General features: G+C 42.1%; 55 protein-coding genes, 4 pseudogenes, 2 riboswitches and 1 other annotated feature. Of the genes and pseudogenes, 45 read left to right on the forward strand and 14 right to left on the reverse strand.

Translation table 11 applies throughout. The features are described 5' to 3' along the window. From VM640_RS13210 to VM640_RS13225, 4 genes and pseudogenes are all read left to right on the forward strand, one after another. Positions 1-496: pseudogene (locus tag VM640_RS13210) on the forward strand (recombinase family protein); the annotation flags it as partial. 69 nt (positions 497-565) lie between these two features. Then, positions 566-937 (forward strand): DUF4314 domain-containing protein, encoded by a 372-nt coding sequence (locus VM640_RS13215; protein WP_325392971.1) that lies wholly within the window; start codon positions 566-568, stop codon positions 935-937. 451 nt (positions 938-1,388) lie between these two features. Further along, on the forward strand, positions 1,389-1,673 hold the full coding sequence (locus tag VM640_RS13220) for a prevent-host-death protein (RefSeq protein ID WP_349255226.1): 285 nt from the start codon (positions 1,389-1,391) through the stop codon (positions 1,671-1,673). Continuing rightward, positions 1,657-1,974 (forward strand): type II toxin-antitoxin system RelE/ParE family toxin, encoded by a 318-nt coding sequence (locus tag VM640_RS13225; RefSeq protein WP_325392975.1) that lies wholly within the window; start codon positions 1,657-1,659, stop codon positions 1,972-1,974. Before VM640_RS13220 ends, VM640_RS13225 begins: the two co-directional genes overlap by 17 nt. 154 nt (positions 1,975-2,128) lie before the next feature. On the opposite strand, the gene VM640_RS13230 is transcribed toward VM640_RS13225, so the two are convergent. Next, complete coding sequence (locus tag VM640_RS13230; RefSeq protein WP_325392977.1) at positions 2,129-2,434, reverse strand: hypothetical protein; 306 nt, start codon at positions 2,432-2,434, stop codon at positions 2,129-2,131. Positions 2,435-2,586: 152 nt separating this feature from the next. Further along, a complete protein-coding gene (locus tag VM640_RS13235; RefSeq protein WP_325392979.1) occupies positions 2,587-2,769 on the reverse strand; it encodes a hypothetical protein in 183 nt (60 codons plus the stop codon). 36 nt (positions 2,770-2,805) lie between these two features. Between VM640_RS13235 and VM640_RS17200 the strand changes: the two genes are divergently transcribed. From VM640_RS17200 to VM640_RS13245, 4 genes and pseudogenes are all read left to right on the forward strand, one after another. Continuing rightward, positions 2,806-3,189 (forward strand): group II intron maturase-specific domain-containing protein, encoded by a 384-nt coding sequence (locus tag VM640_RS17200; protein WP_414647996.1) that lies wholly within the window; start codon positions 2,806-2,808, stop codon positions 3,187-3,189. A gap of 148 nt (positions 3,190-3,337) precedes the next feature. Then, positions 3,338-3,778 (forward strand): annotated as a pseudogene (locus VM640_RS17275) (PrpR N-terminal domain-containing protein); the annotation flags it as partial. A 237-nt stretch (positions 3,779-4,015) separates the two neighbouring features. Beyond that, positions 4,016-4,348, forward strand: a pseudogene (locus VM640_RS17280) (methyl-accepting chemotaxis protein); the annotation flags it as partial. Between the two features lie 97 nt (positions 4,349-4,445). Then, positions 4,446-4,702, forward strand: a binding site (T-box leader). 55 nt (positions 4,703-4,757) lie between these two features. Then, positions 4,758-5,474, forward strand: a complete 717-nt coding sequence (locus VM640_RS13245) for an iron-containing alcohol dehydrogenase (RefSeq protein ID WP_325392983.1) — start codon at positions 4,758-4,760, stop codon at positions 5,472-5,474. Here VM640_RS13245 and VM640_RS13250 read toward each other — a convergent pair. Together VM640_RS13250 and VM640_RS13255 are read right to left on the reverse strand one after the other, a co-directional pair. After that, a complete protein-coding gene (locus tag VM640_RS13250) occupies positions 5,466-5,882 on the reverse strand; it encodes a hypothetical protein (protein ID WP_325392985.1) in 417 nt (138 codons plus the stop codon). The two genes, VM640_RS13245 and VM640_RS13250, sit on opposite strands and share 9 nt — an antisense overlap. 21 nt (positions 5,883-5,903) lie before the next feature. Further along, the gene (locus VM640_RS13255; RefSeq protein ID WP_325392986.1) at positions 5,904-6,182 is read right to left on the reverse strand and encodes a hypothetical protein; all 279 of its coding nucleotides are present in this window, start codon (positions 6,180-6,182) and stop codon (positions 5,904-5,906) included. Positions 6,183-6,426: 244 nt separating this feature from the next. Between VM640_RS13255 and dltD the strand changes: the two genes are divergently transcribed. The 5 genes from dltD (at position 6,427) to VM640_RS13280 (ending at position 11,534) form a co-directional block, all read left to right on the forward strand. Beyond that, positions 6,427-7,662: a D-alanyl-lipoteichoic acid biosynthesis protein DltD gene (gene dltD / locus VM640_RS13260; RefSeq protein ID WP_325392988.1), complete on the forward strand. Its 1,236-nt coding sequence runs from the start codon at positions 6,427-6,429 to the stop codon at positions 7,660-7,662. A 282-nt stretch (positions 7,663-7,944) separates the two neighbouring features. Further along, complete coding sequence (locus VM640_RS13265) at positions 7,945-8,628, forward strand: hypothetical protein (protein WP_325392990.1); 684 nt, start codon at positions 7,945-7,947, stop codon at positions 8,626-8,628. A gap of 587 nt (positions 8,629-9,215) precedes the next feature. Beyond that, positions 9,216-9,734, forward strand: a complete 519-nt coding sequence (locus VM640_RS13270) for a DoxX family protein (protein WP_325392992.1) — start codon at positions 9,216-9,218, stop codon at positions 9,732-9,734. 304 nt (positions 9,735-10,038) lie between these two features. Further along, the gene (locus VM640_RS13275; RefSeq protein ID WP_325392993.1) at positions 10,039-10,695 is read left to right on the forward strand and encodes a futalosine hydrolase; all 657 of its coding nucleotides are present in this window, start codon (positions 10,039-10,041) and stop codon (positions 10,693-10,695) included. Continuing rightward, positions 10,692-11,534: a 1,4-dihydroxy-6-naphtoate synthase gene (locus VM640_RS13280; protein ID WP_325392994.1), complete on the forward strand. Its 843-nt coding sequence runs from the start codon at positions 10,692-10,694 to the stop codon at positions 11,532-11,534. Before VM640_RS13275 ends, VM640_RS13280 begins: the two co-directional genes overlap by 4 nt. Before the next feature lie 151 nt (positions 11,535-11,685). Here VM640_RS13280 and VM640_RS13285 read toward each other — a convergent pair whose 3' ends face one another. Next, positions 11,686-11,901 carry a hypothetical protein gene (locus tag VM640_RS13285; protein WP_325392996.1) on the reverse strand — a complete coding sequence of 72 codons (216 nt, stop codon included), beginning with the start codon at positions 11,899-11,901 and terminating at the stop codon, positions 11,686-11,688. Positions 11,902-12,078: 177 nt separating this feature from the next. Here VM640_RS13285 and VM640_RS13290 point away from each other — a divergent pair, with 177 nt between their 5' ends. The 10 genes from VM640_RS13290 (at position 12,079) to VM640_RS13335 (ending at position 19,221) form a co-directional block, all read left to right on the forward strand. Then, a complete protein-coding gene (locus VM640_RS13290; protein WP_325392998.1) occupies positions 12,079-12,285 on the forward strand; it encodes a DUF1657 domain-containing protein in 207 nt (68 codons plus the stop codon). Between the two features lie 16 nt (positions 12,286-12,301). Then, a complete protein-coding gene (locus VM640_RS13295) occupies positions 12,302-13,159 on the forward strand; it encodes a DUF421 domain-containing protein (RefSeq protein ID WP_325393000.1) in 858 nt (285 codons plus the stop codon). 11 nt (positions 13,160-13,170) lie between these two features. Further along, positions 13,171-13,650: a stage V sporulation protein AC gene (gene spoVAC, locus VM640_RS13300; RefSeq protein ID WP_325393002.1), complete on the forward strand. Its 480-nt coding sequence runs from the start codon at positions 13,171-13,173 to the stop codon at positions 13,648-13,650. Next, positions 13,651-14,655: a stage V sporulation protein AD gene (gene spoVAD / locus VM640_RS13305; RefSeq protein ID WP_325393004.1), complete on the forward strand. Its 1,005-nt coding sequence runs from the start codon at positions 13,651-13,653 to the stop codon at positions 14,653-14,655. 16 nt (positions 14,656-14,671) lie between these two features. After that, on the forward strand, positions 14,672-15,025 hold the full coding sequence (gene spoVAE, locus VM640_RS13310; RefSeq protein ID WP_325393006.1) for a stage V sporulation protein AE: 354 nt from the start codon (positions 14,672-14,674) through the stop codon (positions 15,023-15,025). A 33-nt stretch (positions 15,026-15,058) separates the two neighbouring features. Continuing rightward, positions 15,059-15,265, forward strand: a complete 207-nt coding sequence (locus VM640_RS13315) for a DUF1657 domain-containing protein (RefSeq protein WP_325393008.1) — start codon at positions 15,059-15,061, stop codon at positions 15,263-15,265. Between the two features lie 278 nt (positions 15,266-15,543). After that, positions 15,544-15,647: riboswitch (TPP riboswitch) on the forward strand. Positions 15,648-15,764: 117 nt separating this feature from the next. Continuing rightward, positions 15,765-17,048: a phosphomethylpyrimidine synthase ThiC gene (thiC, locus tag VM640_RS13320; RefSeq protein ID WP_325393010.1), complete on the forward strand. Its 1,284-nt coding sequence runs from the start codon at positions 15,765-15,767 to the stop codon at positions 17,046-17,048. A gap of 167 nt (positions 17,049-17,215) precedes the next feature. Then, positions 17,216-17,611, forward strand: coding sequence for a 6-carboxytetrahydropterin synthase QueD (gene queD / locus VM640_RS13325; protein ID WP_325393012.1), 396 nt, complete (start codon positions 17,216-17,218; stop codon positions 17,609-17,611). Further along, positions 17,604-18,206 carry a 7-carboxy-7-deazaguanine synthase QueE gene (locus VM640_RS13330; RefSeq protein ID WP_325393013.1) on the forward strand — a complete coding sequence of 201 codons (603 nt, stop codon included), beginning with the start codon at positions 17,604-17,606 and terminating at the stop codon, positions 18,204-18,206. Before queD ends, VM640_RS13330 begins: the two co-directional genes overlap by 8 nt. Positions 18,207-18,228: 22 nt before the next feature. Then, complete coding sequence (locus VM640_RS13335) at positions 18,229-19,221, forward strand: FUSC family protein (RefSeq protein WP_325393015.1); 993 nt, start codon at positions 18,229-18,231, stop codon at positions 19,219-19,221. A gap of 53 nt (positions 19,222-19,274) precedes the next feature. On the opposite strand, the gene VM640_RS13340 is transcribed toward VM640_RS13335, so the two are convergent. From VM640_RS13340 to VM640_RS13360, 5 genes are all read right to left on the reverse strand, one after another. After that, on the reverse strand, positions 19,275-19,667 hold the full coding sequence (locus tag VM640_RS13340; protein ID WP_325393017.1) for a hypothetical protein: 393 nt from the start codon (positions 19,665-19,667) through the stop codon (positions 19,275-19,277). After that, positions 19,654-20,508: a glycosyltransferase family 8 protein gene (locus VM640_RS13345; RefSeq protein WP_325393019.1), complete on the reverse strand. Its 855-nt coding sequence runs from the start codon at positions 20,506-20,508 to the stop codon at positions 19,654-19,656. The genes VM640_RS13340 and VM640_RS13345 overlap by 14 nt, the downstream gene beginning before the upstream one ends. Next, positions 20,505-21,653, reverse strand: a complete 1,149-nt coding sequence (locus VM640_RS13350; protein WP_325393021.1) for an MGDG synthase family glycosyltransferase — start codon at positions 21,651-21,653, stop codon at positions 20,505-20,507. Before VM640_RS13350 ends, VM640_RS13345 begins: the two co-directional genes overlap by 4 nt. Positions 21,654-21,945: 292 nt before the next feature. After that, positions 21,946-23,766: an ATP-dependent zinc metalloprotease FtsH gene (gene ftsH, locus VM640_RS13355; RefSeq protein WP_325393023.1), complete on the reverse strand. Its 1,821-nt coding sequence runs from the start codon at positions 23,764-23,766 to the stop codon at positions 21,946-21,948. Positions 23,767-23,788: 22 nt separating this feature from the next. Further along, positions 23,789-24,244 (reverse strand): MarR family winged helix-turn-helix transcriptional regulator, encoded by a 456-nt coding sequence (locus tag VM640_RS13360; RefSeq protein ID WP_325393025.1) that lies wholly within the window; start codon positions 24,242-24,244, stop codon positions 23,789-23,791. 145 nt (positions 24,245-24,389) lie between these two features. Between VM640_RS13360 and cls the strand changes: the two genes are divergently transcribed. From cls to VM640_RS13385, 5 genes are all read left to right on the forward strand, one after another. Next, positions 24,390-25,925 (forward strand): cardiolipin synthase, encoded by a 1,536-nt coding sequence (cls, locus tag VM640_RS13365; RefSeq protein ID WP_325393027.1) that lies wholly within the window; start codon positions 24,390-24,392, stop codon positions 25,923-25,925. Positions 25,926-26,420: 495 nt separating this feature from the next. Further along, entirely contained in the window at positions 26,421-27,503 is a 1,083-nt protein-coding gene (gene serC, locus VM640_RS13370; protein ID WP_325393029.1) for a 3-phosphoserine/phosphohydroxythreonine transaminase, read from the forward strand. 28 nt (positions 27,504-27,531) lie between these two features. After that, positions 27,532-28,695 carry a phosphoglycerate dehydrogenase gene (locus VM640_RS13375; RefSeq protein WP_325393031.1) on the forward strand — a complete coding sequence of 388 codons (1,164 nt, stop codon included), beginning with the start codon at positions 27,532-27,534 and terminating at the stop codon, positions 28,693-28,695. 18 nt (positions 28,696-28,713) lie between these two features. Next, positions 28,714-29,949 (forward strand): DUF1015 domain-containing protein, encoded by a 1,236-nt coding sequence (locus VM640_RS13380; protein WP_325393032.1) that lies wholly within the window; start codon positions 28,714-28,716, stop codon positions 29,947-29,949. 433 nt (positions 29,950-30,382) lie between these two features. After that, positions 30,383-31,483: a sialidase family protein gene (locus VM640_RS13385; RefSeq protein WP_325393034.1), complete on the forward strand. Its 1,101-nt coding sequence runs from the start codon at positions 30,383-30,385 to the stop codon at positions 31,481-31,483. Here VM640_RS13385 and VM640_RS13390 read toward each other — a convergent pair. From VM640_RS13390 to VM640_RS13405, 4 genes are read right to left on the reverse strand one after another with little or no spacing between them, the layout of a single operon-like run. Next, complete coding sequence (locus VM640_RS13390) at positions 31,451-32,155, reverse strand: DUF1906 domain-containing protein (RefSeq protein WP_325393036.1); 705 nt, start codon at positions 32,153-32,155, stop codon at positions 31,451-31,453. The genes VM640_RS13385 and VM640_RS13390 overlap by 33 nt on opposite strands. A 55-nt stretch (positions 32,156-32,210) precedes the next feature. After that, positions 32,211-32,471, reverse strand: a complete 261-nt coding sequence (locus VM640_RS13395) for a helix-turn-helix domain-containing protein (protein ID WP_325393038.1) — start codon at positions 32,469-32,471, stop codon at positions 32,211-32,213. After that, entirely contained in the window at positions 32,471-32,773 is a 303-nt protein-coding gene (locus VM640_RS13400) for a sigma factor-like helix-turn-helix DNA-binding protein (protein ID WP_325393040.1), read from the reverse strand. The genes VM640_RS13395 and VM640_RS13400 overlap by 1 nt, the downstream gene beginning before the upstream one ends. A 23-nt stretch (positions 32,774-32,796) precedes the next feature. Next, the gene (locus VM640_RS13405) at positions 32,797-33,087 is read right to left on the reverse strand and encodes a hypothetical protein (RefSeq protein ID WP_325393041.1); all 291 of its coding nucleotides are present in this window, start codon (positions 33,085-33,087) and stop codon (positions 32,797-32,799) included. 541 nt (positions 33,088-33,628) lie between these two features. Here VM640_RS13405 and VM640_RS13410 point away from each other — a divergent pair. From VM640_RS13410 to VM640_RS13490, 17 genes and pseudogenes are all read left to right on the forward strand, one after another. Beyond that, positions 33,629-34,255: pseudogene (locus VM640_RS13410) on the forward strand (transposase family protein); the annotation flags it as partial. 174 nt (positions 34,256-34,429) lie between these two features. Next, positions 34,430-34,536: riboswitch (SAM riboswitch) on the forward strand. Between the two features lie 69 nt (positions 34,537-34,605). Then, positions 34,606-35,523, forward strand: a complete 918-nt coding sequence (gene metA, locus VM640_RS13415; RefSeq protein WP_325393043.1) for a homoserine O-acetyltransferase MetA — start codon at positions 34,606-34,608, stop codon at positions 35,521-35,523. Positions 35,524-35,554: 31 nt separating this feature from the next. Next, the gene (locus VM640_RS13420) at positions 35,555-36,145 is read left to right on the forward strand and encodes a hydrolase (protein ID WP_325393045.1); all 591 of its coding nucleotides are present in this window, start codon (positions 35,555-35,557) and stop codon (positions 36,143-36,145) included. Positions 36,146-36,521: 376 nt separating this feature from the next. Next, positions 36,522-40,832, forward strand: a complete 4,311-nt coding sequence (locus tag VM640_RS13425; protein ID WP_325393047.1) for a non-ribosomal peptide synthetase family protein — start codon at positions 36,522-36,524, stop codon at positions 40,830-40,832. Positions 40,833-40,899: 67 nt separating this feature from the next. Beyond that, the gene (locus tag VM640_RS13430) at positions 40,900-42,306 is read left to right on the forward strand and encodes an HD-GYP domain-containing protein (protein ID WP_325393049.1); all 1,407 of its coding nucleotides are present in this window, start codon (positions 40,900-40,902) and stop codon (positions 42,304-42,306) included. Between the two features lie 209 nt (positions 42,307-42,515). Beyond that, positions 42,516-43,073 (forward strand): UbiX family flavin prenyltransferase, encoded by a 558-nt coding sequence (locus VM640_RS13435; RefSeq protein ID WP_325393051.1) that lies wholly within the window; start codon positions 42,516-42,518, stop codon positions 43,071-43,073. A gap of 173 nt (positions 43,074-43,246) precedes the next feature. Then, positions 43,247-44,461, forward strand: a complete 1,215-nt coding sequence (locus VM640_RS13440) for a PucR family transcriptional regulator (protein WP_325393053.1) — start codon at positions 43,247-43,249, stop codon at positions 44,459-44,461. A gap of 15 nt (positions 44,462-44,476) precedes the next feature. Next, positions 44,477-46,531 (forward strand): molybdopterin-dependent oxidoreductase, encoded by a 2,055-nt coding sequence (locus VM640_RS13445; RefSeq protein WP_325393055.1) that lies wholly within the window; start codon positions 44,477-44,479, stop codon positions 46,529-46,531. A gap of 23 nt (positions 46,532-46,554) precedes the next feature. Continuing rightward, positions 46,555-47,100 carry a 4Fe-4S dicluster domain-containing protein gene (locus VM640_RS13450; RefSeq protein WP_325393057.1) on the forward strand — a complete coding sequence of 182 codons (546 nt, stop codon included), beginning with the start codon at positions 46,555-46,557 and terminating at the stop codon, positions 47,098-47,100. Between the two features lie 452 nt (positions 47,101-47,552). Then, on the forward strand, positions 47,553-48,260 hold the full coding sequence (locus tag VM640_RS13455; protein WP_325393059.1) for a TorD/DmsD family molecular chaperone: 708 nt from the start codon (positions 47,553-47,555) through the stop codon (positions 48,258-48,260). A gap of 52 nt (positions 48,261-48,312) precedes the next feature. Next, positions 48,313-50,886 carry a molybdopterin-dependent oxidoreductase gene (locus VM640_RS13460; protein ID WP_414647997.1) on the forward strand — a complete coding sequence of 858 codons (2,574 nt, stop codon included), beginning with the start codon at positions 48,313-48,315 and terminating at the stop codon, positions 50,884-50,886. Between the two features lie 13 nt (positions 50,887-50,899). After that, on the forward strand, positions 50,900-51,442 hold the full coding sequence (locus VM640_RS13465) for a DMSO/selenate family reductase complex B subunit (RefSeq protein ID WP_325393063.1): 543 nt from the start codon (positions 50,900-50,902) through the stop codon (positions 51,440-51,442). A 36-nt stretch (positions 51,443-51,478) separates the two neighbouring features. Continuing rightward, positions 51,479-52,351, forward strand: coding sequence for a dimethyl sulfoxide reductase anchor subunit family protein (locus VM640_RS13470; protein WP_325393065.1), 873 nt, complete (start codon positions 51,479-51,481; stop codon positions 52,349-52,351). 259 nt (positions 52,352-52,610) lie between these two features. Next, on the forward strand, positions 52,611-53,309 hold the full coding sequence (locus tag VM640_RS13475; RefSeq protein WP_325393066.1) for a TorD/DmsD family molecular chaperone: 699 nt from the start codon (positions 52,611-52,613) through the stop codon (positions 53,307-53,309). 21 nt (positions 53,310-53,330) lie between these two features. Continuing rightward, positions 53,331-55,904 carry a molybdopterin-dependent oxidoreductase gene (locus VM640_RS13480; protein ID WP_325393068.1) on the forward strand — a complete coding sequence of 858 codons (2,574 nt, stop codon included), beginning with the start codon at positions 53,331-53,333 and terminating at the stop codon, positions 55,902-55,904. A 16-nt stretch (positions 55,905-55,920) separates the two neighbouring features. Next, positions 55,921-56,463 carry a DMSO/selenate family reductase complex B subunit gene (locus VM640_RS13485; RefSeq protein WP_325393070.1) on the forward strand — a complete coding sequence of 181 codons (543 nt, stop codon included), beginning with the start codon at positions 55,921-55,923 and terminating at the stop codon, positions 56,461-56,463. A 34-nt stretch (positions 56,464-56,497) separates the two neighbouring features. Next, complete coding sequence (locus VM640_RS13490) at positions 56,498-57,373, forward strand: dimethyl sulfoxide reductase anchor subunit family protein (protein WP_325393072.1); 876 nt, start codon at positions 56,498-56,500, stop codon at positions 57,371-57,373. Positions 57,374-57,671: the final 298 nt, after the last annotated feature.

The raw sequence follows: 57,671 nt of genomic DNA on the forward strand, positions 1-57,671 counted from the left end.
AGAGGATGTCCTGCATGAAGCGATAATGACCGCCATAAACAGCGTCGTAGAAAACCGCGGCGAGTTTGTCAGTGCTTTCCGCGAGAACGTCATACGGGTCATCGGCAACCACTCCACTAAAAACGTGACCAACGAATATGACGGGCAAATCGAAAAGCTTCAGGGTGAGATGCTGGCCTTGATTGAGGAAAACGCCAAGCAGGGCTCCATCAAGGATGATTTTGATGAGAGATACAAAAAAATTGCGGATCAGATCAACGACCTGAAACAGAAAAAGCTAGAGCTGGTGCGGGAACAGAAAATAGCGGAGAATTTTCAGCAGAGGCTTGACGATATGGATGCATGCCTGAAGAAAACCACCTGCGAGGTCAGGGAGTTTGACAACGACCTGGTCAGGAGGCTCCTGCAAAGCATCAAGGCCGTCAAGGACGACCTGATAGAGCTTCAATTCAAATCCGGAATCGTGATGAGCCAGCGGGTGTCATACTTTGATTAACAAATAGACAGGAATGGCTGAAGAAGCTGCTCTTGCACTTTTTATATTAAAGAACAGGAGGTATCGAGCATGATGTTTGATCACAAAAATATAGAGCGTATCAAGGAAATGTATCCCAAAGGAACCCGTATTCGATTAACAGCCATGGCTGGAGAATCGGACATGCCTTCGGGATTGATGGGGACGGTGGACTTTGTGGATGACGCCGGTCAGCTCCAAATGGTTTGGGACAACGGCAGAAGCCTTGCCCTCGTTCCTGGCGAGGATAGTTTTGCAACTATCTCACAACCGGAGCCAGTGCAAACTCAGAAGCCGGATGCACCGCTCATCGGAGCTGACGGTAACATCTTCAATATAATGGGGATAGCGTCCTGCACTCTTAAAGCAGCTGGCATGCGAGAACCTATTGTATTTCCAACCATAACTCAAGGTTGGTTGTAATAATGACGCTTTCCCAATTAATGCTCTCTTTAACGCTTTACACTCAGGATATGATAGCTGCTTTGTAACCAATTTCGGGATTTTGCTAGTAAGAGATTAGAGTATGAATGTTAGGGTTGCCGACAGTAACGCCTCGCCTCCACCAATCAAACCCTCGAAATAAGCGGAAATAAATGACGAAAGCCTTGAGGTACATAAAGTTGTACACCTCAAGGCTTTTTTGCATTTTAACTCATCCTTGACAGCAAAACGTCTTCAAGTTAAATATTTAGAGTCCTTAACCCGCATGAATAGCGGTCTTTTTCAACCCTAAGTTAATAATTTGCTTAAAAATGTAGGTCAAACTTTTCCGGAAATTAGGATATATGGGGATTTGCAAATCACCTTTGACGTAGTATAATAAGCATATAATAAGGATGTAATAATACTACAAAATGAGGCGATCAGTATGATGAATATTAAGCCGTCTGCGGCGATTCGTAAAAATTATAATGAGATTTCCCAGCTATGCAAGCGGTCGGGAGGACCAGTGTTCCTAACCAAAAATGGCGAGGGTGATCTGGTGGTGATGGACATTGAAGCCTTTGCAAGACGCGAAAGCATGTTACTCCTTCGGGAAAGTCTGGTTGTGGCAGAAGAAGGCCGGTTGAGCGGTAAGAGTGGCTATTCCATTGACGAGGTATCGAATATGATGAAGGCCGCCGTCAAGGAGGTACTGGATGGACAGCGAGGGTGAATTATACAAAGTGATTATCTCCGATGATGCGGCGCAGATGTTGGTATTCCATTCCCGCTTTCTGGCTCAGGTCAGTGAAACGGCGGCGGTCCAACTCATTGCTGAGTTTAACGAGAAAACGAAGTCTCTGGAGGAATTTCCAAAGCGTAACCCATGGCTTTCCGACCCACTGGTACCGGCGAGCAAATATCGCAAGCTCCTGATGGCGAAACGGTATTTGCTGATTTATCAGGTGAAGGGCCATACCGTATATGTAGATGCCGTGGTAGACTGTCGGCAGGACTACGACTGGCTGTTATAGGTGCATTCTGACCAAGCATACTTGTGTTTATAACCAAATACCCTGCATCTATTTTGTACACACATTACAAAAGCGTTGATTTCATCAATGCCATCGTGAAGTTCTATATTTAAAGGAACGCACTGAGTCGTTTGCCCTTCAGCCAAAATGCCACTCATGCAAATTGGTGACCAAAGATATATTCTGCTTTCCCAACATTTTCAGAGTCCTGATGCAGTTTTTTTACGCCTGGCATGTACCGAGCTTCCTTACCTACCTTGATGTGGTCCCCGATCACAATAGATCGTCCATCAATCTTCACAGGTTTTATGTGTTGTTGGATAACGCTCAACCATTGATGTTTGATATCACCTAACTTAAACGCTGACGAACGGAAAAAGTAGATCATGGATTCATAGTGACAAGAATCAAGATGCAGGCACCCCACAATAGAAGATACCCCTCTTAAATTCGTTCTCACAAGCATCCCCACAATAATGACGACAAACCAAGAAAATGTTTCTTTCCGCTTGAAGCAACATTGAAATCGATCAGTCCGTCACCGAAAATTGAAAGAAGTCTAAGCCAGTTGTTTTTAACGAACTGGCTCTCATTAATTCACTTTTTACCCCATCAAGATCTTGGTTTTGCTTTGTAGGCCAGAATATCTCCTCTGGCCTCTTTTAATTTCTCTTCAAAAACCATTCTGAACCAAGCCGTTCTGTTTTTAGTGGGTGGATACTGGTGGAATTTATCGTTTACTTTACAAACGGCTTCGATCATTTCATTATGGCCATAGCCAAGATTTTCTGCCATAAGTAAGGACATCGGGAGTAAAATGTCAGTAAGGTCATCCGTCAGTATCGGGCATATACGCAAAAAGCCCTAATACTGAAACTAAATCCTATGCTTTCAGGCTGGGCAAATTATCACCAAGCAGTTTGCTCATCACGTATTTTTAAAAAACTGGATCATATCTTATGGAATATGCTTTGGCACTGGGCGAAAAGACGACACCCAAAGAAAGGCCTCCATTGGATTCGGGAAAGGTATTGGTCTTCCATAGGTCTGCGGAACTGGTTTTTTGCTGATGAAGAGTGTGAACTGATATGTGTCAGTAGTACACCTATCGTGAGGCATCGCAAAATAAAACTAAGTATGAATCCCTACATCAGGCTTGAGGCAGTTTTTATGCCTACATACTGTCGAAGCCGAGATAAAGTTGGTGTCTTATAGAAGGAAAATGATGAAATTTAGAGAATTTCCTGGATATAAAACAATTGCTCTTTTGCCATAGTATTTTAATTATGGGAGGGATTAAGTAATGGAATCCATTTTTTTTGTTGCATTGACGCCCGGTATGGCTCAGGTCGCGGAGCAGGCGATGCGCGAGCTCAATTTATCTTTTCCCATTGAAGTCGTAAGTTTTGATAAAGGCCCAGAGGTGGTTAGAGCCAATCCCCAGGTGGATGTCATGATTAGCAGGGGTCTTATGGTTGATTTATTACGGGAACATACTGAAAAGCCAGTGGTGAGTCTTACCATGACCATCGAGGAAATACTGGAAGCGGTGCAGCGGCTGATAGCAGGTGGCGCATCTAAAGTGGGTGTGGTGGCTCATAGGGGCTTTTTGGAAATGGGGAGTTCGGACTTTAGTGTAGGCGAAATAACGATACATGTGAGACCATGGAACACGCCTGAAGACATACCCAAGATACTGGAGCAGTTAAGTCAGATCGGTGTTAACGCCATTACGGGAGACAAAGGGGGGTACACGGCGGCCAAGGAGCGGGGTTACACAGTGGACCTCCTAGAATCGGGAATGCTGGCAGTGAGGCGGGCTATCAACGAGGCGCTGAAAATAGCTCGGGCTCAGGAACGAGAGCGGGAAGGGGAACGGGAGAAAGCACGCCGTTTCGAGCTGGTGTTATCTGAACTCTATTCGGAGCTAGAACAGTCGGCTTCCTTCGTAGAGGAACTAGCGGCATCCTCAGAAGAACTTGCCGCTTCAAGCCAGGAATCGTCCAATATCGCCCAAACAGCTACCCAGGAGGTGAATGGTATCTCTGAGATACTGGATGTTATCCGGCGGGTGGCTAAGCAGACCAACTTGCTGGGACTTAACGCCGCCATTGAAGCTGCTCGTGCAGGCGAACAAGGGCGGGGATTCTCGGTGGTGGCCGAGGAAGTGCGCAAGCTGGCTGAGGAGAGCAACAACTCAGCCAGGAATATTGATGAGATGCTTAAAAGGTTCCGAGAGTCAGTGATCCTCGTGCAGAAAAATGTCGAGCAGAGTAATGTGATAACCCAGGAGCAGGCAAAGGCCACCCAAGTCTTGTCCCAGAAGTTGGATAGCCTTAGGATGGTAGGGGAAAAGCTAACAACGATGTCTTAGAAACCGACCAAAGACGAGGACACTGAGTGACCATGGAAATTAATAAGCTCTTGAAAATATGAAAAATCAGCCCTATAATTATGGACAAGTTAAAATAATAAATACGATGATTGAGAGGAGTAAATTCTGCAGCATTTTGAAGAGAACTTATCATTTGCTGGGAGATAAGATTTGCGAGAGAATTGAAAATCACTCATGAGTAGTCAGCTGAACAGATAGTCATTGGGTAAGCATCACCGGTTGCAACCGTTATATTGCCAAATATTGAATAGGGTTTCCTAGAGATATTTTGAGAGGTTACTTTTTAAGTAACAAATAGGGTGGTACCGCAGAGTTTTAGACTTTGTCTCGAATTAATTGAGACAAAGTCTTTTATTTTTTAAAAACACAAAAAAACGGGGGGCAAAATATGAGTAATTACAATGTATTTTTACCAAACTACAGCATTGGAGATGATGCTTATAAAGAAATTCCGAAGGTTTGTGAATCCTATGGACAGAAGGCCGTAGTCGTTGGCGGCAAAACAGCCATGGCCAAAGCTAAAGAAGCACTTTTAGAAGGGGTTAAAGGTTCAAATATTGAGATCTTAGATTTTATATGGTTTGTTGGAGACTCTTCCTATGAAAATGTCGAGATGCTTAAGAAAAATCCAATCGTTGCAAAGGCTGATATGATATTTGCAGTGGGTGGTGGAAGAAGTGTTGATACAAGTAAAACAATGTGCGATCAAACAGGCCAGCCCATATTTGTATTCCCAACAATCGCTTCAAATTGTGCGGCAATAACTGCAACAACAGTCATATATGACGCTAATCATATATTTAAAGAATTATATTTTCCTAAAAAGCCTGCAGCACATTGCTTCATCAATACGAAAATAATAGCAGAAGCACCTAGTAATTTTATCTGGGCAGGTATTGGAGACGCATTATCAAAAGAATATGAATGTACATTTTCTTCAAGAGGGGATCAACTTGACCATACCAATCTTTTAGGTGTTGATATCAGCCGCAATTGTGTAGAGCCACTTTTAAAGTATGGCAAAAAAGCATATGAAGATGCTCAAGCCCACAGAGTATCCTACATTTGTATCCTCCTCAAAATTCTTACACAAATTCTAAGTTAATCGGGCAACATACTTATTAAAGTATAACTTATAGACCATGTCATTCAGTGCAGCAAGAAGGGCATCATAGTTTTTCGCTTCGCGATCGGCTTTAATTTTATTATGGACAGATTGTCGTTGCGATTGAATTTGAGATCTTAATTCTTTTTCCTGATCCTGAAGCTGTTTAATTTGCTGCATGTAAGGCTGAACTTCCTTGACTTGTTGCAGATGGATAATTTCATTCTGAATCCGTTCTTTAGCTTGGGTGATTTTATTTTCAGTATTTACTGGTGCAGGGGTCGTTTGGGTTTGTCCGTTTGTTGGCACTGATGGAGGCGTGGTCTGATCGGCCAGAGCCGGTAAGGAATAACTGAAAAAGGAAGTAGCGACTAGGGCTGTAGCAAGAAGTTTAGATATTTTTTCCATAATTTAAAATTGCCCCTTTCATTATTGAATTTTTCCTATACTGTTATCCAACGCTTTTAGAGAGTCATCAAGAGATTTTAAACTTTTGTCGATATTTTGATTAACTTGAGTTTTACCTTGATTGGTTTTAATATCGATACTTTTTACCTCTTGGGCGGTGACGGGTGTATTGTCTTGTGAAGTCGCCTTGGCTGTTTGGGCTGTTGGCTGTGTCGGAACACTTGCGTTTTGAGTTCCACACCCGCTTAAAGGAATGATGAATAGAGCCGCTAGGATCATAGGAAGTAGAATTCGAGTCATTTGATGTTTCAGTATAATCCCTCCTCACGATTAATTCGTTATGTTCCTCCTGACAACTTAAAGTATAATAAGCGTTCCTGAGAAAAAGCTGAGAGAAATGACGAATGTCCCTCTTTACCAGGATGAATAAGGGTCAGCGAAATATATGGATAGGTTAAGTTATTCTCAGCCTTTTTTAAGCAAATTAAGTTATAATATGAACGTTAAAAGTTGTTCTTTTAAATCAATATTAGGAGTGCAAAACATGTTGATTAAACGACTTGCGCCGTTCGGGATTGCCCTATTTCTCTTTTCCGCTTCTATCTTAGCCACAGGTCCGGCAACAGAGTGGTATGTACATCAATGGCTCAAACCCGGAGTCATCGAAACTGCAAGTGAGAATGCTATTCCTTCTCTTTTTCAAGGAACCCTTCTCCAGGGTCTGGCCCTTCAAAATTCTAGCATATTACCGATGTACGGGTCTTCAGAGTTTGGTCACGGTGGACGTTATAACCCAACAAAGCTATTTACTGGGGAACCGACTGGTTGGATGCCTTATCTCGTAGGACATGCAGGATCTGAAGACATCATTCAAGCGCTCTACGCCTCAGCTCAGGATTTAAAAGGGAAAAAGATTGCGCTTTCTCTCTCTGCTCAGTGGTTCGGAGGCAGCGGAATTGCCCAGAATACGTTCGGAGCGAACTTTTCAGCCCTGCAGGCTTATAATATGTTGGCTAATCCGAGTCTAACCGATCAGACCAAAAAGGTGTTTGCCCAGAGACTCATCCAATTTAATGAAGTTAAGCAAGGTTATCCAATTCTTGCCGGAATGCTAAGATATTACGGACAAACCGATCTCAAGTCAAGACTATTAGAAGCTGTTTATTGGCCCATGGGAAAAATCGAATTGGCTGCTCTTGAAATTCAAGATGCGACTAAGACGGTTAACGTTCTTAACGCCCTACCACCTAAAGAAGTGGCCCAAAATGCAAATTCTATCGGGCCGAAGGCGCTGCCATCCTGGTCACTTCAAATCCAGAAGGCTAATGCAGACGTCAAAAAGAACGAAAACAACAATCCATATGGGGTATCAAACCAGTATTATAATCAAAACGAAAAGAAACTACCAACAATCAAGAATTCATCGGTTAAGAGTTACTTCTATCCCTCCCCAGAATATAAGGATCTTGATCTTCTGATGCAGGTTCTTAAGGATGAGGGAGCTGAGCCGATTTTCATGATCCAGCCGGTAAATGGTCGTTGGTATGATTTAATGGGTTTTCCGAAAGAACAACGTCAAAAATACTATGATGAAATACGCCAACGTTGTAATGAGAATGGCTTCGCTCTTGCAGATATGTCCAATCATGAGTATGATCTCTATTTTATGGACGACCCTTCACACCCCAGTGAGAAGGGATGGCTTTATTTTGATGAGGTACTCAATAATTTTAAAACGGGCCAACTTCATGGACCACAAAATGTTGAATTAACTCCATGAAGATAATGAATCCTATTTCAGCTGGATTCGCTGTTATAAGTGGGAGAAATAGACTCTCGCATTCGCCGAATCCGATGGTTAAAGGCAAGGATGAGATAAGCGGTCCAGGACATTTTATTATATTTTGAAGGATTTTGGCATTATGGATAGAATTTTAGTTAAGTTCAATGTAGTTAAACTTGAGACATTGTGTAAGGGCTATAGAAATTGCCGAAGTAGATCGAAAGAACGTGTTTGAACAGAGGTTCTGTTTTAACGATTAAAAATTTAGGAGAGATAGTAATGGGCTTCTTGGAAATCATCGGATTTTCTGTTTTTTCAGTAGCACTTATCCTTATTGTAGCGTCCCTAATACTACGAAAATTAGGTGTTATTTCAATTGTTAGCTTTAGAAAGTTAGCAATAATCTTTGCATCTCTTATGGTTTTATCCTTTATAGCAATTTTGTATCAACCGATCAGTGAACATTTTTTGGCCAGTCAAACTAAGGTAGTACAATCAGAAACGAATTTGTTTGGCCAAGAATTTGTTAAATCTCTCGTTGGTAATTCTTTGACACAACAGGAAATAATAGATCTAAATAAAAGAGTGTCGGATCCTTCTACACTAGATGATCCTGAATCAATGTATGAGTTTTTGAAAAGTAAAGGGATAACTAAATATCTTGGGAGCGACGTTACCCCTGGCATATCTCAAGATGGTACAAAATTTGTAGCATTAAGTCTTTGGCAGATCGGTCTTTTTATGGCTATGTATAATAAGCATGATGTTAACGATTTCCAGATTGACGAAGCTGATGAAAATGTTATCAGTATCACTTTTAAAAAGGATAGAGTTCAGTATGACCTCGATAAACTGCTAGGTAAAAGCACTTTTACTGTAGGTAAGGAAAATGGTGAAGATAAGGTTCAAAGCATAGCTCTATTCGATGATAAGTTTCTAAAAAATCTGAAGTTTGCTCAATAATACGGACAGTCCAGAGTTAGTTAAAAGGCGGTTTTGGACCAGCGCGTAACTGAGGGAGCTATGACTCAAGCTCAAGCAGATTCGCTTTACAGCGCTATCCAAGAGAATCAAACAACCTGTGATGGAACTGGAAGCGCTCAAATTGGCAATTAATACCGCCCGGCCCTGTACAACCTGGGAGTATGATTCAAAAGAATAATATGGAAGAAATTGATAGATTGGCTCAAAATATAAACCAATAAGGTCAATAAATTCCTCAATAGCCAATTTAGGGACCTTATTAGTTTAATTTCTCATCGCCAGTGTTAACTAAACAGTTAACACTGGCGTTAACTAGTGGAAAGTTAACATGAGAAAAGAGTGCTTTTCACTAGCTCCCATATTGGCATGATTTTTGCATTACTTTAAAGATGCTAATATCTGCAAGCTGTTATTTATCATGTAATTATTTTAATAACGTTAAACAGCAAATCAGATATTAAGGAAAGAATGAGGAGGTATAGTTAAGAATCTAGTTTAATCATTTCCCACAGGTCTTATTGTTTATCTTATTTTGGTTTTCCTAAAGTTAAAGGAGGAGTAATATCATGTCAGATTATATTAGTGAAGTAAAAGCACAATTAAAGAATTGGAAAGTAGCCCTTTTAGTGATTGTCTTTACAGTAGCAAGAATAATTTATGGGTATAACTGGATCAAAGCTGGAGTACACAAGTTAGCATGGCTTACTGATGGAAAACTCAATTCAAAAGGATTAATTTCAGGAATGGTTGGTAATCTAGCGGGTGCCGCCAATGATCCACTTGGTATTAACAATTTTTATGGTTGGGTTGCCAATAATCTCTTCGTAAATATGATGCCTGGACTCACCGATATCATGGTTGTTATTTTTGAAATCGGAATTGGCGTAGTTGCGATTCTAGGATTTAAAGTATTCTGGGGCGCTTTAGTTGCAATTTTCATGAATCTGCAATTCATGGCTGCTGGTTCCTTTAATAATTTCGGTTATATTTGGACAGACTTAGCACTATTGAAATTTGCAAAATATGCTGAACTTATTGGTTTAAGCGGATACCTTAATTTCAAAAAAAATAAGAAATTAGTATAAATACATTCGATTTTAAACAAAAGATAAGAGAGAGCAACGCGGGTACATCCCGTCCGTCGCTCTCTCTCTTTTTTTAGATTCTCAGGTACTCCCCTTAAACCTAAATATAATTACTAAGATTAAGATCTAGCTCTATTATATCACCTGGTTTCATGGCTTAATCATCTCATACAAAACATGTTGAGCTTTGAGCAAGGCCGAGGGATGATTAGTTTGCCTTGTGTTAAAAAATACATTACTATAATTAGGAGCTTTAATATCAATTCCTGGGAATAATACTGAAAGCATATAGAGGGGAAATAAAATGGTTTCCGATAAAAAACGCATTCTTATCATGACGGCTGTGTCAGCAGAAAAGGATGTTGTGCTGCGAGGACTGCAGCATAATCTAAATAGTGATGTCATGCTGTCGGGCGTGGGTCCCGTGGCCGCCGCAGTCAACACGGCGAAGATATTATCAACGAAGGACTATGGATTGGTAATCAGTACGGGTATCGGTGGGGGCTTTGCGGGTAGAGCTGAGATCGGTAGCCTCGTGGTAGCAGATGAAATTGTTGCTGCTGACCTGGGGGTGGAGACTCAAGAGGGGTTTAGTCCTTTGGAGGCGTTGGATTTTGGTTCCACTCGAGTTCAAGCTGATCCAAGCCTCGTAAATCGAGTGATTCAGGTCTTGCGCGCAGCGCGGCTACCAGTTAATACGGGGCCTATAATCACAGTATCTACAGCGACCGGTACGGCTGCTAGTACGGCAGAAATGTCGAGACGAGTGCCTGGGGTTGCTGCTGAGGGGATGGAGGGGTATGGTGTTGCTCTAGCAGCCTATAGTTTTGGAGTGCCTGTTTTGGAGATCCGTGCTATCTCGAATCAAGTCGGTCCACGTGACCGGAACGAGTGGCGTATGAAAGAAGCTTTTGACGTTTTGACGAAAGCTTACTCAATATTATTGGAGGGGTTACTATGAATATCGCTTTTTCTCCTTGTCCTAATGACACATTTATTTTCCACGCTTGGGTACACGGTCTCATATCTGGGGCGCCGAAACTTGACGTAACTTACGCGGATATCGATATCACGAATAGCTTAGCAGCCAGCTCCAATGGGCCGGATGTGGTAAAAATTTCGTACGCGGCACTACCCTGGGTGTTATCCGAGTATGCATTGCTCCCTTGCGGAGGCGCGTTGGGTAGAGGCTGTGGGCCATTGGTATTGACATCAAATAAAACAGATGTTGATAAGGGACCAGCAGTATTGGCTGGCCGACGAGTGGCTGTACCGAGTGAACGATCTACCGCCTACTTATTGTTTAGGCTGTGGGCAGCCCAACAGGTGCCAGGCGGCGTAGGTGAGATTGTGGTGATGCCCTTTCAAGAGATTATGCCAGCGGTCCGCGATGGGAAAATCAATGCGGGGCTTGTCATCCACGAAGCACGCTTTACTTACCCTGCGTATGGTCTAAAGCTCTTAGCCGATATGGGAAGCTGGTGGGAGTCTGATACCGGTCTACCCATTCCACTAGGGGCAATTATTGCTCGCCGATCCATGGATTTAGAGGCTATTTCTGGTTGGATCCGAGCGTCAGTCCGATATGCCTGGGCACATCCAGAGGCATCCCAGGAATATGTACTCCAACACGCCCAAGAGTTGTCCACAAAGGTAGCAAATGCTCATATCAATCTTTATGTCAATGAATTCTCAGAGGATTTAGGTGCAAAGGGGTATAAGGCAATTGCTGCCCTCCTGAGCCGCGCGGTACAAGAAGGGTTAGTACCCAAGTTTGATTTAGCAGCCCTGCGTGCATAAATCATCAAAGAAGGAGTCCGTTAAATTAAATACGGGCCCTTTTTTTATTTACATAAAGACCTCCTATGATAGTTTTTACATTCTATCATAGGAGGTCTTTTGCTTGTTCGTTTGTCAAGCGCCAGTTCATTCAGAAGGATTATACCGGCAATTATCCGTTTTGATTTTGTTGACTTCCAGATTGCAGGTCACGCTGAATGTCTTGTTTAATTTTTTGAGTGTCTGAGGCTGTTCCACTAGTCATTGATGTTCCTAATGTACCTGCTTGTTGGCCTTGTTGACCTTGTTGGTTAGCAGATTGTAAGTCACGCTGAATGTCTTGTTTTATTTTTTGTGCATCCGTACCCATTTGCTTTTGATTTGGCATATTTAACACCTCCCTACATTACTATCTCCATTGGTGTTCTTTTTATTTATAGAAATAATTAGTAATGATTTTTGCGTAATTAGCTTTTATTATAAATTAGCTTAATTTTTTTCGGCTTTACAGAATTACTAATCTCTTATTAGACATAATAAAGGGTGGGACAAGGAGGATGATTGTATGACCGTTGCTTCTCAAGTTAAACAAACTCTGACAAGTTTGAAAGGGGCCCGTGGCACCTTGAGAGTATATAGTACTCAAACAAGAGATGAGGAAACAAGGGCGATGTTTACAGACGCACTGGAAGTAACTCACTCAATTATCGACGATCTGGAAAGCAGATTGAAGACGCTTGAATTTGAAGAACCCCAATACAAAGGGAACTAAAAAGGCAGGTATGCTTATGCAAGAATGGGCACAAATATTTTTAAAATCAATCAGTCTATTTATAGTAGTCTGGGCAGCGACAAGGTTAATCGGCAAAAGAAATTTGAGCCAAATCAATCCTTTTAATTTTATAAGTCTGATCATAATAGCAGTTGCCGCATCATTAATGTCTTTAAATCTTATCCCCTTTCTGTATGGTTTTATCGTCTTAGTGATCTGGGTAGCCTTCCCGATAGCTCTGGATTATCTGTCAATTAAGAGTAAAACAATGCATCAGTTAATCAATGGCAAAGAAGCCGTGTTAATAAAGCATGGCAAGGTTATGGAAGAAAATCTTCTGAGCGTACGCATGACCGGAGAAGACCTCTTAGCTCAACTTCGTTCTAAAAACGCGTTCAATATGGCTGATGTAGAATTTGCCGTGATGGAGACAAACGGGAGTATAAGTTCTTACTTAAAATCAGACAAAAAACCAGTGACCTCACACGATCTCGGGAGAAAGGTCGCCCCCCAGGCTGAGCCGCAAACGATCGTTCTGGATGGCAACCTGTTAGAAGAACCATTGGCTTCCTTAGGACTTAATCCGCAGTGGTTAAATATTGAACTCGATAAAATAGGAGTTGCCCTTGAGAACGTATTCCTCGCTCAAGTTGACTCATCGGGAGATTTATACCTCGACCTTTTTGACGATGCTGTACAACTCCCTCAATCAAAAGTCAAAGAGCTGCTCTATGCCACCCTGGAAAAAAGCCAGGCTGATTTTTCAACGTTTGCTCTGCAAACAGTGGATGAGGAAGCAAAGGCTATGTATTCGAAGAATTCACAGAAACTCCAAGATCTTCTCAATAAATTACAACCTTACTTATTGCATTAAGGGGTGCTATTATGTCCAGCAAAAAGAAAAAGAAGCTTTCGCCTACCCAGCAGGAATACCAGAAATTCGCTCAGGAAAGAGAGCCGAAAAGACCGATTCTATTGAACTGTGTTAAAGCTTTTTTCGTGGGAGGGTTGATTTGCACTTTCGGTCAAGCGCTCCAAATGTTCTTTGTTCAGTATTTTCATTTCTCTCAAGAAGGGGCTGCGAATCCTGCAGTGGCAATTCTCATCATGATTACTGTTTTGCTTACAGGCTTCGGTGTTTTTGACCATATTGCCCAGTTTGCCGGTGCGGGTACCGTTATTCCTATTACGGGCTTTGCCAATACTATCGCTTCAGCAGCTATTGAACATCAAACGGAAGGCTATGTTCTGGGGGTTGGAGGCAATATGTTCAAACTTGCAGGACCGGTCATTGTTTATGGCATTTTCTCGGCTTTTGTTGTTTCTATCGTCGTTGTAACTCTAAGAGCATTGGGTGTGATGTAAATGTTAAAAGGTCACCAAACTTGGGTCTTTGAGTCAAAACCAACCATTATAGCTTCAGCTGCAGTGGGGGGGCCCTATGAAGCCAAAGGCAATTTAGCAGCGGATTTTGATCTTCTCCATGGAGATATCCGACTGGGTCAAGATAGCTATGAAAAAGCGGAACAGAAACTACAGGAGCAAGCGTGTGAGACAGCCATTAAAAAAGCCAAGATGAAGAAGGAAGATGTTCAGTTTCTATTCAGCGGGGATTTAATCAACCAGATTGTTCCCAGCAGTTTTTCGGCTCGGACTCTCTCTGTTCCTTATCTGGGGCTTTATGGGGCATGTTCTACTTCAATGGAAGGTTTGTCTCTGGCCTCCCTTTTAATCGATAGCAAATTTGCCCAGAATGCCCTAGTCTGCGCATCCAGTCATAATGCGGCTTCAGAAAAACAGTATCGATATCCAACGGAGTATGGCTCCCAAAAGCCGCCTACAGCCCAGTGGACGGTAACGGGCGCGGGTGCCGCTTTAGTTGCAGCTCAAGGTGAGGGTCCACGAGTAACCGCATCAACGATAGGGCGTGTGATTGATATGGGCCTTACGGATCCCTTTAACATGGGTGCAGCCATGGCACCCGCAGCAGTCGATACGATTGAAGCCCATTTTAGAGATTTAGAGCGAGACCCGAGTTACTATGACCTTATTGCCACGGGTGACCTTGGAAGAGTGGGACACCGAATTGCGGGCGACTTGTTGAAAAAGCATGGACTTAACCTCCCGGAAGAGATATTTACCGATTGCGGAGTATTGATCTACAAGGAAGATCAATCGGTTGTCTTGGCAGGAGGAAGTGGCTGTGGTTGTTGTGCAGTAACAACCTTTGGGCACTTTCTGAATCGGATGCGCAAGGGAGAGCTAAGAAAGATTTTAGTCATTGCCACAGGCGCTTTACTCTCTCCGATGTCTTACCAACAGAAAGAAAGTATCCCTTGTATTGCTCATGCCGTAAGCATTGAGATCTAGAGGAGATGGTTTTCAAATGGAAAAGTTTATCTGGGCTTTTATCATAGGCGGTTTGATTTGTGTCATTGGACAGTTACTACTCGATGGGCTAAAACTAACTCCAGCCCATACGACCTGTACCTTAGTCGTTGTAGGAGCGATTCTTGGCGGTTTAGGCCTTTATGACCCCCTTGTTAAGTTTGCCGGGGCTGGAGCCTCGGTACCTATCAGTAGCTTTGGCAATTCCTTAGTCAAGGGTGCTTTGAAGGAATTTGAAGCTTCAGGTCCGATCGGGGTTTTTACCGGTATCTTTCAGATTACAAGTGCCGGTATTTCTTCGGCAATCATTTTTGGTTTCCTGGGGGCGCTTATATTCAAGCCTAAAGGTTAAACTCTGAATGACTCTACGAGGGGAGGTGAAAAAATGACCGTTGGAACACAAATGGAACAGGCTATCGCCACTGTCCAAAGCGCAGCTGCATCGATGAAGACTTTTTCTTTAGAAACTCAGGATCAGCAGGCTAAACAAACCTTTGAGCAACTCGCCCAAACTTTTGATTCTGCACTTAATCAGTTACAAGGAAGAGAGCAGTATGTTCAAGCTCAGGAACCCCAGTACAAACAACAATAATTTTTGTCCTTTGTCTAAATAAGTAGACAACAAAAGGAGGAAAAGAGGGAATCTCATAAGTCTGAGATTCTTCTTTTCCTTTTAGTCTTTTATATATTTGATTTCAAAATTTTTTGTCTAATGAGTATAAACGGTTGTGTTTTGACACATAGCAATATATTACTCTTACTCGTCTTGTTTTATTCAGTTCAGTTGATGTAATAAATGAGGTCTATTAGAGCCAACTTGTTCTTTACATAAAACATCTCAAGGCATATACTGTTTCTATAAATTAAATAATTGCGTGCTAGGGGTGCCCTTCTGGGGCTGAGAAAGAGACAACTCTTATCCCTTTGAACCTGATCTGGTTAGAACCAGCGTAGGGAAGCCAAAGTTTCTGATGTTCTATGAAGAACTTCAGCGCTATTAACAGCTTACCTGCGGTAAGCTGTTTTTTGACGTAAGGATGCCTAGCAAGCGTTAAAGAAATTTAAAGTATTAATGAGGAGATGGAAACATCATGGCAACACAAATGGAGGCTGCGAAACGCGGAGAGATCACGGAAGCGATGCAAGTGGTAGCTCGTAAGGAAAATTTATCGGCAGAGGAGATCAGGGCAAGAGTAGCCGCTGGAACAGTCGTGATTCCTAAAAATCAGCATCACCACAGTATCGATCCAGAGGGAGTAGGCCAAGGACTAAAAACAAAGATCAATGTAAATTTGGGAATTTCCAAGGACTGTGCCAATATGGATAACGAGTTGGATAAAGTTCGTAAAGCCTTGGAAATGAAAGCCGAAGCCATTATGGACCTGAGTAACTATGGTAAAACGGCTTTGTTTCGGGAGAAGCTGATTGAAATGTCCCCAGCCATGATTGGAACCGTACCGATGTATGATGCAATTGGCTATTTAGGTAAGAAACTTGAGGATATTACGCCTCAAGAATTTTTAGCAGTAGTTGAAAAACATGCTCAGGATGGCGTCGATTTTATGACGATTCATGCGGGCCTTAATCGCCAAACGGTGGAGCACTTTAAACGGACTTCCCGGGTAACCAATATCGTGTCACGAGGCGGCTCCTTACTCTATGCCTGGATGGAACTGAACCAGGCCGAAAACCCTTTTTATGAGTATTTTGACGAGGTACTGAATATTTGTGCGGAACACGATGTAACTCTAAGTTTAGGAGATGCCTGTCGGCCGGGCAGCATTACAGACGCGACGGATGCTTCCCAAGTTGAAGAGTTGATCGTCCTCGGAGAGTTAACCCAAAGAGCTTGGGACCGGAATGTGCAAGTTATGATTGAAGGGGCAGGACATATGGCTTTAAACGAAATCCAAGCTAATGTATTATTAGAGAAAAAACTTTGTCATGGAGCTCCATTCTATGTCTTAGGCCCCTTAGTAACGGACGTAGCCCCAGGCTATGATCATATTACGAGTGCTATTGGAGGGGCAATTGCTGGGGCAGCAGGGGCCGACTTCCTCTGTTATGTAACTCCAGCCGAGCATCTGCGTCTGCCAACGCAAGAAGATATGAGAGAAGGGATCATTGCTGCCAAGATTGCGGCTCATGCTGCCGATCTCGCCAAAGGCGTTCCTGGAGCCGCCGAATGGGATAGGGCGATGAGTACAGCCAGGCAAGCCTTAGATTGGCCTAAAATGTTCGATCTAGCAATCGATAGTGAGAAGGCTGAACGTTATCGGCGAGAATCTTCTCCGACACTTGATGACAGTTGCACAATGTGTGGGGAAATGTGTTCAATGCGTCTTATGAATAAATTTGTAACCAAAAAGAAGTAAGACTAGTCCCCATTCGGAGTATAGGCGAAAACGAGGTAACCCATAGGTATAGGTTACCTCGTTTTCGCGTATCGGCATGGGTAACTTGTGTTGTCGTGCAGGTTGAAGTACACTAATTTCATGACGAGAGCAGTCCGCTCCTATTATAAAAGAAAGAGGCTTCGAAAATGACAGGCACAGTAATAAAAGTAACAAAGAGTTTCACCTTTGATGCGGCACACTTTTTACCCAACCACAAGGGAAAGTGTGCCAAAATGCATGGGCATACGTATAAATTGGAGGTTACCGTTGTTCGTGAAGATGGGAAATTGATGGATAGCGGCTCAGATGAGGGTATGGTTATTGACTTTTCTGACCTCAAGGCGATTGTGAAGGCAGAAGTTATTGATAAAGTGGACCATAACGTTTTAAATGAAGTATTTTCCTTTAGAACAACAGCGGAGAATATGGCTGCTCATATTTTTGACGTTTTGACTGATAAATTGCGGCCCCTTGGTGTTAAAGTGGCGAAAATTAAATTATGGGAGACTCCAGACTCCTGTGCGGAAGTAGATTATGAATAAAATGAATATCCAGTATCCGATCATTGAGGTATTTACGAGTATTCAAGGTGAAGGATTTCATATGGGAAAGGGAGCTACCTTCCTTCGGGTTGCGGGATGCAATCTAAGGTGTAGTTGGTGCGATACTTCATATTCCTTTGATTTATCCAAAGCCCGATGGATGAGTGCCCAAGAAATTGTGGACGAAATTCAAATGCCCCATCAGCGTATCGTTATTACCGGTGGTGAACCCACCCTATACGATCTAGGCCCCTTAGTACAAGAATTGCATAAGAGGGGTAAATATGTGGCGATCGAAACGAATGGTACGAACCCAATACCCGTTGAGTGGGAGATTGATTGGATTACTGTATCCCCGAAACCAGGGAGTGAATTTGCCTTAGCTTGTCATGCAGACGAATTGAAGTATGTAGTGGATGATGAATTCAGCATTGACTCGATAACCGACCGCGATATGCCTGAGGGAAGGATATTTCTTCAGGTAGAAAGTGGACGACCTGAGTCAGCTCAAAAAGGATATGATTTAATCAATCGTTATCCCGAACGTCGATTACGAATGGGAATCCAATTGCATAAAGTTCTTAATGTAAGGTAATGACGAAACGGGGAGGGAAAGTATGAAATTTGGTTGGCGAATTGTAAAAACAGGAATTGCGGTTTGCTTATGTGTCTTTATTGCGCATCTGCTACGTTTGGAATATCCCTTCTACTCAGCAATTGCAACAGTGATTGCTTTACAAGCTACGATGGCGGATTCGTTTAAGCAGGGTGTGAACCGATTAAAAGGGACTTTCGTGGGAGCAGTGTTTGGATATCTTTTTGCTTTAGTGGCTATAAATAATCCGTTATGGATTGGACTTGGAATTATTGTCGTTTTTGTGGTACTAAACTATATGCGCTGGAATGAAGCCATGAATATCGCGAGTGTTGTTTTTATCGCAATCACCCTTAACGTCATGGGAGAACCTTTGAATTATGCAGTCAATCGGTTCATCGATACCGCTTTGGGTATTTTTATTGCCTTTATGGTGAATTGGCTCATTTTTCCTCCGAAGTACAAAGAGAAGGTCGAAAATGCTTTTGATGAGGCACGGGATCAGGTCATTAAAATATATAGGCTAGCATTCCGAGCACTGCTCGATTCTGAAAAAACGGTGGATAAAGAGGCTATCCAAAATCTAAAGGAAACGATAAAAGACGCTAAAAAGTTAGTAACTTTATCACGAAAAGAGAATTTATGGGGAAAAGCCGACGAAACGTTTAGATTATCTTATGTCGAGCCGATGAATCGCTTAGAACGGATGAGCTTCGCAGTCGAGCAGATCCTAGCGCTCAGCAAAGGATGGAAAAGCCCCTTTTCAGCTGAACTCGAACGTGATTTGACAAAGCTTTTGTCGCAAAGCTTTTATTTACTCTCGTTAATTATGGATCCAAAAGCTTTAGTTGCTCCATCAATTTATCTCGAGACGAATGAACGTGTAACGTTAATTCATGACCGGATCGAAACTGACCCCAATTATGCCGGCTCTAATAAGGGAGATTTGTTAGAATTACTTCATTGGGTTGAAGAAATTACGAAAGCTGCAAACGGATGTTTGCGCCTAGATTAGGCAATACATAGTAAAAAACCTCCGCAATTTGAGTTCATTGCGGAGGTTTTTTACTATGTTCTTTTGAAAAACCCTGTTTTGCATTGGGGACAGGTGATGCGGATTTTACCTTTGCCTTTGGGTACGCGTACTGCTTGTTTACAGTTCGGGCATTTGTAATAGCGGTGGTTTTTGCTGTCCTTTATCCGGTAAATTTTGCGGCTAAACCAGTTCTTAATTGGATACCACCATACCAAAAACTTGCGGTTCTCTTCGCGGCGTTTCGCGGTATTGCGTGAAAAAATCCTGAAATAGCACACAACAAGCAGGGCGAGTGCTATAAAATCAAGCAGCTTTATGCTTGCGAGCTGTGCTCCCAAAGACAGAGGCAGATAGGCAATGAGTAAGGTAATGGATAATTGATCAACCCCATATCTGCCGGCCATGAGTTTTCTAAGCCAATTCATTTGTAAGCCCCTTCTTTTTACGATGCTGATCTCGGACCAACTGTTCGAAATTCTGATAGAAGACGTCAAGTTCACCCTTGTAGTCCTCTTTCCACGGTTTGTTCTTTCCACAATAGTGAATGATCGCTGTGTTTTCACGAATCCAATTTAAATCAATTTTGCAATCCTTGTTTTTGGGGTGGAGGTTGTGGAAAATATAGAAGCGTTCATTGAGATTATAGATTTTGGGATCAACGGACAGGATACGGTTACAGTACACGCCATTGAGAACATCCTGGTCTGGCAAAAATAGACGATTTTTATAGTCCTCAATATAGTTAAAAACCTCGTGGATATTCTGCTGCTCCCGGAGCAAGGTCAGGTTCAGCATCATTACACCGGAGTTAACGTAGGTGCTGTCCTCGGACATCTTTAGACGAACCCGATTGAGCTTTTCCAGCGGTTCATTAACATGGGACGCGGCGGCAAACAAATTTCCTTGAAAATCGAGGTTATAGAGTGCATCAAGTGAATTGATAACCACTAAATCGGGATCAAGATATAAAATCCGATCGAGGTTTTGGGGTAGAAACTGGGCAGCAAAGATACGGTAATACATTTCTTTGGGATAACGGTTGGTAATAGGGGCTTCGCTTAGCCAACCATCTGAAACTTTAATTCCTATAACCGTGCATTCTGCGGTATCTAGGTGCTGGTCAATCAAGGAAAAGTCCTGTTCAGTCATGGAGGTATGCGCAATATAAACGCTGAAATGTACCCCTGGATTTGAGTGAATTAAGGATGTGAGCATAATAACCAGTTGTTTTACATAGTTCGAATTTAGGGTTACGAGAACATTCATCGAAGGTCTCCTTTTGCTTTTTGCTGACGGGATATTTCACTAATTAAGAAATCACACAAATTTTTTGTGGCATGGGGTTTGGCTAAACTCTTGATTGCGGTCTGAATATTTCGTTGCCGCTGGGATGAATCCAGCAGAACATGAAGGGTCTCATCAATTGAAAATGTCTTTGTGGCGAAAAGGGCAGCCCCATTATTCAGTAAGAATTCGACGTTGCGATCTTCGACGCCGGGCAATTGGTCAATCATAATCATCGGTAGCCCTTTGGCTAGGGTTTCAGAGGTTGTAATTCCCCCCGGCTTTGAGAGAATACAGTCGCAAGCATCCATTAAGACATCTACATTATTAACGAATCCATACACAATCATTTTCTTATGGGTAGATTTTCCTTGCAGTTTTTTATATAAACTTTTATTATTTCCGCAGACGACGATCATCTGCAAATCTAAATCGCTTCGATCAATTTCCTCAATGTATTTATCGATGCTGCCAAAGCCCATGCCGCCTCCCATAATGAGGACATTCTTTTTATGGGTATTGATTCCGAGCAGGGAGCAAGCTTCCTGCTTACTCTTTTTAACCGAGAATTTCTCGGCGATAGGGATACCGAAGGGCAAAACTCGCTTCGGCTGAATGTTACGCTTTTTCAACTGGTAGCTTAACAATTCACTCCCTACGACGACATATTCGAAATGCTCGACATCCTCCCAATAGGTTTGAACTGTAAAGTCGGTGATGATTCCGATCGCTGTAGCGGTAACTCTCCCTTTTTCCTTCAAAACGTCAACAACCTGTGCCGCATACACCTGGGTGCAGATAATTAAATCGGGACTATACTCCGCAATGACTTTATTGAGTTTTGAAGCGAGCATTTGATTTTGCACATGGCTAATCGAGTATTCTGAGGTCGCATCACGCTTTTGATTAAAATCATAAAGATCTGAGGCAAAATCTTTCATCAGGGTTAGCGATTTCATGGAAAGGTAGAAGCCCTTGGAGATAATATCCTTGAGCATGGGTTGAATATTTTCGTATAAATCTAGGACGACATTTTCAACGTGTTGCTCGGTCAGATAGGTTGAAATTGCTTGGGCCACAGCATTATGGCCATTTCCTAGCGGAGTTGTAATAATAATCGCTTTCATGATTCACCTACTTCCTAGTCTGAAATTCCGAGGTTCTTGCAAGCAGAGTTACGTTACAGACGCTTGGACGTACGCTCGCAGACCAAGCTAAGGCTATAATTGCTTGATGAAAGCTGCGGGATACCCTCCCAATTCGCCATCCTTGGCTCACGGTCGGCGAGTCACGTCCTGTGACTCGTCCCACTAAAGTAAGAGCAGCTCTACCCAAGCTTGGTTACTGATTGCGTAAAATCCTCGCTTACTGTAATCGTACCTCGCTTCGAAGAATGCCTGAGAATTGGCCATTTCATCCTTAACGGGAAAGAATCGCCATGAATTCTTCTCCGGTTATGGTCTCCTTTTCCAACAAGTAACGTGCAAGCTCGTGCAATTTTTCAGTATTATCCTTCAGAATACCGACGGCCTTTTCATGGGCATGCTTAATGATGGACAAAACCTCATCATCAATTTTGGCTGCTGTTTCCGAGGAGCAGGTAAGAGAAGTATCTCCCCCAAGATAGGGGTTGTTCACAGTCTCCAGTGCCATCATATCAAAGTTTTTGCTCATGCCCAGACGGGTAACCATCGACCGAGCGATTTTGGTAGCTTGTTCAATATCATTAGAAGCCCCTGAGGTATAGGTATCAAAAACCAATTCTTCGGCAGCACGCCCCCCAGTAAACGTAGTAATCTTGTTGAAGGCCACTTCCTTGCTCATCAGTACATGCTCATCTTCATCCACTTGCATGGTGTAGCCAAGCGCTCCTGAGGTTCTAGGAATGATCGTAATTTTATGCACAGGAGCAGAATCGGTCTGCTTGGCTGCAACTAGGGCATGCCCAATCTCGTGATAGGCGATAATCTCTTTTTCTTTCTGGGAAATCACAGCTCCTTTACGCTGGTAACCCGCGATAACGACCTCAACCGATTCCTCTAAATCACTCTGGTTGACTCGCGCTCGACCATACTTTACAGCGCGCAATGCGCCTTCATTGATCATATTTGCTAAATCCGCACCTGAAGCACCCGAAGTTGCTCGGGCAATGGCGTTGAAATCAATATTCTCATCCATCTTAACGTTTTTGGCGTGCACTTTTAAAATTGCCTCCCGGCCTGCTAAGTCAGGAAGTTCGACTGGAATTCGGCGGTCGAATCGTCCTGGGCGAAGCAGCGCGTTATCCAGAGAGTCAGGACGGTTGGTCGCAGCGAGGATCACAACACCCTTTTTGCCATCAAAACCATCCATTTCCGTGAGCAGTTGATTGAGGGTCTGCTCACGCTCATCGTTTCCACCGAAATTACCATTACCCCGTTTTTTACCAATGGTATCAATTTCATCAATAAATACAATACAAGGGGCTTTCTCACCCGCTTGTTTGAACAAATCACGGACCTTAGCGGCTCCCATACCGACAAACATCTCGACAAATTCAGAGCCTGAGATAGAAAAGAAGGGAACATCTGCTTCTCCTGCTACAGATTGTGCCAGCAAAGTTTTCCCTGTTCCTGGGGGTCCGACAAGCAAGGCCCCCTTCGGTAGATTAGCGCCAATCTCAGCATACTTAGCGGGGTTATGGAGAAAATCGACGATCTCCATGAGTGCTTCTTTCGCCTCATCCTGTCCGGCAACGTCTGCGAAGGTTTTGCCGGTTTGTGCCTGAACATAGATTTTCGCCTTGCTTTTGCCGAAGGCCATGGCATTCATACCGCCTCCCATGCGTTTCTGCATCTGAGAGGTTAATAATTGCCCGATTGCAAAAAAGATAACTATGGGCAAAATCCAGGTTAATATAAAACTTATCAGAGGGGAAGTCTGTTTAGGTACGACTTGAGAAAACTTGATCCCTTTGCTATGCAGACGATTGACGAGCTCTGGATCATTGACTGTTCCAGTGGAATAGGTGTTGCTTTTTCCAGATCCGTCGGTGGCCATAAAAGTAATTTTTGTGTCCTCAATTTGCACCTCACTAACAGCGCCACTTTCCACTTGTGTGAGGAAGGTACCATAGTCTACAGGGGTGATCTGTTGTTTCAAAAGTGCAGGGAAAACAAAGGCATTAAGCGCCATCAGAAGGAACATGGCGATCGCATAATAAAGAATCAAAGGTTTTTTCTGTTTTATCTTTTTATCCATAACATATTCACTCCGTTATTCATTATTTATTTGAGTCCACTTCACTCATTTCCTGAATGAAGGATCGAAGTTTTTTCATACACGCAAAAATCGTTTGAAACTCGCTCTCGTTCTTACTGTCCAAAAAAGTGCCATATTTCTGTTCAAGAGCATCTCCGATTTTTTGAATGGTATCCCGACCTACTTCCGTGAGGTCGAGTTGAACATAGCGTTCATCCTCAGGGTTGCGGATGCGCTTAAGAAAACCGGACTTCTCCAATTTTTTGCACATCGAAGAAGCATTGCCGCTGGAGAGACCAATGATACTCCCCAAGCTGCCCACTGTGTGGTGGTCACCTTCCATAATTTCCACCAGCATACGCGTCTGCATCAGGGTTAGTCCGTGTTCCTCAGCAATGGGGCGAAAATCATTGAGCATACATTCCGTAATCGTTCGTAAGAAATCCCAAAGTTCATTTTCAAATACGATGCTTTTCATTGATAGCCTCCACTACATAGAAGATATATTAAATAATATATTTACACTATAGATAATATATGCTACAATTATTTTTGTCAATAGGCGAAATCTTAAGTTCAAGTTATTGTGACTCTAAGCAATCAAAATATCTAGGAGTGTAGATATGAAGAAGTTATTTAGGCTTCTCTCGAGCAGAGCCTTTTTAGTCGGGACTCCAATATTGCTCCAGGCCTTTGTTATGGTTATGGTCATTTGGAAGTTCAGCAACTACTTTGTCTATGTTTATACTATTTTAGCCCTGCTCAGTGTGGTAGCCGTATTAAGAATCTTGACGGGTAAGAGTAATCCTGCCTATAAGATCGCCTGGATTATTCCGATTATGCTTTTTCCGATCTTTGGCGGACTATTTTATTTGCTGCTGGGCGGCAGCAATTCAAGCAAGCGGACGAAACGAAAAATGCATGAGATTGAGGAAAGAATGAAGCAATCGTTGGGTCAGAACGAGGCGGTAATTCGTGAAATTGAACTTCAGGATCGAAGTGCAGCCAATCAATCGCGCTATATCGAAAATTACTCCTATTGTCCGGTCTATAAAAATACGACTTCCGAGTATCTGTCACCCGGCGAAGTTATGTTTGAACGTCTACTCCAAAAACTGAAAAAGGCCGAACGCTATATCTTTCTGGAATATTTTATTATTGAAGAAGGCGTCATGTGGAACTCCATCTTAGATATTCTGGTCGCGAAGGTTCAGCAAGGCGTTGATGTTCGTGTCCTTTATGATGATGTTGGAAGTCTCCTCACGTTGCCCTATGGCTATGATAAACAACTTGAAAAAATGGGAATTAAGTGCAGTGCGGTCAACCGTTTTGTCCCGATTTTGTCCCTTCGCTTGAACAACCGTGACCATCGTAAAATTGCAGTTATTGATGGCTACACTGCTTTTACCGGTGGGATCAATCTCGCCGATGAATATATCAACAAATATGAGAAGCATGGGCAATGGAAAGACTCGGCCATCCTTATCCAAGGTGATGCGGTTTGGAGTTTTACGGTGATGTTCCTGTCGCTCTGGAATTACCAGAGGAAAACGGAGGAGGATTATGAACGATATCGGCCCTTACCCGAGCATGCTCAATTCTTTGTCACTGATGGATACGTTCAGCCCTTTAGCGATAGTCCTTTAGATGATGAATCAGTTGGCGAGAATGTCTATCTCAATCTAATCAATGAAGCGGAGCGTTATGTCTACATCAACTCGCCCTATCTTATTCTCGATTCGGAGATGATGACAGCTCTTTGCTCAGCTGCAAAGCGAAGTGTGGATGTACGAATTGTGACCCCTCATATACCGGATAAATGGTTCGTTCACGCTGTGACCCGTGCTAATTATGATGCTTTGGTGGGGAGTGGCGTGAAAATTTATGAGTACACTCCCGGCTTCAATCATGCAAAATCCTTTGCTGTGGATGATGAACTGGGGGTTGTCGGTACCATAAACCTCGACTACCGAAGCCTGTTCCTGCATTTTGAATGCGGGGTTTGGCTTTATCAGACGCAAAGCGTTTTAGAAGTAAAAGAAGATTTTCTTCAGACCTTGGAGCAGTGCCGATTAGTTACCCTCGAGGACTGCCGGGCAGTCAAATGGTACATAAGGTTGGGGCGCATGGTTTTAAGGGCTTTTGCGCCGTTGATGTAATAAGCGATAAAAAGGCTTGACATCGTATTCTTAAAGGGATAGAATAAATTTTAATAAAACTAAGTAATATGCCTTAACACGATGAAGGGAAGTTCAAAGCTTTTGTTGGTAAGAGAGCTGACGGTAGGTGCAAGTCAGTCTAACAAGCTGAAGGATTCCATCCTGGAGTGGTCAATGATGAATTGTGACGGGTTCCGCCCGATAGCGCGGACATAAGTTGGCCGTTTCGGCAACATGGGTGGCAACGCGGGAATAACCTCTCGTCCCTTTTAGGGATGAGGGGTTTTGTTTATTTTCAAGCGTCTCTATTCATGTATCCATTATCGGTTAGAACTTGGGTGGCACCGCGGAATTCCCGCCCCAAATGCTGGGGTGGGTTTTGTTTTTCCCAGGGACATCCAGTTTAAAACATATAAAGGTAAATTATCAAAGAAAGGGGTATTCTGTAAAGCTAGCATTCAACCTAAATTAAATAAAGATATAGGGGGATTTTTTATGAAAAGAGTGTTTAATTTTGCGGCAGGGCCGGCGGTATTACCGGAAGAGGTGCTTAGAGAAGCAGCTGAGGAGATGTTAGACTATAACGGTACGGGTATGTCCGTGATGGAGATGAGTCATCGTTCGAAAGCTTTCGAACAAATTATTGAGGATGCAGAAAAAGATCTGAGAGATTTAATGAATATTCCGGACAATTACAAGGTCCTGTTTCTCCAAGGAGGAGGTTCCCAACAGTTTGCCATGATTCCCATGAACCTAATGAAAAATCGGGTTGCCGATTATATTAAAACAGGGCAGTGGGCGAAAAAAGCGATCGCTGAAGGTAAAATATTTGGCAAGGTTAATGTCATTGCCTCTTCTGAAGATAAGACGTTTACCTATATTCCGGATCTCACGAATTTAAAGATTTCCGAGGATGCTGACTATGTTTATATCTGTCATAACAATACAATCTATGGCACGACATATCATGACTTGCCGGAAACAGGGGACAAGATCTTAGTCGCTGATATGTCTTCCGATATCCTGTCTGAACCCGTAGATGTCACGAAATATGGTCTTATTTTCGCAGGCGTTCAGAAAAATATTGGCCCTGCAGGAGTGGTTGTCGTCATTATTCGTGAAGATTTGATTACCGAGGATGTCTTACCCGGAACTCCAACGATGTTAAAATATAAGATTCATGATGATAATAAATCGCTTTATAATACCCCTCCAGCCTATGGTATCTATATTTGTGGCAAGGTGTTTAAGTGGGTTAAGAAACTAGGCGGCCTCGAAGCCATGAAAAAGAGAAACGAAGAAAAGGCGGCTATTCTTTATGATTATCTCGATTCAAGCAAGATGTTCAGAGGAACCGTTGTGAAGAAGGATCGTTCTTTAATGAATGTACCTTTTGTCACGGGTTTCGATGAATTGGATGCCAAATTTATTAAAGAATCGAAAGCTGCTGGATTTGAGAACTTGAAGGGTCACCGAACGGTTGGCGGGATGAGAGCCAGTATCTACAATGCCATGCCGATCGAAGGGGTTAAAGCGTTAGTTGCCTTTATGAAGAAATTTGAAGAAGAAAATAAATAAGAAAAAGTTAAAGGGAAGGTGTTAGAAGATGTTTAAAGTAAACTGTTTGAATCCTATTGCCAAGGTGGGCTTAGACTTATTTTCGGATAACTATGAGCAGGTTGAACATTTCGAGGATGCAGATGCCGTACTCGTGCGGAGCACCAGTATTCATGAATTGGAGTTACCCCATTCTTTAGTGGCGATTGCTCGAGCTGGTGCTGGAGTAAATAATATTCCTCTCGATAAATGCGCCGACCATGGAATTGTCGTCTTTAATACCCCGGGTGCCAATGCCAATGGAGTTAAAGAAATTGTGCTCGCAGGCCTTTTTATGGCTGCGCGGAATCTCGTAGGGGGAATTAACTGGGTCAATTCAGTCAAAGAGGATCCAGAGGTGGCCAAGAAAGTCGAAAAAAATAAATCAAAGTTCGGAGGAACAGAAATCAAAGGGAAAAAACTAGGTGTCATCGGATTGGGAGCAGTGGGAATTTTGGTGGCTAATGCAGCCATCAAACTCGGGATGGAAGTATACGGCTATGATCCCTTTATTTCCGTGGATTCTGCCTGGAAACTTTCAAAATTTATTAAACACACAAAATCGATCGAAGAGATTTTTAGAGAATGTGATTATATTACAGTCCATGTGCCTTCAAACGATACAACCAAAGGAATGTTTAATAAAGAAGCCTTTGCCCTGATGAAGGACGGCGTTAAAATTCTCAACTTTTCAAGAGATACTTTAGTCAATGATGATGATATGATTGACGCTTTGAATTCTGGAAAAGTCAGTCGCTATGTCACGGATTTTCCCAATCTCAAGATATGCAATGCCGAGGGCGTTATCGCCATTCCTCACTTAGGCGCTTCGACCAATGAAGCAGAGGATAACTGTGCGATTATGGCCGTTAATCAGTTAAGGGACTTTCTCGAAAATGGAAATATAAGAAATTCGGTCAATTATCCTACCTGTGATATGGGAATATGTATGCAAGCGGGTCGGATTGTGATTAATCACATAAATAGACCAAACATGCTTAGCCAATTCACCTCAACTTTAGCTCAAGAAAATTTTAATATCTCAGATATGACGAACAAAAGTCGGGGACAGTGGGCTTATACGATGCTCGATATTGAATCACCAACGACGGATGAAATCGTCAAGAAGATCGGAAAAATTGACGGCGTTCTCAAGGTAAGAATTATTAAGTAGTGGAAGGGAGGAGTATTTTTGGCGACGATTAGGCCCTTTAATGCTGTGAGGCCGCGAGAAGATGTTGCGAGTAAAGTGGCAGCACTCCCTTATGATGTTTATAATCGTGAGGAAGCATTAGCAGAAGTATTAAAAGAACCTCTATCCTTTTTAAAAGTAGATCGAGCCGAAACGCAATTTGATGAGGACTTCAACCCTTATGACGCTAAGGTCTATGCGAAAGCAAGAGATAGCCTTCAACAAATGATCAAAGAAGGTATTTTAGTTAAAGAAGGTAAGAACTGTTATTATATCTATGAACTGACCATGGATGGCCGTTCCCAGACCGGCTTAGTGGGCTGTGCAGCAATTGATGATTACTTAAATGATGTCATCAAAAAACATGAGAAAACGAGAGAAGACAAAGAAATTGATCGCATCAATCATGTGGATATTTGTGATGCGCAAACCGGACCTATATTTCTAGCGTATCGTTCGCAAAAGATTCTCAATGACGTCGTGGATAAGGTAAAGAAGGAAGCTCCTTTATACGATTTTGTAGCTCCAGATGGAATTAGACACACGGTATGGCGAATTAATAAGGAAAGTGATATCGCAACGATCTATTTAGGTTTTAAAAATATTCAAAGTATCTATATCGCCGATGGCCACCATAGGGCTGCATCAGCGGTAAAGGTTGGACTAAAAAGGAGAGAAGCCAGTCCAGGGTATACGGGAGAAGAGGAATTTAACTTTTTCCTGTCTGTACTTTTTCCCCATGACCAATTGAAAATTTTAGACTATAATCGTGTCGTCAAAGACTTAAATGGGTATAGTAAAGAAGAATTTCTAAGTGAAATAACGAAGAAATTTGTCGTCGAAAAAATCGGAGCAGAACCATATAAACCTGCAGAAAAAGCGACCTATGGCATGTATTTAGAAGGAGTTTGGTATAAGTTAACGGCCAAGGAGGAGATCCGTTCCAACGATCCTGTTGAGGGACTGGATGTTTCTTTGCTTCAGAATCATCTATTAACTTCGGTCCTCAATATTAAAGACATCAGAACGGATAAGAGAATAGAATTCGTAGGGGGCATTAGAGGGCTTAAAGAACTTGAAAAAAGAGCCAAGAGTGATATGAAGCTTGCCTTTTCGATGTATCCCACTTCAATAAATGAGCTATTTGACGTCTCAGATGCAGGTCGATTAATGCCACCCAAGTCGACTTGGTTTGAACCGAAGCTAAGAAGTGGATTGTTTATTCATTTACTTTAAGCATGAGGCAGGTACGTTGATTGAGACCGTAGAGCGCTACAAAGCGGAAAAGAGAATCGAAAGGCAAGATGCCATGGAACGCAATGCAGTGGAGGGCAATTCAATGTCAGGATATGCTAGAATACACAATTAAGACTTCAGAGATAGGGGAAAGAAAGGGTTTATTGCAAATGTACAGTGGCATACATCTGAATTTTTGGATTCAGATGTATGCCTTTTAATGTTTGGAGAATTAACTTGATGCTGAGATATTTTCCTTCACCCTACCCTGATAAACACATGGTTAGTTTATTTAGGGCATTATCATTTTTGATGATAACCCCTTAAACCTTCTTATTTGCTAAAATTTGGTTGATAGCATTATTGTTTATTAGTATAATACAATAGGATCAATACCCATATACAATTTCTGATTGGAAAGGGAGGATATGCCTTGAAAAATATTAACCGAATTGTCCCGCTTTTCTTAATTATATTTTTGCTAATGGGGTGTTCTCAAGAAAAGAAATTACCTTCTCCACTGATTTTGTCGATGAATATGCTGGATGATCATACGGGTTTGCTGCTGGTTGAACATGGTCAAATAGAAAAGGAGAAGATAATACGTGGGTTCTCTGACTGGGGAAAATTCAGGGCCGTTTTAAGAACCACCGATGGCGGAAACCACTGGTCGGACATCACTCCGAAAGCAATAGCAGATCGTCCATTTTATTACTCGGATAGATACATAGCAACGGATTTTCTCGATTCCAATCACGGATGGATTGCGGCCTCCAGTTATGGAAAAACGATTGTCGATATCTTCTCAACCACCGATGGCGGCAAAACGTGGTCTCAAACGACTGTAGATCCTAAATATGCTTATCCTTCGTCAAATTTATATTCTCTATCCTTTATTGACCCATTACATGGGTGGCTGTCCGTAAGTCCGGATTCAGGATTGTCAACCCCTTCAGGTGATCTTTACGTCACTGAAGATGGTGGGTTTCATTGGTCAAGACTTTCATTACCCAGTGGGGGACGAGTGACTTTTCTGTCTCGAAGTTATGGCATATTGAATATCAATAACAAAGTATATGAGACAAATAACAGTGGTCAGAGTTGGCAACTTGTCGATAGTTCCGCTAATGTTTTTAAGTTAAGGAAAAACCTTCTCCTGAAAAATACGAATGAAATTGCCCGGTTCAACGGATCCAATTTGGAATATAAGACAATTAACATGCCTCAAAATGCAAAGGGAGTATTAGATTTCGTCGATGAAACCAATGGTTATTTAGTATGTATGTCTGGTAAGGGAGATGTCTTATTTAAAACTAATGATGGTGGATTGAACTGGAACGAATCTAATCTAACGGGTTTTAAGGTGAATCAGATAAGATTCATTTCTCCACAAGTAGGCTATGCCGTAGGAGAAAATAAATTATTCAAAACCAATAATGGAGGGAAGACTTGGATAAACATAAAAATCGGGGGGATAGGCTTTAGCCTCCCCCCTTTTGGCTTAGACTCTGAAACTACCGATACCGGAGTATGAAGTGTCAAGGTCAACTTCTAGAGATTTACCATCAACATCAATGAAAGCCTTAATTGCTTTTTGGTAAACGTTAGCATGAGATGAAATTGAAGTACCACTCCAAGCTATCGTTTGCCAAACGTTATAAATACCATATTTGCCGTACATATAATCTACAGTTCCAATGCCCCCGTAAATTCCAATATTCCAACCCCCGCCATTGACTTGCTTGTACGTTCTCATAGCGTCTGAAATGCCCCGGAAATATTCATCTATATTGGCGAGAGTTCCACCGCCGGCTGCATCATAATCAACTGCGAAATAGATTGCTGTATTATAAGGTTGTCCTACAGTTCCGGCTCGTGCAATTGCGTTATTGCAATCGCTCACCCCAATAGTGTAACTGAATGCTCCCGGATAGTTATTCGCATCTTGATAGACGACAATAGTGTCTAATCCGGCGCTTGAAATACGTTGTGCCTCGGCGAGAGTGAGTAATTTTAGATTAGACGTATCTGCACAATAATATCGACCTATAAAAGAATACCCATTGCTTTTTAGAGAGGTTAGTTGAGAAGAACTGAGAGGACTCATGACGTCGATCCCGTTACCCATAAATATCACTCCACTTTCTCTTAGATTCGTGTAGAGCTGTAAAATAGCTCTCGTACACCTTGATTTTTGGTTAAACATGTCAAGAAGCAAAGCACCAACTTTTTGCCCTAAGTCATCATTGTATACCTCCCTTTCAAAATTTGTTTTCCATTCTATATAGAGCATATGAACTACCGGTTTTACTCATTAAATTGGGCTTTATCGGATTTTTTTTGAGTGCTCGGATAAATGCCTCGCGGATATCTTGAGCAATATCTTCATCAATTCTGCCATGCAGTTTAGATTCTGACCTAATTAGAGGCTCAAAGCGAACTAATAATTCTGCTAATGCCTGCTGGTCATTCAGATCTAAAAACTGCCAAAGAGTCTCGAAGTCTAATTGTGCATAATCCATTAAATCACCTCTTTATAGAGTAAGTTTAGGGCACGTCGTTTAATTCGGCTTACTTGTTGCTGGCTTATATTAAATCGACAGGCTATTTCTTGTTGAGTTAAGTCAAGAATAAAGGTGTAGTACAAAATATTCGATTCGATTTTGGGTAGAGAATTTATTAATTCAGCTAATTCTAAATCGTCGAAGGAGTATAAAACTCCAAAGCGTGGAAGGAATTCAAATGAATCTCCAGTTAAAACATCACGATTAAACCGCCGATTCCTTTGCTTTGCACGAATTGATGCGTTATGGATTACAGTCACGCACTATTGAATATCCTGAGCAATCATTTTTGTTCCCCCTTTGTAGAAAAATCACTCATCATATGCCATCCGCCAATAGCTGTAGATGCACTTAAAAAACCATTCAGAACGATAACGGCAAATTCTCCTAATGACGATGGAAAGGGTGATATTAAGAGAAACAAGAGAACTCCGATGACAATAGCTATACACTTTGTTGGTAATAACTTGATTACGGGAAAGTCTTTGATTAATTGAACAACAAGTAGAATTGCCATACTTGCTCCACTAACAGAGCGCAATAATTCTAGCGAAAATAATATTTGCCCTGTCATACGCCGCCATCCCTCCTTTTACTAATTATAGATACATTTACCATGTTGATTTACTCAGTATTGCTAGAACAGGAGGATGGTAGCATTACTTATAGGAAATTGGTCCCAGATTTTATTAAGTAGAAAGACCCTTACAAGAGTCTTTTTGACTCAGATATCTAGATGGGGTAGGATAGTCAATCAATTAGCCTTGTTTCTTTGTGTATATTTTACAGTCCAATAATTAGGGCAATAAATGTAATTAAAGGATAAATATTTTCAATATAAATAACCCTAGTATAAAGAGTCCGAAAACTGACAATACTGCCTGTCCGGGAAGTTAAATCACAATGAACATATCAAAGTTAAAAAAAGATGGCTCTGGTGTCCTGCCAGAACAGGTTCACCAGAGCCGACCCGCCTGAAGGCGAATTGGTTCTCTGTTGTGCAACTTTTGTCGAATCCTGTGGAAGTTAGACTCCGAGGGCGCATTAACCATAGTGGTGAAGGTTTTAAGGGGATAATTAGTTCTGGAGAAATTCCAGAAGCTAAACCCAACTAGGGAACCTTAATTCTGGCTGCAACCTGTGCACCAGCTGAACTGTGTTACCCAACGGACCTGGGATTATTGAATGAAGCCTGAGAAAAATGGGACGAGATCATTGACACGATCCATAATGCCCGTGGAAAGGTCGGAAAAAGACCCAGAGCGTATCGTGAGAAAGCACGGAAAGATTATTTGAGTGTTTCCAAGCAAGAACCAGCTTCGAAAAGGCGTTAAGAAGCAATTGTAGGACATGAGACGAAACCTGAGTAGAGTTGATCGGATGCTCCAAGAGTCAACGGGGGGAGCTAAATCATTGAGTCGGCAGCAAAAAAACTTCTGGCGACGATTCGGAAGTGAGTTGACCAGCAGACAACCCTGTATAAAACAAGAACCCATAGGATAATTGATCGTATCGTAAACCTGTATCAGCCGCATGTTAGAACCATCGTGCGAGGTAAAGCTGGAGTAAAAGTGGCGATTAGACTTGAAAACGGCTATAGTCGAATTGAAAAACTGTCCTGGGATTCCTTCAATGAGGCAGGTACGTTGATTGAGACCGTAGAGCGCTACAAAGATCGCAAAGGCTGTTATCCTGAAGCGATTCTGGCTGACCGAATTTACCGAAACCGAGAGAGCATAAGCTCAGAGTTCTTTTTGCCCGAATTCTGTACTGGATATTTGGACAAGAAAAGGATGTAATTTTGGTCAGCCGAGAGAAAAGCAGGGTTTGGTTAGCAAGCCCTAAATAGTATAGTTGACTAAAACAGATTAATGTTATAGTATAGCTGCAATGGCAAAATTGAATATGAATTTTACTTCTTATCAAGAGTGGTGGAGGGACTGGCCCGATGAAACCCGGCAACCGGTATTGATTAAAATACAGCGGTGCCAATTCTTGCGATGGAAACATTGATAGATGAGAGAGGAAGCAACGCTAATTACCTCTTTCGTATGGAAGAGGTTTTAATTTTTTTCCGAAAGGGGATAGTTCTGTGCCAATCAACATAGCCGATGCTCTTCCAGCGGTGGAAATCTTAAACAAAGAGAACATTTTTGTGATGAATGAAGGACGGGCGGCTCACCAAGATATTCGACCGCTCAGCATTGTTATCTTAAATCTCATGCCCAATAAAACTGTCACAGAAACGCAGATATTAAGGCTTTTGAGTAATTCTCCTATCCAAGTCGACATTACCTTGCTCTATCCTGAAACTCATCGCTTCAAAAATACATCAGAAGAATATCTGGTCAAGTTTTATGAAACATTTGATAGCATAATGGATAAGAAATTTGATGGGATGATCATCACGGGTGCGCCGATTGAGCAAATGGATTTTGAAAAGGTTGATTTTTGGCCTGAACTTGTAAAGATCATGGATTGGAGCCAACATAATGTTTATTCAACCCTCTATATCTGTTGGGGAGCACAAGCTGGTCTCTACCATCATTTTGGTGTGCCGAAGTATCCTCTGTCGGCTAAGATGTTTGGTGTTTTTCCGCATACCCTCAATCATAAAAATATCAGGCTTCTTAGGGGGTTTGATGATATTTTTTATGTACCCCACTCCAGGCATACAGAGGTCAGAAGGGAAGACATCGAAAAGGTTGCTGAACTGGAGATTTTGTCTGAATCCAAGGAATCGGGTGTTTATTTAGTCGGAACCAAAGGCGGTCGCCAAATTTTTGTGACTGGCCATTCAGAATATGATCCCTTCACCTTAAAAGCAGAGTATGATCGGGATATAGCAAGCGGCCTTCCCATTAATGTTCCGCAAAATTATTTTCCCGATGATGACCCACAAAAGCCCCCGATCGTTAGGTGGAGAAGCCATTCCAATTTGCTTTTTGCCAACTGGCTCAATTATTATGTTTACCAGGAAACACCTTATAATGTGAATGAGATCGATTAAAGTATTTCGAGGAAGGAAAGAAGGAATTCTAATGTCAGAGTATGATCATAATCGCGAAGCTGCCGAGCAACTCCTTCATGAATATGTCCAGAGCGAGAGCCTGATCAGACATGCCGTCACCGTAGAAGCCGTTATGCGTCATTTTGCTTCCTTATTTAAGGAAGATGTTGAGGAATGGGGTATCATCGGGTTATTACATGATATCGATTTTGAGATGTATCCGGAAGAGCATTGTCAGAAGACGAGGGCCATTCTTGAGCCGAGACAATGGCCAGAGTCGTATATCCGGGCGATCGAAAGTCATGGCTATATGCTTTGCAGTGATGTTGAACCGATAACCAATCAAGAAAAGGTACTCTATACGATTGACGAATTGACAGGGCTTATTTCTGCGACGGCGCTGCTTAGACCGAGTAAGAGTCTTTTTGATTTAACTGTGAAATCCGTTAAAAAGAAATGGAAGCAGAAAAGTTTTGCCGAGGGAGTAAACCGTGAGGTCATTGAAAACGGGGCTGCCATGGTGAACATGGATTTGGAGTATGTGATTGAGCAAACAATCCAAGGGATGCGAACTGTCGCCTCAGAAATAGGGCTTGAGGGAAACGCCGAAGCGGGAAAATGACATTCTCCTGCTAACAATAATTGAATTGATACGACTTAGGGAAAATTCCTGCCCCAAATATTGGGGCGGGTTTTATTTATTTTACTAACAGAAAGTATAAGTTTTGGGCAGATAGCATAAGTGCAACTAAGGCTTCCGCCTACGCTAGAGGCTTGGCGCAAGCCGGGTTTTCTTTAATTTTGTCTGTAAGTCGATTTCATTGTTGCAGTTAAAAATTTTAATTTCTAATGAAAATCCTCTATATTTTTAAAATTTTTAAAGGAATCTGGATTAATTAATAGAAAAATGTTATTCCAAGAGTCATTCAATAATAAAAATAGATGGTTAAAGAGAGAACGCTAATTAAATAAATATTAGCGAATATTTGGGGGGTATTATGAGTAATAAGTTTTATCCTTTAACAAACGCACAGAAATCAATCTGGGTTGCCGATAATTTGTATCCTGGTACCAGCCAGGCTATTTTATCAGCAACTGCAATAATCCGTGAAGAACTTGACCTTGCTTTAATGAATGAAGCTGTGAATATTGTAGTAAAAGAAAATGATGCCCTACGTATCCGATTAGTAAATCAAGATGGTACACCACAACAATATTTTTCCGACTTCGTTTATAAAGACTTTGATATCTTGGATTTCAGTTATGAAGGCGGAGAACAAGATTATAGTAAATGGGAAAAGATCACCGCAGAGACGCCCTTTGCATTAATCGACTCCGAGCTTTTTTATTTCGCTATGGTTAAGTTAGGTGAGCAAAAAAACATCTGTTTCTTTAAATTTCATCATACGATTGTTGACGCCTGGGGAATCGTTCTGGTTATTAGAAAGACTCTAAAAGAATATTGGCAGTTGATTCACGGGATTTATCCGGAAAAAGAAGAGGCTTCTTCCTTCATAGACCATATTAATGACGAAATAAAATATATAGCTTCCGAGCGCTTTAACAAACATAAGGAATTCTGGTCTGGAACCTTTGACACCGTTCCTGAATTTATCTCATTTACTGATAATAAAGGCTTTAACAGCTTAGTGGGTAAAAGAAAAAGTTATGTTCTATCGGAGTCATTAAGTTCCAAACTGAAATATTTTTGTGATTTGAACAATGTTTCTGGTTTCAGTGTTTTTTATGCACTTCTTGCCTTATACCTCTTCAAAAGGAGTAATAAGAAGGATGTAGCAATCGAAACACCTATTTTGAACCGGTCGGGGCATACGGAAAAGAATACTGTGGGTATGTTTATGCACAATATACCCACCAGAATTACAATTGAGCCAAGTCTTAACTTTATCTCATTTGTTACACAGTCTTTTAAAGAATTAATGAAATTCATGCGATATCAACGATATCCCTATAGCAGTATCCTGAAAGATTTTCGTGAAAAACACCAATTTTCAGGGACGCTAGTTGATGTTACTCTTAATTATCACAATAACAAGCTAGATTCTGTAATTGAATACGAAGGTATATGGAATTATTGTGGAGCACAGACTAACTCGCTGTCGATTTGTGTTAGTGACAGGGACGGTATCGGCTTACCGGAATTGGATTATGACTACTTGCTTGAAGTCTTCAGTGAGGAAGATATCGATCAAATGCATAACCAGATGTGCAATCTTCTGACTGATGCCCTGGAAAACCCAAGTAAGAGGCTTTCCGAACTGCAAATGTTATCACAGGATGAGCTAACTAAGCTATTAGTCGAATTTAATCAGACGCAATTGCCATATGAAGCAAAAACTGTGTCCGATTTATTCGAAGACCAGGTTATAAAAACACCAGATAGCACTGCCATCGTCTTTGGTGACGAAAGCCTAACCTACCGTGAACTGAATGAGAGGGCGAATCAGCTTGCTCGTTATCTCCGCAGTAAAGGGGTGACACGCAATTCGATTGTTGGATTACTTGTGAGTCGGTCTTTGGAAATGGTCATAGGTATTTTGGGGATTCTTAAGGCTGGAGCAGCCTACTTGCCGATGGATCCCGGATACCCTAGTGAAAGAATTGTGTATATGCTAAACCAGAGTCATACTCAACTAACACTTACGGATAGAGAGAATCAAAGTATTGGTACAGCTGGAATTTGTGAGTTTGCTAATATTTCACCGAACAATACAACGGTCTATGATTATGACACGGCAAACTTAGATACTGAAAAAGCTAATCTAGATGATTTAGCCTATGTAATCTATACTTCGGGAACGACAGGTAAACCAAAGGGAGTAATGGTTCACCACCGTGCTTTGTGCAATTTGATTAGCGCAATTGCTAATGAAATTTGTCTTGAAACCAAAACTATAGTTTCCTTAACAACAATATCCTTTGATATTTTCTTTTTAGAAACTATCTTTCCTTTAACAAAAGGAATGAAGATTGTTATCGCCAATGAGGACGAACAAACTATTCCCCAATTATTATTTAACATCGTCGCCAAACACAATGTTGAAGTAATTCAAACCACACCGTCAAGACTGAAACTGATTCTTGATAATCATCACTGTCATGAAATATTAAATAGCTTATCGTACATTTTAATAGGTGGGGAAGCTCTTCCCGCGCCATTGTTATCCCGTCTAAAAGAAATGACCAGTGCAGAAATTTATAATCTTTATGGTCCTACAGAAACAACGGTTTGGTCGACAATGAAAAATGTTACCCACTCTCAAAAAATAACAATCGGGAAACCCATAGCCAACACCCAAATTTACATTCTGAATGACTATTTTTCTCCTGTACCAATAGGATCAATAGGTGAAATCTTTATCTCCGGGGATGGAGTTTCTTTGGGTTATTTGAATAATCAAGAATTAACTCAAGCGCGTTTCTTGGAAAATCCATTTATTCCTGGCCAAAAAATGTACCGGACAGGAGATTTGGGACGATGGCTTAATGACGGTGAAATTGAATGTTTAGGACGAAATGATAATCAGGTCAAGATACGAGGCTTCCGGATCGAGCTGGAAGAGATCGAAGCCTGCCTTATAGAGCATACTGCGGTAGAAGAGGCAATCGTAGCGATAAAAGAGGATAAAGTGGGTAAGAAACAATTATGCGCTTATTTAACGGGTGAAACAAGGCTCAGTAATAAAGATTTACGAGCTCATATTCTCAAGTCTTTGCCGAACTATATGGTTCCAGCTTCGTTCACCTGGCTCAGTACTATTCCACTAACACCGAATGGCAAAATTGACCGCCACGCTTTACCGGATCCAAGCGAAATTGATTTCGGTCAGACAGCCCATTCCTATCTTGCGCCCAGAAACGATCTGGAACAAAAACTCGCGATGTTATGGGCTGAAGCTCTGGAAGTGGAACGAGTAGGGATTGACGATAACCTTTTTGCCTTAGGGGGAGATTCTTTAACCATCTTAGAAATTATGTCGGGAGCCTTAGCTTACGAGTGGAAACTTAATGCTCAGGATTTCTATGAGAGTCCAACCATAAGATTATTAGCATCTAAAATCACGGGGCGGAACCAAGAGAATGATAGAAATGAAGATGAAATTTATATCGCCAGCAGGATAATACCAAAGGAAATTAAAATGGAGCCAGTGGACCCAGGAAATGTACTTTTGACGGGTGCAACGGGTTTTCTGGGTAACCATCTTCTCAAAGAATTATTGACGCAAACAGATAATATAATCTATTGTTTAGTGCGTGGTGATCAGGCAACAGAAAAATTAGTCGAATTGCTACAGTTTAATTTCTCCTCACTTCCAATAACTCTAGAGAATAGGATCGTAGTCGTTAACGGAGATATTTCTTTAAAACAATTCGGACTCAATGATAATGAATATAATAATTTGGCCCAAAAAGTCCAAACTGTGATTCATAGTGGTGCCTTAGTCAAACATTATGGTGATTATCGTGAATTCGAGAAAACTAATGTCCAAGGGACTTGTGAAGTCATACGTTTTTGTCTGAAATTTGATAAAAAACTTAACCATATTTCCACGATCAGTGTTTCAGGTGATTTTCTGGTAGATCCAGTTAAGATGGATACTGTTTTTAGTGAAAATGATTTTTATGTTGGACAGGATTATAAAGCTAACGTATATATCCGAAGTAAATTTGTCGCTGAGCAATATATTTTGAGGGCAGAAGCTAATGGGTTAAAAGCAGCTATTTTTAGGGTTGGGGTCGTAACGGGCCGTTACCAGGATGGTAAATTCCAGCGTAATATTGATCAAAATGCCTTTTATCGCCGAATCAAATCGATCGTTTCTTTAAAAGTTATTCCAGAAAGTTTTCTTGAGCAAAGTATTGAGTTTACACCTGTGGACTACTGTGCTAAAGGTATTGTGAATATTATTAAGGTGAATCAAACAAGCGGTTTGGTATTCCATATTTTTAATCATCAGAAGGTTAGAGCAATCGAGCTTCTAAGCTATTTAAGATTATTAGACTATCCTGTTCGAACATTGCCGAATTTAGAATTTGATGCTTATATAGCACAGTTGTCCCAGACCAAGGAAGGGAAAGAGAAGTTAAGTGGCCTGGCCTCTGATTTGAGTGTCAATAAGAGATTGAATCATAATAATACCATTAAAGTCAATTCAATTTTCACCATTAATTATTTATCACAAACAGGTTTTGTCTGGCCAGAGATAGATGTGGATTATCTGACTAAAGTTCTGAGTCATATGCGTGAAGTTGGCTTTATTAATAATTTCAAAAGGGTTAGCGGATGAATTTAAGACTACTGTCCTATTGAAGATTTTCAAACCCGCATATAGAATAGGTGAGAGAATATTCTAGGTGAAAACTAAGAATATTGTAGAATATTGGATGCAAAATTCGAATGAGGGTTTCGCAAAACTGAAATTGGAAGGTTACGGTGTCTATATGCCATTTAAGAACCCTATATTATTAAACTCAACTTTTTCTGACGTTATATCCAAAAGTGAAGAAAATGAATTTAACAAAGAATTAATAAACCGGAATTTTTACCAATCTCAAAAATTAAATGTCATTTTAATTTTTATTTCTGTCATTCTTCTTTTCACAGACTTTCTTTATCAAAAGAAGGGGCTATGGACTTCCTTGCCCGGATATAAATATCTTTTTTATGCACATCTCTCGATGCTCTTTGTATCAATTGTATTGTTGCTTTTTTCTAAAGGTATAAAACCTAAGACTACGCGAGCAAAACAATTGTTTGTTATGATAGTTGCTTACTTTGTTACATTGAATTGTACTTTAATTTCGATTATCGATCAGCTTATCCATGGTCAGATTACAGTGTTTATTATTGGGGCATTTACTATTGCCGTAATGAATACGTTTAAACCGTCATCTAGTCTGAGAATTTATTTAACAAACTATTTGATACTTATTATTGGGATTACATTTTCCCAAGAAAACAGTGCTGCTTTAAGAGGACATTACACTAACGGAACCATACTTGTTGTGGTTGCGTGGTTCCTTTCCATACTTCTTTATGATGCTAAAGTCAGGGATTTCCTAAGTCGCAAAACGATTGAACATCAGAGAGGGAAAATGGAAAAGGCCAATGAACGACTTACAGATACTAACTATAAGCTTGAGGAATCACTCTCAGCACTTGATGATACCCAGAATATAATTTTTTCACTAGCTTTGGCTCTTGAATCTAAAGATCCGTATATCCATGGACATTCCGACCGGGTGGCTGAATCTGCTGTGGAGTTTGCCCGATATTTAAATTTAAGTGAATCAGATCAAGTTAATATTCATCGGGCAGCTATTCTCCATGACCTGGGTAAAATCGGCATTCCAGATGTCATTTTGAATAAAACGAATCAGTTAACCGAAGAAGAATGGTTGACAATGAAGTCTCACCCGGAACGGGGAGCTGCTATTTGTTCAAAACTTAACTTTGCCAAAGAAATTGTGCCGATAATCAGACATCATCATGAACGTTACGACGGTAAGGGTTATCCTGATGGCTTAAGCGGAGAGTCCATTCCTTTACTAGCTCGTATTATCAGCATTGCAGACACGGTTGATGCAATGACTTCAAGTCGTCCTTATCGCTCGGCGGGAACGTTTGAACAAGTATTAGAGGAATTGCAAAAATGTGCCGGGACACAATTTGATCCTGTTTTAGTATTCACCTTTATTTCTTTATATCAAGAGCAGGGGCAAAGGTGCATTGTTCCGAATAGTAGAGTCGTGGAGTCGTAAAAGTATCAGCAAAACAGAAGAGCATCCGCTTAATTAAGGCAGATGCTCTTTCTGCTTTTTCAGTATAATGCTCGTCAATAATGACAAGCTATTCTCAACAATTAGGGTTATCATTCCACGAAACTTCTATAGCAATCAGTTTTAAGAAGGATTTTGGCAACTGAATCATGAAATAGATCATTTATAATTGGATCGTCAGGAGAAAACATATGGAAATTGTAGTTGGGGTCACCGGCGCAACGGGAACGATTTACGCCATGAATTTATTAAAGGCCTTAAAAGCTACGGGTAAGGTCAATACTCATCTTATTATAAGCGATTGGGCTAAAAAAAATTTGGAAATAGAAACAGAGTATGCCCTCGAGGATATGGAAGGTTTAGCCACTACCGTATATGATAATAAGAATTTAGGAGCGAGAATATCGAGCGGCTCCTTTATCACGGAGGGCATGATTATTGTACCCTGTAGTATGAAAACGCTGAGTTCAATTGCCCAGGGCTATGACGATAATCTCATTTCCCGAACGGCGGGTGTCATGCTCAAGGAAGGCCGAAAATTAGTCTTAAGTCCCAGAGAGTCTCCCCTTAGCCCCATCCATTTAGAAAATATGCTCAAGCTATCACGAATAGGGGTAAGAATTGTTCCGCCCATGCCGGCTTTTTATACTCACCCCCAGAGTATTGAAGATGTCGTTAACCATCACATCATGAAACTATTAGACCAATTTGGACTGGAGTATGATCAGGCCAAACGGTGGAAGGGCTAAAAAGAAGAACAGACGATAGATTATTTAAAATCTTTATCCTCTGTTCTTCTTTTGTATTTAGATCTATCGCCCTCCAACTTCGCACAAACAGAAATATGACGTATAATAGATTTAATTCGAAAGAAAGATAAGGCTGTTTTACGTCTTCCTTCTAAGAAGAGAGGAGGAGTTTTATGCATACAGATGAGTTGCTTAATTTTCAGAATGAGTTATTGAACAAACTGGTAGCGGGTGGTGGACCGAGAGAACTAACCAAGCACATATCGATTTTACTAAAAAAAGAAGTGCTCATCACGAATCCCTCGCATCGCGTTCTTGGTTCCACGATTGCCAATGAGGATTTTAGTGTGGGTAAATTACTCAACGTATTGATAAGCGCGATTACTCCAGGCCGAGCCATCGTTTCCTCAGGAGAGCAGGAAGTCGAGGCCGTTATCATCGAGTTAAGTAATTCAGTGAAACGATTTGGTTTTCTACTGATTTGCGAACCGGGATTAGATGAGGAGAATAAAATTAAGATTCTCGCCCATCAAGCCAGAGCCGCTTGCGTCTTGGAATTACAAAAACAAGAGGAGCTGCTTGAGAACAGCCGCCAATATCGAGATGCTTTCCTTTTTGATTTGCTCTATGGAAATATCGAAGAGAATGCAGATATCATTACTCGGGGTGAAATTTGGGGTTGGAATCTTAAATTACCGCATATCGTGACCGTATTTGAGCTTGATGGCTTTGAACCATACTCCGAAGACCTTCAACTGGTTAAACTTCTTCATGAAATTGTGCAAATGGTGACGCAACCGCTGGAGAAAAAGGCAATTCTCATGCAAAAAAATGAAGAAGTTGTTCTTGTTTTACCCGTGGAAAACAAAAAACGTCATGGAAATAAAGATTATTTGAATATGATCCTTAAGCAAGTCATGGCTCAGGCTGAAGAGCATCTAACATCACGAATAGTTCGAGTTGGGGTAGGAAGGGAGTATGCCAATCCTTCCGAGATATTCCGTAGCTATCAAGAGGCAAAAGTTGCCTTGAAATTAGGCAGTTTGCTTCCAGATCAGAACCACACACCCTTCTTTATGGACTTAGGGGTAGCGAGGATTCTTTACAACCATGATCGACAGGAATTAATAGAGTTCTATCGGGAGACACTTGAGGATTTAGAACAATATGATAAGTCACAGAAGAATGAGTTGATGGAAACCTTGGAAAAGTTCGTTTCCCATCGCTGTGACTTGAAGGAAACGGCTGATTCACTTTTCCTGCATCCCAATACTCTGCGCTACAGACTGAAGCGAATTGAGGAGATTCTCAAGATCGATATGAAGGATTTTGACACGATTCTATCGTTAATGGTTGCCTTTAAGATAAGATACCTAATAAAGCGTTAGCTTGTGAGGAGGACCATGAGCAAAGAAGATAAGATTTTCTATAATGTTTGTCCGCGCAATTGTTATGAGACGTGTGGCATATTAGCCCATGTACAGGATGGAACGTTACTTAAAGTGGAGGGAGATCCTCGTCATGGATACACTCAAGGCCGGCTCTGCGCCAAAGGATATGCTTATACAGAATATGTGTATAGTCCCCAGCGACTACGCTATCCGTTAAGACAATATCCGAGAGGATCAGGAAATTGGCAACGCTTGAGTTGGGAGGAAGCCCTCGAGATTATTGCAATCAAGATTTTGGAGCTCCATCAGCGCTATGGGTCCTCCTTAGCTTGTGGCTACAATAAATATTCCGGGAATCTAGGATTTCTCCATTTTGCGACCGAGGGCATGTTCCGAGGCTTCGGCTCACATACCAAACTCTATGGAGATACTTGTTTGGCGGCGGGGAGTGAGGCTGTAGCCTATAATCGCGGACGGATTGTGATTCCAGATCCTGAGGATATGGTGGAATCAAAGACGATCGTTCTCTGGGGGGTTAATCCCGCACGGACCGCAATTCATCAATGGAATTTCATCAATCAAGCACGAGATAGAGGGGCTAAGCTGCTGGTTATTGATCCCCTATTTACGCCTTCGGCAGCCCAAGCAGATATCTATCTTCAGATTACTCCGGGAACAGATGGGCTCTTGGCGATGGCGGTTACTAAAATTCTCCTGGAAGAGGGACAGTTTAACCTGGAGGATATCAATGAACAAATCCTGGGTTGGGAATCCTTGCGGAGTTATCTTCAGGAAAAGGTGACCCTTGAATATGCGAGTGAGGTTACTGGGGTATCGCAAGAGGGAATGAGGGAGCTGGCGGCCTTTTATCTGGAGAAACCGTGTACCACTTGGGCCGGGTTTGGCCTTCAGCGGTATTCCAATGGAGGCCAGAATATTCGCTGTATCGACGCCCTAGTCGCCCTAAGTGGAAACCATCATCTTAAAGGGGGTGGGCTTTACTATAATAATCTGGTGGAGGACGTATTTAAACAAGATATTATGAACTTTCCGCGACCAGATAATCAGAATCCGATTATCGAGCGCAGTCTCGATATTAACTGTTTTGCCCAAGAGGCCTTAGCGCTAAAAGATCCTCCCTTAAAATTCTTATGGATTGCCAGCCGAAATCCCCTAAGTCAAGATCAAGATCTGCAGAATTGGCAAAAACTTTTGAAACAGCTGGAATTCGTGGTTACTGTGGATTTATTTATGAATGAAACGACAGCCCAATCGGATATCGTTTTACCAGCAGCGAGCCCTTTTGAAGATTATGATTTGCACCGAAGTTACTGGCATCAATGGATAGCGATTAATCAAAAGGCGATTCCCCCTTTTTTTGAAGCCAAGAGTGACTTGGAGATTGCTCGAAGTTTAACTCAGGTATTAAATAAGCTCCAGCCGAATTTCTCGAGCTTTCCCTACCAACTCACGGCTTTAGATTGGATAGCCGCTGAATTGACGCCGGAAATCCTCGCAAAGCTGGGGATAACCAAGTGGGAAGAGCTCCTGCAAGGGCCACGTAAACTCAAAATTTCGGAAGTGCCTTGGTATGAGCAGGTCTTTCAGACTAAGACGGGTAAATTTGAACTCTATTCGGCTGGAGCAAAGCAAAATCAACTTCCAGCCTTGGCTAGATTTCAAGAGCAGGAGACAAATTCTTCATATCCCTTACGCCTCCTCACTCCTCAGAGCATGTTTCGGATTCATTCCCAATACAGAGCGCTTTCTTGGTTGAGCCAGGATCAGGGGATGGAAATGGTGGAGATGAATCCTCACGATGCGGAACAAAGAGGTTTAAAGGAGAAAGACAACGTTGCAATTTTCAATGATTGGGGATCCTGTCAACGGCGAGTGAGGTTAAGCAAGCGTGTTCCTCAAGGGGTTGTTGTGATTGCCCAAAGTGGCGAAGACTCGGTTAATAAATTATTGGCGAAGCAAGCAGCAGATATGGGCACTCAATACTCAGGTTCACGAGGAGCGGCCTATTATGATGCCTGGGTAGAAATAAAGACGAAGCTCCAATAGTAAAGGGGGTGTGCGGGATAACGATGCTTAATTCTAAAGGTTTTCTCTTTAATGTTGATCGTTGTATCGGGTGCCGTTCGTGTGAAATTGCTTGCAAGAATGAAAATAAGACAGCGAGTGGGGTGCAGTGGCGGAGAGTTACCGAAAATGAAGATGGAACGTATCTGTCTATTGCTTGCAATCATTGTTCTAGTCCGGAGTGCTTTCGAGTTTGTCCTCAGCATGCTTACGTCAAAAGACGGGATGGAATAGTACTCATTGATTCCAACCGTTGCGCCGGGTGCAAAACTTGCGTTTCAGCCTGTCCCTATCATGCTCCCCAATTTGATCCTGTTCAGAACAGAACGAGTAAATGTAACTACTGCCTTGATCGTCAAAAAGCGGGTTTACTTCCGGCCTGCGTAACGGCTTGTTCAACGGGTGCTTTGCAAGTTTTAGATCTCGGTAAAGATTTCGATAAAGATACTCTGGCTACAGTGGAAGGGTTTCCAGATATTCGCTTGACTAACCCGTCGATCCGATTTTATCCAGCCAAGCCGAAGAAAAGATATTGGTTAAAGAATAGCTAAAAGCACCTCAAATCCGAGGTGCTTTTTTTTATACTAACAGAAACTTCCATGAACCTGCCGATTCACAGGGAGGTATGAAAATGTAGTCCATTTTCGTAAGAAAGTATAAGTTTTGGGCAGATAAACTCTAAGTGCAGCCAGCGGTTTTCGCTTTCCTACGATGAATGCGGTTAAGTTCGGCAGGATAAGGCGACTAAGGCCATCGCTTTGGCGCTGACCAAGTCTTCTATATCCTACGATGCATGTATTTATGCCCGGCAGGATAAGGCAACTATGACTACCACCTTCGCTAGGGCTTGGTGCTAGCCAAGTTTTCTTTATCGCTAAAGCTCGGCGAAAGCCGGGTTTTCTTTAGGCCTTCGTAGCGGTAAATACAATCATATGTCGATTTTTTTGTAGCTTTCTACAAATTTCTATGTGCAATAATGAACAATGAAAAGGAGGTGTTACTAATGAACAAAGAAAACCCGTTAGAAATGACTCAACCTTTATTAGAAACACGAATTTTTGTTTATGACGTATTAAGGAGAACCTTTTTGGAAGAACCCACGAAGGAATTCTTGAACATTATTACGGAAAAAGGATTCATCGAATCGTTTCCATTTACTAAGGAAAATGAAGACATTCACGAAGGGATAGAACATATTACTGCGTTTTTGCAGGAGCATGATATGAAGAGTGGAAGGGAGTACGATGACTTACACTGGGATTATACGCGCATGTTTATTGGACCGGATAAATTACCGGCTCCACTTTGGGAATCAGCATACTTGAACAAAGAGCGCCTTCTTTTTCAAGAACAAACCCTTAAGGTTAGACAAGCTTATTTAAAATATCAATTCTTGCCCAAGCATTTTAAACAGGAAGCCGACGATCATTTAGGCTTAGAACTGGATTTTATGTACCAACTGAGCGAACTATCCTTGAAATATTTACAACAACAGGATTTTACGGGGCTAAGGGAAGTCCTGGAAGATCAAAAGGTGTTTTTGCAAGGCCATTTACTAAAGTGGGTGCCTGAGCTAACTCAAAAGATTCTTGCAAGTGCTAACCTGGCCCTCTATCCAGGCATGGCGAAGATTCTTAATGGCTATCTCACCTTAGATCTTGAAGCTCTAGAAGAGCTTTTGGATATAAATTATGAAGGCGTTTTAAATTAACTGGAGGTGAATTAACGTGGCAAATCTCATTGAGAAGGCAAAAAATTACACAATGAGCAGAAGGTCTTTTCTAGGTTTATCAGCAGGAGCTGCAGCGGCGATTACGCTTCCAGGCTGTGGACTGACAAAAGTAGATTCGACTACGGCAGCGGCAAATCTAGCGAATAAGGAAGGGGAATGGATTCCTGCAGCCTGTTGGCACAATTGCGGTGGACGTTGCTTGAACAAAGCCTATGTTGTCGATGGGGTTGTCGTCAGACAGAAAACAGATGATACCCATCCCGACTCTCCCGATTATCCGCAACAAAGAGGTTGCCATCGCGGACGTTCCCAAAGACACGATGTATTTGGAGCTGACCGCATCAAATATCCGATGAAACGTAAAAACTGGGCACCCGGTGGCGGTAATAAGGAATTACGGGGAAAAGACGAATGGGTTCGTATTTCCTGGGACGAGGCAATGGATCTTGTAGCTGGAGAATTAAAGCGAATTAAAGAACAGTATGGAAATAAATCCATTCTTGGTTCAAGCAGACTCCTTAATTTCTATGGTGGGGGTCTTGTAAGATGGGGATCATCTTCATCAGGTGCATGGGGAGTCGTTCAAGAATGTATGACTGGTTTCTTCTCATGGAAGTCAAACGACAGACTGGACTGGAGAAATGCCAAACTCATTGTGATGTGGGGATCCAATCCTGCTCGTTCTAACTTGGGGAATCCGACTTACAACCTCATGCAAGCGAAAAAAGCGGGAGCAAAAATTATCATTGTTGACCCTGTTGTAACGCCAACGGTAAAAACCTTAGCTGACAAGCATATTCCTTGCCGGCCGGGAACGGATACGGCGCTGCTTTTGGCAATGGCTTATCACATGATCGAAAACAATCTCCAAGATCAGGATTTCCTTGACCGGTGTACAGTAGGATTTGATAAAGATCATCTGCCTGAAGGTGCAGATCCTAAGGAGAATTTCAAAGATTATGTTTTAGGCACTTATGATGGGGTTCCCAAAACTCCTGAATGGGCTTCGGAAATTTGCGGAACAGACCCCAAACTTATTAGGGATTTTGCAACAGAAATTGCGACAACCAAACCGATGATTTTTACTTCCTCCTTTGCACCTGCACGTACCTACAGAGGACAGCAATTCTGTCAGGCATTTCTTACCGTTGGCTGGATGACTGGAAACGTAGGAAAATCGGGTGCCGGGGTTTGGACGATGAACTATGCAGCAAATCAGAGTTATGGCGGTACAACCCTTGTTAAAGCTGGAGGTACAGGTCTTCCCCCTGCTAAAAATCCATTATTTCCGGATGTAACCTACGGAGCATACGACGGTTATAGATGGGCTAACCCCAAAAATCCGGTTGCCAATGGTATGGCTTATTGTGAAACCTATGACGCCATCTTAAACGGTGAATACACCGGAACAAACGGACGGGGAAAAGTTCCTTGCGATATCCGTTTGATTTGGTTGGTCCGTGATGGATACGGTTATAACTACTTAAATCAATCCTCTGATATTAATAAGGGAATTAAAGCCTTCCGCAAAGTCGATTTTGTCGTAACCAATGATATTGTTCTTTCAACCATCTCAAAATATGCGGACATCGTTTTACCTGCAACCACAGAATGGGAAAAAGATGGGACAATTTTACAGGGGAATCCGGAAGCGATCTTTATTACCCCAAAAGTAGTGGAGCCACTTTATGAGGCAAAAACAGAAGAGTGGATGGATCGTGAACTTGCAAAACGCCTCGGGCTGAATTCGGATGAAATTTATCCCATCAGCGGGAAACAACAATTTTTCAACAGCCTTGCCGGAGCTCAAGTGATTAAAGAGGACGGAGTAAATTACGAGACCTTGGTCACAATTACGGATAAAGATATTCAAGAATGGGGTATTAAAGGAAAACAGCAACAAGGAAAGATTGCCCTGAATGACTTGGTTAAACAGGGCGTTTACCAAGTGCCGAGAACTCCAGATGACAAACTCACCGTGATTCAGGGAGCAGATTTTGTGAAAGATCCGAAAGCCCATCCTCTAACGACCAAAAGTGGCAAACTCGAAATCCACTGTCAAGCTCTTTCAGATAAGATTGCGGCATACGGCTTGACGACGGTCCCGCCAATCGCGAAGTATGAACCGCCGCTGGACGGCTATGAAGCGACCTTTAAAGATTGGAAAAGCAAAGAAAAGGGGCAATATCCCTTCCAGCTCATTACGATCCACTACGGAAGACGTTCCCATTCCACATTCGATAATATTCCACAGCTCAGAGAAGCCTATCCTGAGGACTTTGTAATGAACACAAGAGACGGGCAAGCCCTTGGTCTTAAAAATGGAGAGACCGTTTTAATTGAGAGCGCCTATGGAAAAGTAATCCGGCCTCTTACCCTCTCCGAATCAATGATGCCAGGTGTGGTAACCCTGGGTGAAGGAGCCTGGGCAGAAATTGAGGATACAACAGATATTGATAAAGCCGGTGCAACAAACACGCTTTGCGGAGCTCGGTTAAGCGGACAAGGGGAAGAACCTTGGAATACAACGATTGTTCATGTTGAGAAATACACCGGTGAACCGTTAAAACCGGATGATGAGTGGAAGCAAAGAATCATATTTTAGGAGGTGACACTTGATGGGACAAAAAGGGTTCTATTATGATCAAGTTGTTTGTACGGGATGTAAAGCATGCCAAATTGCCTGTAAAGATAAAAATGATCTGAAAGTAGGGGAGCTGTTCCGCAAAGTATTTGATTTTGAAGGCGGAACATATCCAGATGTATGGGGCAGTTTCTTTTCCTTAGGGTGTAATCACTGTGATCATCCGAAATGTGCCGAGAACTGTCCAACGGGTGCTATTTACAAACGGGAAAAAGATGGTTTGGTCGTTCAGGATCGAAAAAAATGCATCGGCTGTAAACTGTGCACCTGGTCTTGTCCTTACGGACGTCCGCAATACCTTAAAGAACAGGGCAAAAGCGGAAAATGTGACGGATGCGCAGACTTGGTCGACCAAGGCCAAAATCCGGTATGTGTTGATTCATGCCCGTTGAGAGCAATCAAATTCGGGGATATTGAGGAACTGCGCCAAAAATACGGCAAGAATGCCGATGCGCCAGGTCTGCCGAGTTCTGAAACGACTCACCCCAATCTCATCATTAATGTTAAGAAACACTAAATCGTATCATCATTTAGCGTAAGGAGGTAAGGAAAAATGATATTTGCCGAAGAGTGGCCATTAATGACGTTTACGCTCTTAGCACAGCTGAGTATAGGCACGTTTATTATCTTAATGGTTATTAAAGCTCTTATTGGGAATCAAGACTCGCAAGCTTCAAAGGCACTGCGCTTTGGATTTACGGTGGTGGGCCCAGTTACTTTGTTAGCCTTAATTTTTTCCGTATTTCACTTAGGTGATCCCTTAGGTGCTCCGCGTTCCATCTTGAACCTTGCATCTTCTTGGTTAAGTCGTGAGATTTTAACGACGGGTGGCTTTTTCGCCCTATGGATTGTCTTTTGGTGGCTATCTCGTAAAGGGAAAGAAAGCCATGCTTTGGGGTGGGTCACAGCACTCGTTGGCTTAGCAGCGATCTTGAGTATGTCTCATATCTATAGTTCCTCAGTTCGTCCAGCTTGGGCCAATACGAACACATACGTCGCCTTTTTCGGAGCAACCTTGGCGATGGGCGTCTTAGGGGCTGTAAGTGTCTTTGTTTTGGGAATGAAGGGTAGTTTTTCCGAAGCTGTGACCAAGGCCCTTACAACGGTGAGCTATGTTGGTGTAGCAGCTGTCGTCTTGCCTCTGCTTTATTTCCCCATGTACCTATCTGGTCTGAAAACAGGTGGAGTAACTGCTGAAGCATCTGCCCAGGTTCTGACGGGAAGTATGGGTCTGCTGATTTTCAGGGCAATTCTCTCTGTAATCGGTGCCGTACTGCTGGTTTATCTGTTGAAAAAACAGGGGAACAAGGCTCAAAGCTTTCCTATGAGTGTGATTCTCCTGGCACTAGTTCTGGTTGTTGCTGGCGAATTTATGGGCCGGTATTTCTTCTACGCCTGTGGTATTTCGCCGATTATTGGAATCTGAGAAGAGTTCTTTCAGATTATGTGATTACTATAACTGGCATGAAGAATTTCGTTTCAAAGCACCTCGTACAAGCGAGGTGCTTTTTCTACTAACAGAAAGTAAAAGTTTAGGGCAGATAACATAAGTGCAACCAGCGGCTTTCGTTCTTCGCTAAGCTCAGCGAAAGTCGGGTTTTCTTTATACAAATAATCGACAAATTTTTTGTAGCTTTTTACAAAATGCTTTGTGTAATAATGAACATGAAAAGGGGGTGTTACCAATGAAACAAGAAAACGGCTTGAACGCTCAACCTTTATTAGAGGCGCGAGTTTTTGTTTACGATGTCTTAAGGAGAACCTTCTTAGAAGAACCTACGAAAGAGTTTTTGAACCTCATTATGGACAAAGAATTTACTGTAACGTTCCCATTTACTGAGGAAAATGCAGAGATTCGTGAGGGAATCGCTCAGATTGCTGTATTCTTGCAGGAGCATGATTTAAAAAGCGAAAATGAATACAATGATTTGCACTGGGATTATACGCGCATGTTTATTGGACCGGATAAATTACCGGCTCCACTTTGGGAATCAGCTTATCTAAATAAAGAACGGCTCCTTTTTCAAGAACAAACCCTTAAGGTTAGGCACGCTTACTTAAATTATCAATTCTTACCTAAACATTTTAAACAGGAAGCCGATGACCATTTAGGCTTAGAACTGGATTTTATGTACCAACTAAGCGAACTATCCTTGAGATATTTGCAACAAGAGGATTTCACAGAGCTAAAAGTAGTCCTAGAAGATCAAAAGGCGTTTTTGCAAGAGCACTTATTGAAGTGGGTTCCTGATTTAACTCAAAAAATCCTTGCAAGTGCTAATTTGGCCTTCTATCCTGGCATGGCCAAAATTCTTAACGGCTATTTAGCCTTAGATCTTGAAGCTCTTGAAGAGCTTTTGGATATAGATTACACGGTGTCTTAAATTAACTGGAGGTGAATGAACGTGGCAAATCTCATCGAGAAGGCAAAAAATTATTCGATGAAGAGAAGGTCTTTTCTGGGCTTAACGGCAGTTGCTGCAGCGGCGATTACGCTTCCTGGCTGCGGATTGGCTAAAGTAGATTCAACTACGGCAGCGGCAAATTTGGCTACGAAGGAAGGCAAATGGCAGCCTATAGCTTGTTGGCACAATTGCGGCGGACGTTGTTCAAACAAGGCTTATGTTGTGGATGGCGTGGTTGTGCGCCAAAAGACAGATGACACCCATCCTGATTCTCCGGATTATCCACAACAACGGGGATGTAACCGGGGACGTTCACAACGGATGCAAGTGTTTGGGGTAGACAGACTTAAATATCCTATGAAGCGGAAGAATTGGGAACCTGGCGGCGGAAAGAAAGAATTGCGCGGTCAAGATGAATGGGTCCGTATTTCTTGGGATGAGGCTCTGGAGATTGTCGCTAGTGAAATTAAGCGTATTAGTGGGAAATATGGCAATCGAGGTATTTTTGCTCCGTATCCTGGAGACATTGGACGTACCTTGTCTCTAGCGGGTGGATCCATTGGCATGTGGAGCACAGATTCTTGGGGTTCTTGGCGTTGGGGTCCTGAGAAAATCGGTATGCCCGAAGGGTACTTTGGCTGGAGTATCAATGACCGTTTAGATTTACGGAATTCTCAATTGATTGTAGTTGTTGGTGGTAATCCAGCTTGGAGTGCCGGGGGTAGCCCAACCTATAATTACCTTCAGGCCAAAAAAGCGGGGGCTAAATTTATCTTTATTGACCCGATTTTTAACGATAGTGCTGAATTACTCGCAGATCAATGGATTCCGATTAACCAAGGCACTGATCATGCGATGTTCCTAGGAATGGCTTATACCTTACTCAAGGAAGACGATCCTGTGAACAACAAGTTAATTGACTGGGATTTCTTGAATCGTTGTACCGTTGGTTTTGATAAGGATCATATGCCGGCTGGCGCAGATCCCAAAGAAAACTTCAAAGATTATGTACTGGGTATCTCTGATGGCATACCCAAGACCGCGGAATGGGCTTCGGAAATTTGTGGTGTCACAGCAGAGGTCATCCGTAATCTCGCGATCGAGATGGCCAAAACCGAGCGGGTAGCTTTGATTACAGCTTGGGCTCCTGCGAAGACACACAACTCAGATTCTTGGCCACAAATGTTCATGACCCTTGGGGCAATGACAGGCAGTATTGGCAAATCAGGTTGCATGACGGGAGTAAGTTGTCACTATGCAACGGGCAATGGTGGACCTGCACTCGTAACCTATGGTTTCGATAATGTTCCTCCGATTGCTAACCCGATTAAGGAAAGTATCAATTGTAATGAAATGTGGACAGCCATTCTTGATGGTAAATACACAGCGGGTTATAAAGATGTAAAAAATGTTAACATTCAAATGATTTACCATGGAGAAGAAGCCGTCCTGCAAACCAGAGCTGATCAAGTCAAGGGAATTACAGCTCATCGTAAAGTGGAATTCGTGGTTGCACATGGTCAATTCTTAACAACGAACTGCAAATATGCAGATGTTGTACTGCCAGTGAACACGCCATGGGAGAGAGTCGGTGGTTTCCCGTGGGACATGAACCGCGACGCTATGGTCTGGTGGACAAAGGTAACAGACTCTCTTTATGAATCGAAGAGTGATATGGACATTGCTCAAGAACTGGGAAAACGCTTAGGCTTTACAGCTGAACAAGTTTGTCCATTGAACGAGAAGCAGAGATTCTTAAATCAACTCGCCGGTTGCCAAGTCATTAAAGCGGATGGAAAGGGCATGGAACCCTTGATTACGCTTACGGAGGCAGATATCAAAGAATGGGGCGGAACAATTAAACCTCAACAAGGCCGGCTATCGCTCAAGGAAGCTCTAGAAAAAGGGCTATACCAAGTCGAACGTAAACCAGGCGATAATTTGGGTTATATTGCCTTCGAAGACTTTTATAAAGATCCTGCAGCTCATCCGCTCAAGACAAAAAGCGGTAAGCTGGAGATTCATAGTCAAGCTTTAGCCGATTTAATTAAAGGCTATGGTTTTACGGAAATTAAGCCTATTCCAACGTATAATCAGCCGATTGAAGGCTATGAGGACACGTTCAAAGATTTTAAAGCGAAAGTAAAAGGGGATTATCCTCTTCAAGTCATCAATCCTCACTATTTACGACGTTCACATAGTGTATTTGATAATAACCCCTGGCTGCGGGAAGCTTGGCCAAACCCTGTATTCATTTCCACAAAGGATGCAGAGGAACGAGGCATTAAAGAAGGCGATACCGTCCTAATTAGTAGCAAACACGGCAAAACTTTACGCCCTGCTCATGTAACTGAGACGATAAAACCAGGCGTAGTGGGACTTCCTCATGGGGCGTGGATTGAGATGGATGAGAAAAATCAAGTCGATAAAGCGGGATCCGATAATATACTGACAGGATCGATCCCAACCGGGCAAGGTATCGGAGGTTGGAACTCGACCGTTTGTCAAGTCGAGAAATGGACGGGAGAACCTCTCCAAGAAGATTCCAAATGGCCCCTACGGATCGTTCTCTAGAAAGGAGTGAATGACATTGGCACAAAAAGGCTTTTATTACGATCAAACAAGTTGTATCGGGTGCAAGGTTTGTCAGGTTGCTTGTAAGGATAAAAACAATTTGAAAGTAGGCCCGCGTTATCGCCGAGTCTATGATATCGAAACCGGTAAATTCCCGAATCCTCATCGCGCCCATTTTTCCATCGGTTGTAACCATTGTGATCATCCTAAATGTGTTGAGAACTGTCCAACTGGAGCGCTCCAAAAGCGGAAAGAGGATGGCATTGTAATCCTCGACCATGCTAAGTGCATTGGCTGTCGCCTTTGCACTTGGTCTTGCCCTTATGGAGCTCCTCAATATAAAGAGGATGAAGGCAAAGTAGGTAAATGTGACGGATGTTCAGACTTAATCGCTAAAGGGGAAAATCCGGCCTGTGTTGACGCGTGTGTGATGCGATGTTTACAATTTGGTGATATCGCCGAACTTCGTCAAAAATACGGCACCAATGCTGATGCACCAGGTCTTCCCAGTTCAGCGACGACCACTCCGAATATTGTAATTAAGGTTAAAAAACGTTAGAAATTAACTCGGTAAGAGTAAGGAGGTAAGGTAAATGGTGTTTGCTGAAGAATGGCCATTAATGACGTTCACGCTACTCATGCAGTTAAGTGTAGGGACGTTCCTCATTCTGATGGTTATCAAAGCCCTCATCGGGAGTCAAGACACTCAGGCTTCGAAAGCCTTGAGCTTTGGGTTTACAGCGGTGGGTCCAGTTACTGTTTTAGCTTTGATTTTTTCAGTGTTCCATTTGGGTGATCCATTAGGTGCTCCGCGTTCGATTTTGAACTTGGGGTCCTCTTGGTTGAGCCGAGAGATTTTAACAGCTGGCGGCTTCTTAGCGCTTTGGCTTATCTTTTGGTGGTTTTCCCGTAAAGGCAAAGAAAGCAATGCTCTGGGGTGGATCACAGCACTCGTTGGCTTAGCGGCGATCTTTAGTATGGCTCATATCTATAGTTCTTCAATTCGACCGGCTTGGGCGAATATGAATACGTATGTCGCTTTTTTCGGAGCGACCTTGGCGATGGGCGGTTTAGGTGCTGTTAGTGTCTTCGTTTTGGGGATGAAGGGCAGAGCCTTTTCTGAATCCATGACCAAGGCCCTAACATCGGTAAGTTATGTCAGTGTTGCAGCAGTCATTTTGCCTCTTCTTTATTTCCCCATTTACCTATCCGGCCTGAAAGCGGGCGGAGCAACGGCTGAAGCGTCAGCCCAGATTCTGACGGGAAGTATGGGCCTGTTGATCTTTAGTGCAATTCTCTCGTTGATCGGTGTAGTGTTGCTGGTTTATCTGCTGAGAAAACAGGGGAACAAGGCGCAAAGTTTTCCGGTGAGTACAATTCTCCTGGCACTAGTTTTAGTTGTCGCTGGAGAATTTATGAGCCGTTATCTCTTCTACGCCTGTGGTATTTCGCCTATTATTGGGGGCTAAGGAAGAAGAGAGAGGTTTATCTGTCAATAAATCATTACACTGTCATTTTATAATGACAGTGTAATAAACTTAGAGATAGCAGGCTAGTCCTTGCTTGTTAACTGCGATAATTTTCTTGAGTAGGAATAAGAGTTGTCATCTAAACATGACAGCTCTTATTTTCTATTTTTAATAAATACGCGGCATTACGCCTTTATTCGACTTGGTATGGGAATTGCATAGTATAAGGTCAAACCGAATAAGTGAAATGGTTTACAAACTAGGAAAGGAGGGTACATGCAGTAAAGGATCCGGAAAC

This window comes from Desulfitobacterium sp., from assembly GCF_035539115.1.
GTDB lineage: Bacteria > Bacillota > Desulfitobacteriia > Desulfitobacteriales > Desulfitobacteriaceae > Desulfitobacterium_A.

What these genes read in the sequence shown, in the direction of transcription:
- VM640_RS13235 (WP_325392979.1), bottom strand. Translation starts at nt 2,769, where the DNA reads ATGGCAGAAAATCTTGGCTATGGCCATAATGAAATGATCGAAGCCGTT.
- VM640_RS13220 (WP_349255226.1), top strand. Translation starts at nt 1,389, where the DNA reads ATGAATATTAAGCCGTCTGCGGCGATTCGTAAAAATTATAATGAGATT.
- VM640_RS13425 (WP_325393047.1), top strand. Translation starts at nt 36,522, where the DNA reads ATGAGTAATAAGTTTTATCCTTTAACAAACGCACAGAAATCAATCTGG.
- VM640_RS13255 (WP_325392986.1), bottom strand. Translation starts at nt 6,182, where the DNA reads ATGACTCGAATTCTACTTCCTATGATCCTAGCGGCTCTATTCATCATT.
- VM640_RS13340 (WP_325393017.1), bottom strand. Translation starts at nt 19,667, where the DNA reads ATGAATTGGCTTAGAAAACTCATGGCCGGCAGATATGGGGTTGATCAA.
- VM640_RS13490 (WP_325393072.1), top strand. Translation starts at nt 56,498, where the DNA reads ATGGTGTTTGCTGAAGAATGGCCATTAATGACGTTCACGCTACTCATG.
- VM640_RS13275 (WP_325392993.1), top strand. Translation starts at nt 10,039, where the DNA reads ATGGTTTCCGATAAAAAACGCATTCTTATCATGACGGCTGTGTCAGCA.
- VM640_RS13390 (WP_325393036.1), bottom strand. Translation starts at nt 32,155, where the DNA reads ATGTTTAACCAAAAATCAAGGTGTACGAGAGCTATTTTACAGCTCTAC.
- VM640_RS13460 (WP_414647997.1), top strand. Translation starts at nt 48,313, where the DNA reads ATGAGCAGAAGGTCTTTTCTAGGTTTATCAGCAGGAGCTGCAGCGGCG.
- VM640_RS13470 (WP_325393065.1), top strand. Translation starts at nt 51,479, where the DNA reads ATGATATTTGCCGAAGAGTGGCCATTAATGACGTTTACGCTCTTAGCA.
- VM640_RS13405 (WP_325393041.1), bottom strand. Translation starts at nt 33,087, where the DNA reads ATGACAGGGCAAATATTATTTTCGCTAGAATTATTGCGCTCTGTTAGT.
- VM640_RS13245 (WP_325392983.1), top strand. Translation starts at nt 4,758, where the DNA reads ATGAGTAATTACAATGTATTTTTACCAAACTACAGCATTGGAGATGAT.
- spoVAC (WP_325393002.1), top strand. Translation starts at nt 13,171, where the DNA reads ATGTCCAGCAAAAAGAAAAAGAAGCTTTCGCCTACCCAGCAGGAATAC.
- VM640_RS13345 (WP_325393019.1), bottom strand. Translation starts at nt 20,508, where the DNA reads ATGAATGTTCTCGTAACCCTAAATTCGAACTATGTAAAACAACTGGTT.
- VM640_RS13350 (WP_325393021.1), bottom strand. Translation starts at nt 21,653, where the DNA reads ATGAAAGCGATTATTATTACAACTCCGCTAGGAAATGGCCATAATGCT.
- VM640_RS13265 (WP_325392990.1), top strand. Translation starts at nt 7,945, where the DNA reads ATGGGCTTCTTGGAAATCATCGGATTTTCTGTTTTTTCAGTAGCACTT.
- queD (WP_325393012.1), top strand. Translation starts at nt 17,216, where the DNA reads ATGACAGGCACAGTAATAAAAGTAACAAAGAGTTTCACCTTTGATGCG.
- VM640_RS13330 (WP_325393013.1), top strand. Translation starts at nt 17,604, where the DNA reads ATGAATAAAATGAATATCCAGTATCCGATCATTGAGGTATTTACGAGT.
- VM640_RS13455 (WP_325393059.1), top strand. Translation starts at nt 47,553, where the DNA reads ATGAACAAAGAAAACCCGTTAGAAATGACTCAACCTTTATTAGAAACA.
- dltD (WP_325392988.1), top strand. Translation starts at nt 6,427, where the DNA reads ATGTTGATTAAACGACTTGCGCCGTTCGGGATTGCCCTATTTCTCTTT.
- VM640_RS13465 (WP_325393063.1), top strand. Translation starts at nt 50,900, where the DNA reads ATGGGACAAAAAGGGTTCTATTATGATCAAGTTGTTTGTACGGGATGT.
- VM640_RS13280 (WP_325392994.1), top strand. Translation starts at nt 10,692, where the DNA reads ATGAATATCGCTTTTTCTCCTTGTCCTAATGACACATTTATTTTCCAC.
- VM640_RS13250 (WP_325392985.1), bottom strand. Translation starts at nt 5,882, where the DNA reads ATGGAAAAAATATCTAAACTTCTTGCTACAGCCCTAGTCGCTACTTCC.
- spoVAE (WP_325393006.1), top strand. Translation starts at nt 14,672, where the DNA reads ATGGAAAAGTTTATCTGGGCTTTTATCATAGGCGGTTTGATTTGTGTC.
- VM640_RS13375 (WP_325393031.1), top strand. Translation starts at nt 27,532, where the DNA reads ATGTTTAAAGTAAACTGTTTGAATCCTATTGCCAAGGTGGGCTTAGAC.
- cls (WP_325393027.1), top strand. Translation starts at nt 24,390, where the DNA reads ATGAAGAAGTTATTTAGGCTTCTCTCGAGCAGAGCCTTTTTAGTCGGG.
- VM640_RS13475 (WP_325393066.1), top strand. Translation starts at nt 52,611, where the DNA reads ATGAAACAAGAAAACGGCTTGAACGCTCAACCTTTATTAGAGGCGCGA.
- VM640_RS13215 (WP_325392971.1), top strand. Translation starts at nt 566, where the DNA reads ATGATGTTTGATCACAAAAATATAGAGCGTATCAAGGAAATGTATCCC.
- VM640_RS13395 (WP_325393038.1), bottom strand. Translation starts at nt 32,471, where the DNA reads ATGGATTATGCACAATTAGACTTCGAGACTCTTTGGCAGTTTTTAGAT.
- VM640_RS13290 (WP_325392998.1), top strand. Translation starts at nt 12,079, where the DNA reads ATGACCGTTGCTTCTCAAGTTAAACAAACTCTGACAAGTTTGAAAGGG.
- VM640_RS13315 (WP_325393008.1), top strand. Translation starts at nt 15,059, where the DNA reads ATGACCGTTGGAACACAAATGGAACAGGCTATCGCCACTGTCCAAAGC.
- VM640_RS13360 (WP_325393025.1), bottom strand. Translation starts at nt 24,244, where the DNA reads ATGAAAAGCATCGTATTTGAAAATGAACTTTGGGATTTCTTACGAACG.
- VM640_RS13440 (WP_325393053.1), top strand. Translation starts at nt 43,247, where the DNA reads ATGCATACAGATGAGTTGCTTAATTTTCAGAATGAGTTATTGAACAAA.
- VM640_RS13285 (WP_325392996.1), bottom strand. Translation starts at nt 11,901, where the DNA reads ATGCCAAATCAAAAGCAAATGGGTACGGATGCACAAAAAATAAAACAA.
- VM640_RS13420 (WP_325393045.1), top strand. Translation starts at nt 35,555, where the DNA reads ATGTCAGAGTATGATCATAATCGCGAAGCTGCCGAGCAACTCCTTCAT.
- VM640_RS13450 (WP_325393057.1), top strand. Translation starts at nt 46,555, where the DNA reads ATGCTTAATTCTAAAGGTTTTCTCTTTAATGTTGATCGTTGTATCGGG.
- VM640_RS13335 (WP_325393015.1), top strand. Translation starts at nt 18,229, where the DNA reads ATGAAATTTGGTTGGCGAATTGTAAAAACAGGAATTGCGGTTTGCTTA.
- spoVAD (WP_325393004.1), top strand. Translation starts at nt 13,651, where the DNA reads ATGTTAAAAGGTCACCAAACTTGGGTCTTTGAGTCAAAACCAACCATT.
- VM640_RS13435 (WP_325393051.1), top strand. Translation starts at nt 42,516, where the DNA reads ATGGAAATTGTAGTTGGGGTCACCGGCGCAACGGGAACGATTTACGCC.
- serC (WP_325393029.1), top strand. Translation starts at nt 26,421, where the DNA reads ATGAAAAGAGTGTTTAATTTTGCGGCAGGGCCGGCGGTATTACCGGAA.
- VM640_RS13225 (WP_325392975.1), top strand. Translation starts at nt 1,657, where the DNA reads ATGGACAGCGAGGGTGAATTATACAAAGTGATTATCTCCGATGATGCG.
- thiC (WP_325393010.1), top strand. Translation starts at nt 15,765, where the DNA reads ATGGCAACACAAATGGAGGCTGCGAAACGCGGAGAGATCACGGAAGCG.
- VM640_RS13295 (WP_325393000.1), top strand. Translation starts at nt 12,302, where the DNA reads ATGCAAGAATGGGCACAAATATTTTTAAAATCAATCAGTCTATTTATA.
- ftsH (WP_325393023.1), bottom strand. Translation starts at nt 23,766, where the DNA reads ATGGATAAAAAGATAAAACAGAAAAAACCTTTGATTCTTTATTATGCG.
- VM640_RS13445 (WP_325393055.1), top strand. Translation starts at nt 44,477, where the DNA reads ATGAGCAAAGAAGATAAGATTTTCTATAATGTTTGTCCGCGCAATTGT.
- VM640_RS13270 (WP_325392992.1), top strand. Translation starts at nt 9,216, where the DNA reads ATGTCAGATTATATTAGTGAAGTAAAAGCACAATTAAAGAATTGGAAA.